The organism is Streptosporangium sp. NPDC050284, assembly GCF_044459525.1.
Lineage (GTDB): Bacteria > Actinomycetota > Actinomycetes > Streptosporangiales > Streptosporangiaceae > Streptosporangium.
Map to the genome: position 1 here is coordinate 434,411 of NZ_JBITIZ010000005.1, position 56,169 is coordinate 490,579.

The window sequence follows — 56,169 nt, forward strand, 5'->3', positions numbered from 1 at the left end:
TCGCACCCCTCTCGAACAGGGAGATCTCGTCGTCCGGGGTTGTCCCCTCTTCAGGGAAGCCTCTCGTGGCCTGTCCGGGTGGATTAATCAGATTTACAGTCGGAGAAAGGGGAGTGGCGAATGTCCGGACCAGTCTCTATGCAGCCCGGAGAGGTCTTCGTCCATCCGTTGAGTTATGTCCGCGCCGAGCGCGGCTGGACCTACCAGGACCTGGTGACCGTCATCGCCCGACGCGTCGGGAACATGGCGCGAAGGAGGGAGAAGGCGTGGCGCTGGGAGCACTGGGGGGTCGTGCCCGACCGGGATACCCAACTCGCTCTCGCCGCCGAGCTCGGTGTCTCCCCGGAGACTGTCCACGCCCGGCCCTGGCCCGGCTGGCTGCCGGTCGGCGACCCCATCCGAGTCGACTTCTCCTGGGACCAGACGGGCAGTCGGCTCGCTCTCAACCACGCATTGGAGAAGGCGATGATGGACCGGCGAGGTTTCGTGCGGCTGACCGGGATGAGCCTGACCGCGTTCGCGACCGACTGGCTCAACGTCGAACCGGCCCGGCTCACCTCTGTGCTGGGCGGGGGCCAGATCGGTGAGGAGTTCGTTGAGCAGATCGAGGCGAGCCTGCCTCGCCTGTACACCCTGCAGGGCAGCCACGGCGGGCAGTACGTTCGCAAACTGCTCGATGCCGAGCTCGGCATGGTCACCGGGGTGCTGGAGAAGTCCTCCTACAGCGAGGCCATCGCCCGGCGTCTTCACACACTGGCCGCAGAACTCGGGCAGATAGCAGGGTTCGCCTCATTCGACACGGGCCTGCATTCCGCGGCTCAGCGATACTGGGTCGCCGCAGTCCATTCCGCGCACGCGGCCGGTGACCGCGCTTTGGGGGCGGACATCCTCAAGTCGATGGCGCTGCAATGCAAGGACGTAGGGGACTTTCCCGGTTCCTTGACCCTTGCCCGTGCCGCCTACGGAAGCGCCGGAGAGGTCACGCCGCGCACCGCCAGCGTGCTGGCCGTGCGTCTGGCCGGTGCTCACGCGAGTGTCGGTGACAAGGCCGAGGCTCATCGCTTCCTGGGCATCGCCGACACCCAGTTCGGGCGTGGCGCTCGCGCGGACGACCCCCGATGGGTCCGGTGGTTCGACGAGGGGGCCTTCCACAGCCATGTCGGCGCCTGTCACCTCGATCTGGACGACCTGCGACGCGCGGACCTCCACCTGGAAAAGGCCAGGAACGGGTACGCCCCGACCCGGCGCAGAGACTATGCCACCTACCTGATCAGGCGTGCCCGCGTCCAGAACGACCTCGGCAACGCCGACCAGGCCGGTGACCTGCTGCACCAGGCGGTTCCGCTGATCGAGCAGGCCCCCTCCAAGCGCAACGTCGGCAAGTTGCTCGCCGTTCGCGATCGCCTACCCGACGACACCCGCAGGAGCGACCTCGACCAGAGGCTGTCCACCCTGACCGGGTGACCGTGCCCGAACCTCGACGCGTCGCCGGAGCCGGTCTCCGCGGCCCTGGCGGAGTCATCGCCGTGGAACCGGCCGAACGTGCTCTCGGAGATGACTCTCTTGACGGCTCTTCGATGTTGAGAGGGAGGTGCCCTCTTGGCGTCCTCCCCCTACCTGGTTCGTTTTCGATCCCACGACCTGTGCCCGGGTGTCGGATGACGATGCCGGACGTCGAACGGCCGTGATCGGGCCACGAGGCCCTGAAAAGGCAGGGGAGAGGAAGCGCTGGAGGATTCGACGAGGGGAGAGGGGAGATCCAGGGGGTTCGAGTGAGCAGGGTGTCTGGTGGGGGGGGGCAGCAGGCTCGCATGGAACACGGCGAGAGCCTGGGTGCGGGCGAGGTGAGGGGGCACCGGCCGGGCGCGGTCGGGGTCTCGCCGTGACTGCGCGGTGACGCCGAGATAACCGGCCGATGGTCTTGCCCGTGTCAGATGCCGAGACACCTGTTAGGTCCAGGTCACGCCCCGCAGCATGGCTTGCTCCTTTCCCACCACGGCCCGCTCGCGAGCGAGCGGTTTCCAAGTCGTGAGCCGGCCGGTGGGCTGACTCACTCCGCCAAAGGTAGCGGTTGCCATCGCGCGTCGCACACTCCGCAACTATTGTGTTACACATCGTTAGTCGGAGAGGGGGACGACATGGTGGCTCCCAGTCACTCACCGGTCAAACCACGCGACGGCATGACACCTTTGGTCGATCGATGGCCCCTGCTGGGGCAGCGTCGTCCGCTGGTCGGCTACCTGTGCGGGATAGTAGCGCTGGATCTCGTCGCGATCGTGTTCTTCTCGATTTCCGGTGTTTTCCGCTGGTCCGATGTGCTGACGTTCGCGGCGTTGATGATGTGCGGAGCCGTGTGCATCGAGGCGACCCGGAGGCTCGGCATGCCCGCGGGCGTCTACCGTGATCTGCTGTCCGCCTGGTGGTTACCCGCAGCTCTGCTCCTCCCGCCGATCTACGCACTCCTGGCGCCCATCCCGCTCCAGTTCCTGCTGCAGAAGCGGGTGCGTGCGACGGTGGTCTACCGGCGGGTCGTCAGCTCGGCGGCGATCGGACTGGCCGGATGCGCGGCCTCGCTGCTCTTCCACGCCGTGGTCGGCGACCTGGGGGCGCTGACCAGGGGGGAAGGATGGCCGATCCTCGTCGCCATCGGCTGCGCGATCTTATTCACAGTGATCAACACCGCGCTGATCGCCATCGCCGCGCACACCGCCGACCCCGAAAGCCGCTGGCGGGAGGTCCTGTGGAACCGGGAGAACCTGCTCCTCGACTTCGTCGAGCTCTGTCTCGGCGTCCTCGTCTCCATCACCTGCGGGCTCAACCTGGCCCTGCTGGTCCTCGCGCTGCCCCCGGTCGTGCTGCTCCAGCGCAGCCTGCTCCACGCCCAGCTCCAGGCGGCGGCCCGCACCGATCTCAAGACCGGTCTGCTGAACGCCGCGGCCTGGCAGCGGGAGGCCGACACCGAGATCGTCAGGGCGCGGCGCACCGGGGAGACGCTCGCGTTGCTGATCGTCGACATCGACCACTTCAAGAAGGTGAACGACACCTACGGTCACCTGATCGGAGATCAGGTCCTCGTCGGGGTGGCCGACACCATCCGCAGCCAGCTGCGCGACTACGACGTGGTGGGCCGCTTCGGCGGTGAGGAGTTCGTCGTCCTGCTGCCCAGGGCCGATGTGACCGAGGCGCGCAGGGTCGCGGAGCGACTGCGCTCACGGGTGGGGCGGATGGCCGTCCCGGCCGACGACAACATGATCACTGTGACCATCTCGGTCGGTGTCGCGATCATGAGTGTGCACGGGGACGACCTGATCGAGCTGCTCGCGGCGGCCGACCTCGCTCTTTACCGGGCCAAGGAGCTCGGCCGCGACCAGATCTGCCTGTCGGCCACCATTGTGCCCCCGGCCCGCAGGCCCGGATCCGAGGCCGCTCCCGGCTGAACCGCGCCCTATCCGGGGCCGCCCATAGCTGAACTCCCCAGGCCCTAAACTAAGGGCATGCCGGAGTACATCTACACGCTGCAGCGCGTGCGCAAGGCGCACGGTGACAAGGTCGTCCTCGACGACGTGACGCTGTCGTTCCTGCCGGGCGCCAAGATCGGTGTCCTGGGCCCCAACGGCACCGGGAAGTCGACGCTGCTGAAGATGATGGCGGGCCTGGAGCAGCCGTCCAACGGCGACGCCCGGCTCATGCCCGGCTTCACCGTCGGCATGCTTCAGCAGGAGCCCCCCCTCAACGAATCCAAGACCGTCCTCGGCAACGTCGAAGAGGGTGTCGCCGAGACCAAGGCGATGCTCGACCGCTTCAACGAGATCGCCGAGCTGATGGCCACCGACTACAGCGACGAGCTGCTCAACGAGATGGGCAAGCTTCAGGACGCCCTCGATCACCGCAACGGCTGGGATCTCGACAGCCAGCTGGAGCAGGCGATGGACGCCCTTCGCTGTCCTCCGCCGGACGCCGAGGTCACCCAGCTCTCCGGTGGAGAGCGCCGCAGGGTCGCCCTGTGCAAGCTGCTTCTGGAGCAGCCCGACCTGCTGCTGCTCGACGAGCCCACCAACCACCTCGACGCCGAGAGTGTCCAGTGGCTCGAATCCCACCTGGAGAAATACCCGGGCACCGTCCTGGCCGTCACCCACGACCGCTACTTCCTGGACAACGTGGCCACCTGGATCCTGGAGCTCGACCGGGGCCGCTGCCACCCCTACGAGGGCAACTACTCCACCTACCTGGAGGCGAAGGCGGCGCGGCTCAAGCTTGAGGGCCAAAAAGACGCCAAGCGCAAGAAGCGCCTGGAGGAGGAGCTGGAGTGGGTCCGCTCCAACGCCAGGGCCCGCCAGACCAAGAGCCGGGCGCGTCTGCAGCGCTACGAGGAGATGGCCGCCGAGGCCGACAAGCACCGCAAGCTCGACTTCGAAGAGATCCAGATCCCGCCGGGCCCGCGCCTGGGGACCACGGTGATCCGGGCCGAGAAGCTCACCAAGGGCTTCGAGGAGCGGGTCCTGATGGAGAGCCTCTCCTTCGACCTCCCGCGTAACGGCATCGTCGGCATCATCGGCCCGAACGGTGTGGGAAAGACCACCCTGTTCCGGATGATCACCGGCAGCGAGACGCCCGACAGCGGCGAGATCGTCATCGGCGACACGGTCAAGATCTCCTACGCCGACCAGAGCAGAGGAGGGATCGACCCTTCCAAGAACGTCTGGGAGGTCGTCTCCGACGGGCTCGACTACATCAAGGTCGGTCAGGTCGAGATGCCGTCCCGCGCCTACATCGCGGCGTTCGGGTTCAAGGGTCCTGACCAGCAGAAGAAGTCGGGCATCCTGTCCGGCGGAGAGCGCAACCGGCTCAACCTGGCGCTCACCCTCAAGCAGGGCGGCAACGTGCTGCTGCTCGACGAGCCCACCAACGACCTCGACACCGAGACGCTCTCCAGCCTGGAGAACGCGTTGCTGGAATTCCCCGGCTGCGCGGTCATCACCTCGCACGACCGGTGGTTCCTGGACCGCATCGCGACCCACATCCTCGCCTGGGAAGAGGGCTCGAACTGGTTCTGGTTCGAGGGCAACTACGCCGACTACGAGAAGAACAAGGTCGAGCGCCTGGGTGCCGACGCGGCCAGGCCGCACCGGGTCACCTACCGCAAGCTCACCCGCGACTGATCCCCTGATCCCCCTTTCCGGAGACCGGCCCGGAGATCGGCCGGGTCTTCGGGCAGGGGTGTCGCATCTGGCGCGGGACTGTCCGCGACGGGTGCGGTGTCGTCGCGCCGACGGGCTTCCGACGTACCGCCGTACGGCGGCGCGTCGGGGCCCGCTACGGTTTTGGGTGTGTTTGGACAGAGCATCGTGGACGGCGTCGGCCGTGGCCACCGGCATGTGTTCCCCAGGGCCGTGAGGTTCGCCGACATCGACTCACTGGGACACGTCAACAACGTGCGGTTTCTCGACTACCTGGAGGACGCGCGGCTCGCGCTGTTCCATGTCGATCCTCGGCGTGAGGGCAACGAGCCCTTCCAGGGGCTCGTGATCGCCAGACACGAGATCGACTATGTGCGGCCCCTCACCTTCCGACCCGATCCGGTCCGGGTGGAGTCATGGGTGACGGAGATCCGGCCGGTGCGGTTCACCCTCGTGTACGAGATCCGCGACGACGAGGAGATCTTCGTCAGGGCTCGCTCGGTGATCGTGGCCTACGACGTGGAGAAGGCCTCCCCTCGACGGCTGAACCAGGACGAGCTCGCCTACCTGGACAGGTTCGTCACGGGCTGAGGGCGCCTGCCACCAGATATACGCCGGTGGCAGGCGGTCTGTCAGGCCTCAGGAATGTGCAGCCACGCCGCGGTGTCCGGCAGGAGAAGGTGACCTTCCACCGGGGCGCTGCCGATCAGGACACGGTCGTGCGGCGGCAGTCGCACCGGCTCGGAACCGCAGTTGATGACGCAGGTGAGCGGACCCCGGCTGAAGATGAGGGCGTCCTCGGGGGCGTCCAGCCAGATGATCTCGTCCGGCAGCGTGCCGCGGAGCTCGCGGCGGGCGCGCAGAGCCTCCTGGTAGAAGCCGAGCGTCGAGCCCGGGTCGTTCGACTGGCGCTCGGCGGAGAGCGCGGCCCACTCGACCGGCTGTGGCAGCCAGGGCCGTGTTCCCTCGGGCGAGAAGCCGTAGGGCTCGGCCGCACCGGACCAGGGGATGGGGACCCGGCAGCCGTCGCGGCCGGCCAGCTCTCCCTTGGAGCGGGCGAAGATCGGGTCCTGGCGGGCCTCCGGGGGAAGATCCTTCACCTCGGGGAGGCCGAGTTCCTCCCCCTGGTAGAGGTATGCCGACCCCGGCAGGGCGAGCATCGCGAGCAGGGCCGCGCGGGCACGGGCGAGACCCGTCGTGGAGTTGGTGAGGCCGTCGCCGTACCGGGTCACGTGGCGGATCACGTCGTGGTTTGAAAGGACCCAGGTGGGGGCGGTTACGGCGGCGAGCGTGTCATCGATGATCTTCTTGAACGCGGGCCCTGACCAGGGCGCTTCCAACCAGGCGAAGTTGAAGCTCTGGTGCAGCTCGTCGGGGCGGACGTACAGGGCGAGATCCTCGGCGGAGTCGGTCCAGACCTCGCCGATCGCCATCCGCTCGCCCTCGTAGGAGTCGAGCACCTTGCGCCAGTCGCGGTAGACCTCGTGCACCTCGGGCCGCCCCCAGATCGGCGACTCGGCCTTGAACGCCTGGTCCTCCGGCGGGGTGTCCGGCAGCCCTTCGGCCTTGTAGAGGCCCATCGCGACGTCGATCCTGAACCCGTCCACCCCGCGGTCGAGCCAGAACCGCAGCACGTCGAGAAACTCGGAGTGGACCTCGGGATTGCGCCAGTTGAAGTCGGGCTGTTCGGGGGCGAAGAGGTGGAGATACCACTGCCCGTCGGGAGTCTTGCTCCAGGCGGGGCCGCTGAAGGTCGACTGCCAGTTGTTGGGAGGGGACTCCCCGCCGTCCTGGAAGATGTAGCGGTCGCGCCCCTCGCCTCGCAGGGCGGCCTGGAACCACTCGTGGGCGGAGGAGCTGTGGTTCGGGACGATGTCGACGATCACCCGCAGCCCGAGCCGGTGCGCCTCGGCGACGAGTTCGTCGAAGTCGGAGAGCGTGCCGAAGAGCGGGTCGACGTCGCGGTAGTCGGCCACGTCGTAACCGCCGTCGGCCATGGGGGAGCGGTAGAAGGGGGTCAACCAGATCGCGTCCACGCCGAGCTCGGCAAGATACGGCAGGCGCTGCCGGATGCCGGGCAGATCGCCGACGCCGTCTCCGGAGGCGTCGGCGAAGCTGCGAACGTAGATCTCGTAGACGACGGCATCACGCCACCAGGGGGTTTCCATGAGCATGGGTTGCCCCAGGCCGGTGGGGTTTATGCGTGGCAGACCCCGGCCTTACCGTGGTTTATGCGTCGGGGGTGTTTACCATGCTGTGCGCCGCGTACACGAGATAGTCCCAGAGGCGTTTCTCCAGCTCGTCGGGGAGCTGCAGGGAGGTCACCGCGTCGTGCATGTGGCGGAGCCAGGCGTCGCGCTCGGCCGAGCGGATGACGAACGGGTTGTGCCGCATCCGCAGCCGGGGGTGGCCCCGCTGCATGCCGTAGGTGTTGGGACCGCCCCAATATTGGATGAGGAAGAGCCTGAGCCGCTCCTCGGCGCCTTCGAGGTCTTCCTCGGGATACAGCGGCAGGAGGATCGGGTCGGTGACCACTCCCTGGTAGAAGCGGTGCACCAGACGCCTGAAGGCCTCCTCGCCGCCAACGGCGTCGTAGAAGGACTGGGATTCCTCGGGGGTAGCGGACACGTCATCCAGCCTAATTGACGTCAGGAGGCGATCGTGATGCCGGCGCGGTCGAGGGCGAACTTGATCCGCAGGCGGAGCTCGCGGGCGACCTCGCCCTGCCGGGAGGGGAGGGTCTTGGCGCTGACCCGGAAGATGACCGCGGTGTCGGAGATCTGCTCGATGCCCCAGACCTGGGGCTCCTCGACGATGACGCTGTCGCGGAAGGCGGGCTCGTTCCACATCTCGTCGGCGACCTCCTTGAGGAGGTCGCGGACCACGGGGATCTCCGAGGCGTACGCCACGGGCACGTCGACCGTGGCGCGTGCCCAGCCCTGGGACTCGTTGCCGACGCGGGTGATCGTGCCGTTGCGGATGTACCAGACGCGGCCGTCGCTGTCGCGCAGGCGGGTGATGCGCAGGGTGACCGCCTCCACGGTGCCGATCGCGGTGCCCGTGTCGATCACGTCACCCACGCCGTACTGGTCCTCCAGGAGCATGAACATGCCGGCGATGAAGTCCTTGACGAGCTCCTGGGCGCCGAAGCCGATCGCGACGCCCAGAATGCCGACGCTGGTCAGCAGGGGGGCGATGGGGATGGAGAGGCGTTCGAGGATGGTGAGCGCGGCGGTGCCCAGGATGATGATCGAGGCGACGTGCCTGAGCACCGAGCCGATGGTCTCGGCCCGCTGCCTGCGCCGTTCGGCCACGATCGCGTCGAGGCCCTCGGGGGCGACCGTCTCCCTGCCGCGCAGCCGTCCCGCCAGGGAGGTGCGCTCGGCGGACGCCCGGCGCACGATCCGGCCGATCAACCGGTGCGACAGGTTGCGCAGGATGAGCGCGATGGCCACGACCAGTGTGATGGCGATCAGCCACGCGATCACGGGGGCCACCCAGTCGACGGACGTGGGGATGAGCATCTTCACGAAGTCGCAGATTACTCCCCCACCGTCTCCGCACCCTTTTGTCAGGCCCGCACTCGCGTCGAGGAGGTCCTCGACGACGGCTTCCGCCCCGGATGTCGGGGTGACGCTGGGAGTGGGGGTGACACTGGGGATGGGAGTAGGGATGGGTGTGGGGGAGAGCAGGAACACGGAGTGGATCCCTTTCGGATCGGATCGACAGGCTGACTGGGTGAGTCATGGGACCCACCCATCTTGCCGATCAAACCGGCCTCCGTCACATCACGCCGGGGAAGACGGGGACATCCTGGTCTGGAGCCGCGGAGGCGGACCCGGATGCCCCTGGTGACGGGGTGACCCGGCACGGGGCACGCACCCGGAAGCGTGTCCCGTGCCGTTCCCGAAAGGGATCCCTCCTACTCACCGCCCGGACGAGAGACCGGACGGCAGCCTGTGCTTTGCAGCGGTTCGTGGGCTTCGGCTCGCGGGGAGCCTCAGCGCTTTTCGTGGAACGGCGGCCCGCGGGTGCGGGCCTGACGATTCGGAGCCGGCGGGGTGCCCAGCGTCCGAAGACGCTCCGCACCGGATCACCCCGCCGGCTCCGTCGGGCCGCGGTAGGCGCGGCACACCGGGCGAATGAGCGCCCGTTGTGCCGCTCACCTCACTCTCCTACCGCGGCTAGCACGCGTGCGACCTTGGTCGCGGCACCGGCGGGGTCCTCCACCGTGTGCATTCGTTCGCCCCAGGACCACCAGTAGTACCAGTCCCGATGGCTGGGGGTGGCCTGCGCCCTGCAGGTGACGTTCTCCGCCAGGCTGGTCGCCTTCGGATTGATCACACGCACGAACGCACGGCCCGAGTGGGTCCGCACCACGCGGGCGTGCAGCCCGCGACAGTCAAGCTCCGTTACCAGCCGCTCAAGGTGCTGGAAATCGTCTTCACCCACCTCGTCCCTCCTCGTGCTCTCGGATTGCCGGCACCGAATCGTGTTCGTCCGATCACGCTTCCGATGCTGCCCGCCAAAGATGACTCACAGCGGCCCTACGGGTCAATTCAGGGAAAACCCAGTTCAGGGTGGGCGATGTGCCAAGTGGGTTGAAAGAAACAGTCCTTCGGAGGACGATTCTTAGCCAGCGGCTTTATTGGCGTGTTCCGGATGAGTCAAACGTGGTCCATCATTCTCGGTAGGCGCAGTGCGACCGAAAGATCACACTGCGTCAAGGGAGATGGGGATCCGGTCGGGAGCCAGTGTGCCAGCCAGCCCAGCTGGTCACGAGAGAGGGGCCGGTATGTCCGGCAGGCAGCACAGGGAGACAGAGTTAGCGAGGCAGGTTCGGGCCCGTGGCCTGGCAGCCGGGAAGTCCTCGGCGCAGATAGCCGAGGAAATATATGAAAAGTGTAGTTCGCAATTCGGGACCACTCGGATAAAAGGTCACCGCCTCGCGCATGGTGTCGCTCTCGCGGACGTCATCGAACAGATACGGGCGCTGTTCGAACGCGACGGCAAGGCGCCCCCCGGCATCGGGGAGACGCTCCTTTCCGCGTACGAGAGCGGGCTGAAGCGGCCCGGCCCCGAATACCTGCACTACCTGTGCTCCGCCTACCGGGTCGAGCCCGCCTCCCTCGGGTACGACGGCCCGTGCATCTGTGGCCACGGCCACAAGATGCCCGGTGCCGTTCGAGGTGATCTCCAGGATGGAAGACCCGACATTTCCCCTGGTCCGCGTGAGCTGCTGATCCAGCCGATCGGCGCCGACCCTCCCGCGGACGGGGGTGAGGAGGACGAGAACGTGCTACGGAGGACGCTCTTACAGCTCCTGGCCGGCGGCGGCATCGCGCTGGACGGGCAGGTGCTCGGATCGGTGGAAAGCATGCGCAGGCGGATGGACGACACGCTGGTTTCGGCCACCGTCTCACCCGCGATGCTCGATCAGTGGGAGGAATCCACCATCGGCTTCGGCCGCCAGTACATGAACACCCCCCCGCTCAGGCTGCTGTGCGACGTGATGCTCGAATTCGCCGCGGTGCGCAAGGCCATGGAGCGGCACCAACCGGTCGACCTGCAAGAACGGCTGTGCCGCATGGCGGCGAAACTCGCCGGTCTGAGCGGCATGATCATGATCAATCTCGGCGACCACAGGCTCGCGCGGTCCTTCTTCAGGACCGGCAGGACCGCGGCGGACGAGACCGGCGACCGGGCGCTGAGGGCGTGGGTCACGGCGAGGGAGGCTCTGGTCCCCCTCTACTACGGCGACCCGCGTGAGGCTCTCAACCTCGCCAGGAAGAGCAGGGACCTGGCCGGGCAGACGCCCTGTGCGGCCCAGGTCATGGCCCCGGTGGTCGAGGCCCGCGCGCTGGCGATGATGTCGGGCTCGGGCAAGAAGGACGTGGTCGACCAGGCGAAGCGGGCGCTGTCGAGGGCGAGGGCCGCCTTCTCCCAGATGTCCGCCACGGACCAGGACGACTCGACCTTCGGCTACACCGAGCGCCAGCTCTACTTCCACCAGGGAGACGCGCTCGTCAAGCTCGGGCAGGCGATGGAGGCCGATCTCATCCTGGAGCAGGCGCTCACCAAGTACGGCCCGACCGACTGGCTCGACCCGACCTTCATCAAGTTCGACCGGGCCCAGTGCAAGATCCTTGAGGGTGATGTGGACGAGGCGCTGGAGATCGCCCACCGTACGGTCCTGGGCCTTGACGAGAGTTGCCGGCCCGACATCCTCATGCAGCGCGCCCACGAGGTGGGCAAGCAGGTCGAGGTGAAGGTCCCCGGCCATCCCAAGCTCAAGACCTACATGGAGTCGCTGCGCAGCCGCGGCACGTCGACGGAGGATCCGGTGACCGACAGGAGTGGCACTTGAAGCCGAGGCTTCGGCGTTATCGCTGGTCCGACCTGGAGTCCGTATGGGCGCTTCACCAGATCTGCCTCGCGCAGGTCGGTCTCGCGCCGGGGGACGGCGTCTACTACGAGGACGACTTCCCGAGGATCCACGAGATCTATCTCGCCGACCGGGGTGAGTTCCTCGTGGGCGAGACGCCCGAGGGGCGCGTCATCACGATGGGCGGTCTGCGCCGTGTCGACGACCAGACCGCCGAGATGTGCCGCATGCGGGTCCATCCGGAGTTCCAGCGTCGCGGATTCGGTGCCCAGATGGTGCTCGCGCTGGAGATGCGGGCCACCGAACTCGGTTATGTACGTCTTCGCGGTGACACCACCATGAATCAGCTCGCGGCGATGGAGCTCTATCGTAAGTTCGGCTGGCACGAGGTCCGCCGGGAAGAACGAGGGGGGTGTGTGGTGATTTACGGAGAAAAAGACCTAATAGCCGCTATGTCCTCTTTAACTAAGTGATCTATATTTATGGATATCTTTCGGTTTGGTATTGCCTATTTCGGAAATATCCGAATAATTATTTTCATACCTACCGCCATTCCCTGGTGAGTGCGATGAAAAAGATCATTGTCAACAAAGTCGGCGTGTCGAGACTGGGTGGCGCTGCCGGCACCATCCACAAGGGATGAGATTCTTCCCCGTCGAGAGAATCCTCCTCCAACGGTCGCGGCCCTCGATCCGAGAGATCGAGGGCCGCGCAAGCTTTTCTTGTCCGCCTGTTCGTGCACTTTTCTGGCCGATGGCCGGTTCATCCCAGCACTCTGAGGCGGGAGACGACCTCCGGCAGGTCAGGAGGCTCCAGGGAGCCGGGGAGATCGACCATCTCCGCCGGTGAGAACCAGTCGCATCCGAGGTAGGTGATGTGCTCCTCGGCGGTGAACGCTCCGGTGCTCACCTCGGGGGTGCCCTCGAACCTCGCCAGATAGAACCGCTCCGTCTTGGCGTAGTCGACCCCGATCCAGCGGAACTCCCTGCGTACCGGCACCCACAGGTTCAGCACCGCCTCGCCCGGCAGTCCCGTCTCCTCGGTGAGTTCGCGCCGCGCGGCCTGCAGGGGGGTCTCGCCCGGGTCGATCCCGCCGCCCGGCGGTTCCCAGAGGGTCTGGCCGCCGACGGGGTCGCGCCAGTGCATGAGAAGCACCCGGCCTGCCCCGTCCACACAGATCACCCGGGCCGCGGGCCTGTCGCTCGGCTGAGGGTTGTCCGCGGTGTCTGGGGTCTCCACAGGGCGGGGGTCCATAGGGTGGGAGTCCATAGAGCAAGGGACGATAGCACCGCTGTCCGCCCATCGGATCAGCGCCTCGGACGGTTCCGGGGACTTCCTTGACTCCCGATACCGGCCGGTCCCGGGTGCTCCGACGGTCAGGGCGAGACCGAGTGGTTGTGGTGGTTCCGGGTGTCTGTGGTGGCCTTGAGGTCTCGTGGCCCGCCACGTGCCGGACGGCCGGATGCGGCGGCGGGATTCGCTGTACCCTGCCCAGGTCAGGTGCGAGCACCGTACGATCCGACCTCTCAAGCTCAAGGGTGAAGGCATGAGTTCCAGGGCCGAGTTTGTGTTGACGCTGTCCTGCCCGGACCGTCCAGGAGTAGTGGCCGCGGTCTCCGGTCTCCTCGCCGGGCGGGGATGCAACATCATCGAGAGCCAGCAGTTCGGTGACGCCGTGGCCGAACGGTTCTTCATGCGGGTGCAGTTCGCCTCTCCGCTGTCCGACGGGGAGCTGCGCGAGGCCTTCGCCGCGCTCGCCCCCGAGTTCGGCATGGATTTCAAGCTGCGCGACGTCTCGGTCAAGCCGCGCGTGCTGGTGATGGTGAGCAAGTTCGGCCACTGCCTGAACGATCTTCTGTACCGGATGCGTTCGGGCCTGCTCGACATCGAGATCGTCGCGGTCGTCTCCAACCACCCGGACCTGCGGCCGCTGACCCAGTCGTACGGCATCGACTACCACCACCTGCCGGTCACCCCCGAGACCAAGCCCAGACAGGAGGCGGAGGTCCTCACCCTGGTCGACCACTACCGGGCCGACCTGGTGGTGCTCGCCCGCTACATGCAGGTGCTGTCGGAAGACCTCTGCGTCAAGCTCGCGGGCAATGTGATCAACATTCACCACTCGTTCCTGCCGTCGTTCAAGGGCGCCAAGCCCTACCACCAGGCGCACTCCCGCGGTGTGAAGCTGATCGGCGCGACCGCGCACTACGTGACCGCCGACCTTGACGAGGGCCCGATCATCGAGCAGGAGGTCGCCCGGGTCAACCACACCCACTCCGCGGACGACCTCGCCGCCATCGGCCGTGACGTCGAGTGCCAGGCTCTGGCGCGGGCCGTCCGCTGGCACACCCAGCAGCGCATCCTGCTCGACGGCCACAAGACGATCGTTTTCCCACGCTGACCGCGTTTTCCGTACGTACCGCCGCATCGCGGGTCAACGGCCATATCCGATCCGGTGCGGCGGGTGATCATCCAGGGCCGATCGGGGGGACGTGTGGAACGCGGGGTCGGCGAGGCGACCGATCACCGCGTCCGGTGGCCGGGTTTCCGAGGGCTGACGCCGGTGACGTCCTCGGGGTGGGAGACGCCGTAGGGGCGTCCCCTCTCGTCGACGCCGGTCTTCTCGCGACCCTTCTCCTTCCTCCGGGAGGCGATCTTCTCGGCACCGCGGTTCTCGCTGGTGCCGACGCCGAGGGGTGACCGGGCCTTGGTGTCGGTGGAGGGAACGCCCTTGCGCTCCACCTTGGACACCACGCGGGGCGGCCCCTTGTCATCCGGAGGGGTGCCGAAGGCCAGGTTGCCCGACCTCACGACCTCCTCGCTCGCATGGCCCACGTCGCGGGAGTGGCCGCCCTTCTCGCCCTTACCATTCCGGCCCTTTTCTCCGTATTTGCGTTTGTCGTTCATGTCCGGCACCTCTGGATTTGTTCGGTGGTCAGCAGATTCTCGGTAGCGGGTCGCCGACCAGCAGGTCGACGATGCGGGTGCCGCCGAAGGAGGTTCTGAGCAGGACCAGTCCCGGCGGGTCGTCGGCGATCCGCCCGATGATCGCCGCGTCGGAGCCGAGCGGGTGGGAACGGAGTGCGGCCAGGGCCACCTCGGCGGAATCCCCGGCCACCACCGCGACCATCCGGCCCTCGCAGGCGACGTAGAGCGGGTCGATCCCCAGCAGCTCGCACGCCCCCCGTACGGCGGGACGGACCGGCACCGCGTCCTCGTCGAGGACGACGGCGACCCGCGAGGCCTCCGCTATCTCGTTGACGATCGTCGCCACCCCGCCCCGGGTCGCGTCACGCAGGCAGCGCACCGTGCCGCCGCCGCCGTCCTCAGCGCCGCAGGCGTCCAGCAGCAGGTCGACGAGGGCGTTGAGCGGAGCGGTGTCGGAGCACAGGTCGGCCTCGATGTCGAGTTCTCCCCGGGCGAGCATGATGGTGATCCCGTGCTCGCCGATCGGCCCGGACACGATGACCGCGTCCCCCGGCCGCGCGGAGGCGGCACTCAGCCGGACGGGCCGGTCGAGCATCCCGACGCCGGAGGTGGTGACGTAGCAGCCGTCCGCCTTGCCCCTCTCCACGACCTTGGTGTCACCGGTGACGATCCACACGCCCGCCACCCGCGCCGCCTCGGCCATCGAGGCGGTGACGCGCCGCAGGTCGGCCACCGGAAACCCCTCTTCCAGGATGAACCCCGCCGACAGGTAGCGGGGGCGGGCCCCGCACATGGCCAGGTCGTTGACGGTGCCGTTGACCGCGAGGTCGCCGATGTCGCCGCCGGGGAAGAACAGCGGAGTGACCACGAACGCGTCGGTGGTGAGGGCGAGCCCGTCGATGACCGCGCCGTCCTCCAGGGGCTCCAGCATCGGGTTGCGGAACGACTCCAGGAACACCGCCTCGATCAGGGTCCTGGTGGCCTTGCCTCCCGCGCCGTGCGCCAGGGTGACGAGGTCCTCCCGCACGCGCGCCCCGCGTCGCCGTACCCGCTCGATCCGGTCCAGCACCCGCTGCTCCCGGACGCGCGTCTCCTCCCTCGGGTCCTTCAGGTCCGGTAGGTGTCCGCGGCCGGGTGTCTCCTCCCTCAGGCCCGGCACCTGCCACCCGTCGGGTGGTCCCGGGGGGGCCATCTCCCGTACGGCGTACTCCTCGGTCCGCCCGTCGCCGCCTTCTGCGCCGTTCACGTCCGGGTCGCCTCCCTGACGCGCTCGCGCGAGAACCGGCCGAAGTTGTAGTACGCCGCGCAGGCGCCCTCGGACGACACCATGCACGTGCCGATCGGCGTCTCCGGGGTGCACGCGGTACCGAAGACCTTGCACTCCCAGGGCTTGAGCACTCCCTTGAGCACCTCGCCGCACTGGCAGGCCTTCGGATCGGCCACCCTCCCGCCCGGAATCCGGAAGATTCGCTCGGCGTCGAAGGCGGCGTACCGCTCGGTGACCCTGAGCGCCGACTGCGAGATGAAGCCGAGCCCGCGCCATTCGAAGTACGGCCGCAACTCCATCACCTGGCCGATGACGCGCAGGGCCTTGAGGTTGCCCTCCCGCGGGACCACCCGGGAGTACTGGTTCTCCACCTCGGAACGGCCTTCCGACAGCTGCAGAAGGATGCGGTAGACCGTGTGCAGCACGTCCAACGGCTCGAAACCGGCGACCACCATGGGCTTGCCGTAGGTGCGCGCGACGAACTCGTACGGCCGGCAGCCGATCACGGTCGAGACGTGGCCCGGCCCGATGAACCCGTCAAGGCGCAGGTCGGGAGAGTCCAGGATCGCCTTGATGGCGGGGATGATCGTCACGTGGTTGCAGAAGATCGAGAAGTTCTCGATCCCCTCGGCCTCGGCGCGCAGGACCGTCATCGCCGTCGAGGGCGCGGTGGTCTCGAACCCGATGGCCATGAAGACCACGCGCCTTTCCGGGTTCTGTCGGGCGATCTTCAGGGCGTCCAGCGGGGAGTACACCATCCGGATGTCGGCCCCCCGCGCCTTGGCGTCGAGGAACGAGCCGTTCCCGCCCGGCACCCGCATCATGTCGCCGAACGACGTCATGATCACGTCCGGCTGTCCGGCGATGTGGACGGCGTCGTCCACCCTTCCCATCGGGATGACACAGACCGGGCAGCCGGGACCGTGCACCAGGGTGACGGCCTCGGGCAGGTAGTCCTCCAGGCCGTGCTTGTAGATCGTGTGGGTGTGCCCACCGCACACCTCCATGAACTTGTAGTCCCGGCCCGGCTCGCACAGCGCGGCGATCCGCGCGGCGAGCATCCGGGCCTTCTCGGCGTCGCGGTACTCGTCGACGAAACGCATCGGCCCTCACCCCTCTTCGATCGTGGATTCTCGGAGGGCCGCGATCTCGTCCTCGTACGCCTGGCCGATGCTTTCGAGGAAGTCGAGCGCGGCCCTCGCCTCCACCTCGTCGATCTTCGACAGCGCGAACCCGACGTGGATGAGGATCCAGTCGCCGGGCGCGACGCGCTCGTCCTCAAGCAGGCCGATGTTGATCGCGCGCTTGACGCCGCAGACGTCGACCATGGCCAGATCAGGACGGTCCGACAGGATTTCCACGATCTCGCCGGGAATTCCCAGGCACATGAGAGGCCTCCGCCATCTGGATGGATTCGAGAACGAGGTCGTCGCCGCCCTCGGTGTCGATATCGGTGTCGCCGCACCCCGCGCAGAGGGCGAAGGGCTCGACGGAGGTGGACGTGCTCCCGCAGGAACGGCAGGTCATCCTCACCGGGACGATGACCAGTTCCACGTGGGCGCCCTCGGCCACGGAACCCTCGGAGATCGAGGAGAACGCCAGGTTGACCGCCGGTTCCGTGAGGCGGAGCAGGGCGCCGGCGCGGACTCGTGCGCCTCGCACCCGCCTGCCGTCCGCCCGTTTCTCCACCGCGGTGAGGATCGCCTCGGCGATCCCGAACTCGTGCATGATCGTTTCCTCTCATTCTGACGCGAGCGTGCCCTGACCCTCCTGGTTTTGCCGTCAGGTCGGGACACGCTCCGGTAGTGTGTTCGAGTCGCCGCTGGACGGGCGGAGACGTTAAACGCCTGCGGAGCTGAGGTAAGACCTGGACTCGTCCAGGCTCCTGGCTGTGAAACAGGAACCCACCAAGATGTCGCGTGAGCGACATGGCAGGAATCTTCGGCGTTCACGCCGAGGAGGACGTCACATGTTCCGCATCCTCAGGTAGCGCTTGATGTCGGGGAGCGACTGGTAGACCAGTACGGCCACTCCCACCAGCACCGCTCCGGCCAGAAGGCGCTTCAGCACGTCCGTTCCTCCTCGTGGCCCGCGGTGGCGAGCGCCATCGCGATCTGTTGCCCCGCGAGCTCGACGACCAGATCCGCCGCCCTGGCGACGGCGTCCGCGACCGGGGGACTGAGGTCCATGCCCGGCGAGGTGTCGGCGGGCTGGCAGCCGACGAGCAGGACGCGACCGGCCCTGCCGCCGAGCACGCCCACCAGCGAGAGCACGGTCCCCGGCGTCATCGAATGCGCGTCGGCGAAGGATCGCGGTACGTCGCCCGCCGACGGTTCGAGGACGTACAGGGTGCCGGGCGGCCCGTCGCGGGAGACCGCGTCGACCAGGATCGTGACGTCGTACCCGCCGCCGGTCAGCTCGTACGCCAGGTGGACGCCCCGGATGCCGAAGTCTTTGACCTCGACCTCGCCGGGCAGGTCGGCGCGGGCCAGGCGTCCGGCCACCGCGACCCCGAAGCCGTCGTCGCCGAGGAAGACGTTTCCCACACCGGCCACCAGGATCCTCACGCGCCCACCTCCCCGCCGCCGGGCGGGAGATCGCACCGTGGACCTCCGGCCGAGTCCTCCGCCGCCGACCTCCCGGTCGCCGATCGCGTCGCGGATCCCGTCGCCGGGCCCGTAGGTGAGTCGTCCGTGAGCGGCTCGACCTCGTCGGGGGCGAAGTAGAGGAAGCGGCCGTGCGATCGGTGCAGGTCGGCGCCCGGGTCCTCCTCCAGGGTGACGGCCAGGTGGTGGGCACCGTCGAGATCGAGGAGCACGGCCTCGACGTGGGCGGTCCTACCGGCGAGGAACATGTCGTGCGCGTCGGCGCGTCGTCGGCCGGGAACCAGCCTGACCCTGCTGCCCCTGGAGACGGCCACCCCGGAAACGATCACGCTTTCTGTCTCCGGGGAGACCGTGGCCTCGGCCGCCGGACGGACCGCGCCGTGGAGTCGTTCCAGCAGCTCCGGTGGCGTGCTGCCGACCATGTCGATGAGCTCGGCCACCCGGGGGTCGGTCTCCCGGGCCTCCCGCGCCTCCGAGTCGGTGAGGGTGAGGGTGCGCAGGTGGAGCATCTCGTCGATCTCCGTGGAGTCGAACAGGGGTCCGGGGCTCTCCGGCGCGATGTCCGGGTGGTCGTAGAGGATGATCGGAGAGGACAGCACCACGTCCCGATGGCCCGGTTCGCCCACGAGCACCGGCCAGGTGTGCTCGTTGCGGCAGGTCTCCACGGCGGGCCGGGCCCAGTTCGGCGGGTCGAGCAGGGAGACGAAGGCCCCGGCGGTCACCGCGATGAGCAGGTGCGCCGAGATCAGCGAGTGCCGCAGCGCCTGCTCGCGCGGCGCGCCCAGCGGTTTCCATGGGTCGGTGTTCTCCACCCGGACGCGCAGCTTGACGAGGTCGTAGGGGCCCGGCACCAACTCGGCGGAGACCCTGAGCGCCGCGTTCAGCGGCAGGTGCTCGGAGACGAGGCGCCCTATCACCTCTTCGGACGGCGCCACGATCGGCTCGACCACGCGGTCCCCGGGAATCCGTACCTCGATCACCCGCTCGGGGGCGTCGAGCAGGCCGGCGATGGGAAGTGTCACCTCCGACTCCCGCTCGGTCGCCTCGTCGAAGGCGAGGTAGGTCCGGTGGCCGTTCCGCAACTGCTGGACCGGCCAGTAGCCGTCGTCCTCGGCGCGCTCGACGCCGCGCGTCCTTACGTGCAGGAAGCGCAGGTTCAGGTGCGCGACGGCGTACGCGGCCCCTTCGAGGAGGCATTCGGTCACGCTGTACGGATACTCGGCGGTCGCGGTGAACCCCGGGGGGACGAGCACCCCGAACTGCCAGCGCACCTGGTTCTTGGTCGCCGAGGCGCGGTAAGGGTAGAGAAGGTAGCCCTCGTAAAGCACCGCGTCCGCCACCCGCCGCGCGATGTCCATCGGAACGCTCATCGCCGCGTCTCCTTGAGCAGTAGTTCCAGGGTCTCGTCCCAGGTCGCCAGGGCGCGCCCGGACTTGAACCTGCTGAGTTCCCGCAGCGTGCCGCGGCGCAGCCGCAGCCACCCCGAGTCCGGGAAGTAGCGGTCCATCAGCTCCCGCCACACCGCCACCGGCAACCGGCAGCGGGCCTCGCGATGCCACGGCACCTGGCTCACCGAGAAGCCGTCTCGTGCCCTGGCGAACACCGTGCCGTGGAAAAGCATGAGCATCGGGATCTCGCCGTCCTCCAGGGCGGCGAAATACCGGCCCGCCGACACCTCCAGGTCGTAGCCGCACGGCACCGGTACGTCGATCTCGGTGCTTCCGGTGAACGCCGGGACCATGACGGAGACGTCGGCGAACCGCAGGGGCTTCAGCGTGTCGCCCCAGCGCGCCGGGTCACCGAACAGGTCGCCGAGCAACTCCGCCTCGCCGGCGCCGTGGCGCCGCAGGTGGGGCTCCACCCGGATCTGGCAGCCCAGCGCGACGGTGTGCACCCCCGAAGGGGAGGGGGCGGTGACGCGCAACCGGAAGACGAGCGTCGGGAAGGCCGCGTACGCCTCCGCCCGCACACCCACGCAGTCGAACGTGATCTCATCCACCGCCCTCACCACCTCGGACCGGTGGTACGGTGCGGCTGCGTCCGCGCAGGTCGGCGAAGAAACCGTCGATCGCCTCCCGCGCCTCCTCACCGCCGTCGAAGCCTTTCCAGTGCAGCCGCACCAGGCCGACCAGCTCGTAGCAGGCGTCGATCGGCACCAGATGGCAGGCGAAACCGCCGTCGGGACGGCGGTCCACCAGGAGCGCCTCCACGTCGGGCCGGACGTCGGCCATCTCCGGGTTGTTCGCCAGGACGCGCCGCCACGTCTCCAGCGGCAGCAGCGACTCGGTGGCCCCGGCCGGGCTCGGGTAGAACGCCACGGTCCGGTCCATCGCGGAGTTGTGGAAGAAGAAGGCCGTGCGGACCGGGATCTGCATCTCGTCCCAGTCGGCCGCGCCCAGCAGGAAACGCGGGGCGTGAAGGTAGCGTCGCGGGACGGCACAGTAGCGTGCCCGGCCGCCCGTGTCACGGGTGAACAGCAGGTAGCAGGCCCGGCAGGCGCACAGCAGCCCCCGGCTCTCGACATTCACGACGTGGCCGTGCTCCTCGCCCGCGGGGGCCGCGCACAACTCGCACAGCGTCGTCTGTGTCGCTGGTGTCTTTGGCGTCGTCGGCGACCCGGCGGACCGGTCCGTCCGGGGCGGCTCGCGGAACCTGCGCAGCCCGGTGGCCGTCACGACACCGGCTCCGGCTTCGCCGTCTGCGGTGACCCCGATCCTGGCTCCCGCCCCGGATCAGGGGCCGGTCCCGGCCCTGACCTCGGCGCCGCTCCCGGTCCTCGCGCCGCTCCCGGGGCCGACCCGGAGCCCGGAGCCCGCTCCGGAACCGGGCACGGGCCGGGCGCGCGGCGCTGGATCTGCAGCAGCCCCTGCCGCCCGTCGCTCACCCCCTCGACCTCCACCCCCGACACCTCGGGCGCCGCCTGGGTGACGGCTCGTTCGATGGCGTCGGTCACTGTGACCAGCGAGGACGGGCAGCCGTGGCAGGCGCCCTCCAGACGGAGCCGCACGATCCCGTCCTCGCCCACGCCGAGCAGTTCCACACCGCCCTCGTGCGACCCCAGGTGGGGCCGTACGCTCTCCAGCGCGTCGCGGACGCGTTCGGCCGTGCTCAGCGGGTGCAGGTCGTGCAGCACCAGCAGCCCGGACACGAGCGGGTCGCCGACCATGCGGCCCAGCACCTCGGCGGCTTCGGCATCGGTGACGATCTCGACGACGCGTTCCAGGCCGGCGCCGTACAGCTCGACGAGGGCACGTACGAGGTCCTCGGCCTTGGCGCGTGTCACGGCGTCGCTCAGCGCGCCGAGGTCGGCGATGAGCGCCTCGACACGATTGCCCGTCGCCTGGACGTCATGTGTTCGCGGCATCTGCCAGGGCCCCCTTTCCTGCGCCGGGAAGCGGTCGGTTCACTGGGTGTCGAAGGCGTGGGGGGTGTGCACCCTGCGAAGCTCCTCGCCGCCGCCGAGGTACATGTGCACCCCGCACGGCAGGCACGGATCGAAGCTCCGCACGGTGCGCATGATGTCGATGCCCTTGAAGTCCTCGGGCGGGTTCTCCTCGAAGATCGGCGTGTTCTGCACCGCGTCCTCGTACGGCCCCGGCGTGCCGTGCACGTCGCGGACGCTGGCGTTCCAGGGCGTCGGCGGGTACGGGTGGTAGTTGGCGATCTTCCCGTTCCTGATCACCATGTGGTGGGAGAGCACGCCCCGCACGGCCTCGGTGAAACCGCAACTGATCGTCTCGTCGGGAACCGTGAACGGCTCCCAGGTCTGGGTACGGCCCGCCCGTACCTCGGCCAGGCCCTGCTCGACGAAGTAGAGCGCGCACGCCGCCGCGTAGGCCTGGAAGTAGGTGCGGGCACGGTTGCGCTCCAGGGCGTTGGACAGCGGCTGCCCATTGAACTCGGGGATCTTCCACTCGAACGTCTTCTCCGGCCTCAGCGCCGTCCGAGGCAGATTGATTTGCACGCTGTGGCCGGTCGCCCTGACGTAGCCGATGTCGACCTTGCCGGACAGCGCCGTCGACCAGAGCCTGGCGATGGGCCCGCCGCCGGTGTCGAGCGCGAGCGCGTCCTCCCCGTCGAACCAGCGGGGCGACATGACCCAGCTGTACCTGTCGCTGAAGTCGCGTTTCTGCGGGTGTGGGATGGTGTGCTGGTTCCACGGGTGCCGGATGTCGACCGGGTTGCCCAGCGGGTCGTGGGTGACGAACGGCTCCTGGTCCTGCCAGTCGTCGTAGTAGGAGCTGCCCAGCAGGATCCGGATGCCGAGGTTGATGTCGACCAGGTCGTTGGTGACCAGCCTGCCGTCGACGATCACCCCCGGCGTGACGTACATCTCGCGACCCCAGCCGCTCATGTTCCGGTAGGTGAAGTCGCAGTGCTCGGGGTTCTGGAAGCTTCCCCAGCAGCCGAGCAGCACCCGCCTGCGGCCGACCTCCTCGTAGCCGGGCAGCGCCTGGTAGAAGAAGTCGAACAGGTCGTCGTGCATGGGCACGACCCGTTTCATGAACTCGACGTAGCGCATCAGCCGGGTCAGGTAGTCGGTGAACAGCTGCACCGTCGCGACCGTGCCCACCCCGCCCGGATAGAGCGTCGAAGGGTGTACGTGCCTGCCCTCCATGAGGCAGAACATCTCGCGGGTGAGGCGGCTCACCGCGAGCGCCTCGCGGTAGAACTCGCCCTCCAACGGGTTCAGCGAACGCATGATGTCGGCGATGGTCCGGTAACCGTGGTCGCCCGCGTGCGGGGCCTCGGTGCGCTCGGCCATCGCCAGCACCCCGGGATTGGTCTCGCGGACCATCTTCTCGCAGTAGTCGACCCCTACCAGGTTCTCCTGGTAGAGGTTGTGGTCGAACATGTACTCGGCGGCCTCGCCGAGGTTGACGATCCACTCGGCCAGGGCCGGAGGCCGCACCCCGTACGCCATGTTCTGCGCGTAGACCGAGCAGGTGGCGTGGTTGTCGCCGCAGATCCCGCAGATGCGGCTGGTGATGAAGTGGGCGTCGCGCGGATCCTTGCCCTTCATGAAGATGCTGTAGCCGCGGAAGATCGACGAGGTGCTGTGACACTCGGCGATCCGCCGGTTCTTGAAATCGATCTTGCAGTAGATGCCGAGACTCCCGACGATCCTGGTGATGGGATCCCAGGCCATCTCCACGAGGTCGGGGTTCTGCTCCGAGGTTGTCATGTCAGCTCCAGGGCGCCTTGTAGCCGGTCAGTAGCTCGCGCCCCTTGTGGCGCCATCTGGGTTCCTTGTCGACGGTCCGCAGGGTGACGCCGCGCAGCGCGCGGACGACGGTCCCGTACGCGCCGCTCACCGTCGAGGAGATGTGGGCGCCGGGCGGCTCGTCCATGAAGGGCATGAACTTGTCGGGGAAGCCCGGCATCGTGCAGGCGATGCAGATGCCCCCGACGTTCGGGCAGCCGCCGATCCCGTTCATCCAGCCGCGCTTGGGGACGTTGCACCGGACGACCGGTCCCCAGCAGCCGATCTTGACCAGACACTTCGGGGAGCCGTACTCAGTGGTGAACTGGCCCTGCTCGTAGTAGCCGGCCCGGTCGCATCCCTCGTGGACGGTCTGGGTGAACAGCCAGGTGGGGCGCAGCGCCTCGTCGAGCGGGATCATCGGTGCCTGCCCGGCGACCTGGTAGAGCAGGTAGAGGAGCGTCTCGGAGAGGTTGTCCGGCTGCACCGGGCAGCCCGGCACGTTGACGATCGGCAGTCCCGCCTTGGACTTCCAGTCCCAGCCCAGATAGTCGGCGACGCCCATGGCCCCGGTCGGGTTCCCCGCCATGGCGTGGATGCCGCCGTAGGCCGAGCAGGTGCCCGCGCACACGATCGCGGTCGCCTTGGGCGCGAGCAGGTCCAGCCACTCGCTGGTCGTCATGGGCTGGCCGGTCTCGGGGTTGTTGCCGAACCCGGACCAGTAACCCTCCTGCTTGATCGTCTCGTTCGGGATCGAGCCCTCGACAACCAGAACGAACGGGTCCAGCTCGCCACGTTTGGCCTTGAAGAACCACTCGATGAAGACATCGGCGCCCTGCATCGGCCCGGACTCGAAGTCGATGAGCGGCCAGTGCACGGCCACCTTGGGAAGCCCGGGAAGCGCGCCGAGCACGATCTCCTCGATGCTCGGCTGGGTCGCCGCGGTGAGCGAGACGGAGTCACCGTCGCAGCTCAGCCCGGCGTTGATCCACAGTATGTGGACGACGGGCTCCTCCCGCCCCTGAGCTCTGCCGTTCGCTGTGTCCGTCGGCGCTGCCATGACGCCTCCCACTCCTCGTGATGTCTGCGGAACGTGAAGGGGGAGGGGGTTCTCCTCACCCGGGCTGTGCGCCCGGGCTGCCGGGCTCACCCCGGGCTGTGCGCTCGCGGTATCGGCGCCGATCCGAGCGCGTGCCAGGTCAGTTCCCGAAGGACGTGGTAGAGGGTGGTCTGCGCCTCCTGGATCCGGTGCACCGAGGAGGAGGGGACGACGAACAGGTGGGCCAGGACGCCCCGCTCGGACAGTTCGGCCAGCCTGCCGCCCCCGCCGCCGGCCAGCCCGACGGTGAGCATGCCCCGGTGGGCCGCCTCCTCGAACGCCCGGACGACGTTGGCCGAACCGCCGCTCGTGGACAGCCCGACGGCGATGTCCCCCGGACGGCCCAGCGCCGCGAGCTGCCTGGCGAAGACCACCTCGAAGCCGACGTCGTTGGAGAGCGCGGTAACCACGGCGACGTCACCGGTCAGGCAGAGGGCGGGCAGGGCCGGGCCGCCGCAGGGGTGCAGGAAGGCGGTGGCGACCTCCTGGGCGTCGGTGCTGCTCCCGCCGTTGCCGAAGCTGAACAGCCGCCCGCCCGCGACGAACCGTGCGGCCATCTCCCCGGCGCACGCCGCCAGCTCCGCCGCCGACTCCTCGCCCATCCGCTCGCGCAGCCGTACGATCTCGCCGGTCTTCTCCACGGCCGACCGCGTCGCCTCCGCCTCCACCTCGGCCGTTCCGAAATCGGCCTGGCCGAGGTGCTCGTCGTGCTCGGGGTGGGCGTAAAGGAAGGGGTACAGATCGCGCACGCCCTCCGCGGGCGTTTCGTCAAGCGCGCTCATCGCCGTCCTCCTCCTTGGCGTCGTCGTCGCTTTCCTCGTCGCTCTTCTTGTCGCTTCCGCGCGCGACGACGGCGATGGCCTCCCTGGCGTGGACGAGGACGGTATCGCCCACCGCGGGGTCGACCAGTGCCACGCTCACCTCTTCGAGGACCCCGCCCGCGTCGACGATCGCCAGGTCCCCCTCAAGGAGCCTGACCACGCTCATCGGCAGTGCCTGGTCGGAACAGGTGACGCAGACACCGTCGGTGCAGTCTTCTGGCCCGTTCATCGGCCCGCCTCTCGCGCGGGCGGACCGAGCCGGTCGAGGAACACATGAACCAGCTCCCACAGCAGGTGGTAGGTGGTGACGTGGATTTCCTTGACCACGGCCGGCTCGTCGGACGCGGCGACCAGGACATGGTCGGCCGGAAGGCGACCGGCCAAGGCGCCGGTCAGGGCGATGGTCAGCAGGCCGAGCTCCCCGGCGGTCTCCAGACCTCGCAGGACGCTCGGACACCGGCCGTCGCGGAAGATCCCCAGGGCTGTGTCGGCGGGGTCCGCCCAGTGGCGCACCTGGTGGGCGAAGACCTCGTCGCCGCCCCCGCCTTTCCGGCTGTCCCCGCTCTGCCGGTGGTTTCCGTTCTTTCCGCCTCCGGTCCCGCCTTTTCTGCGGTCCCCGTCGCTCTCGCGGCACTCATCGTTCATCCGGTCGGCCGTCGCGGCGTCGCTGCTCAGCGCCACCGCGGGGAGCGCCCTCTTGCCCACGACGACCGGGTGCATGAACTCGACCGCGATGTGCGCGGCGTCCGCGCTCGCGTCGCCGAACACGATCAGCTTGCCGCCGAGACGAAACCTCGCGGCCATGGCGCGGGCGGCACACGCGACACGCTCGACCTCACCCGTCAGAGCGCGCCCGGCGTGATCCCGTCGCGCGAAGGCGGCGATCACCGTCGACTCGGTGACCGGTATGACCACCGGTGGTGAGAGAGGCATCGTTCGCGTACTCGGTGTGCCAGGCATGTTGACGCTCCGTATTTCTCACGGTAGTCGCCACATTACGATTGGCCGTTTCAGCCCCGACACCCCCGGCTCGACAACCAACGGCAAAGCTCTGATCATCCACGTAACCTTCCCGTCCAGATCATGCGAGCCCCGGAGGCATTCCCGTGGGGACGGGAAGGATGGCGGGATGGGCGCGGGGCGGGGAGCACGGATCAGGGTCAGGATCAGGGTCGAGGGAATCGTGCAGGGGGTGGGATTTCGCCCCCACGTCCACGTCCTCGCCCGGCGCCTGAGTCTGTCCGGGTGGGTGGGCAACGACGACCGGGGCGTGTTCATCGAGGCTGAGGGGGAGCCCGGTGACCTCGCGCGCTTCCGGAAGGGCCTGCGGGACCAGGCCCCGCCGCTGGCGGCGATCCACCGCCTGACGGCCACCGAGATACCGGTACGCGGGGACCGGGGGTTTCGCGTCGTGGCCAGCCGAGAGGGGAACCACCGGTTCACCCTTGTCTCATCTGATGTCGCGACATGTGATGACTGTCTGTCCGAACTGTTCGACCCCGCCGACCGGCGTCACCGCCACCCCTTCGTCAACTGCACCAACTGCGGGCCGAGGTTCACCATCATCCGGGACGTCCCCTACGACAGGACCGCCACCACGATGGCCGGGTTCGCCATGTGCGGGGAGTGCGAGAGGGAGTACCTCGACCCGTCGGACCGCCGTTTCCACGCCCAGCCGATCTGCTGCCCGGCCTGCGGCCCGGTCCTCCGCCTCCTGGAGGGCGGCTCGCATGTTCAAGGACCTCTCACCGGGCATCCCGGTGAGAGGCTGGACGGTGGCGCCGATCCGATCGTGGCGGCGACACGGGTGCTGCGAGCGGGAGGCGTCCTGGCCGTCAAAGGGCTAGGCGGGTATCACCTGGCGGTCGACGCCACCGACGAGGAGGCCATCCGGATCCTGCGCTCCCGTAAGCGCCGCGAGGAGAGGCCGTTCGCGGTCATGGTCCCCGACCTGCGTACCGCGCGGGCGCTGTGCGAGCTGGACGCCGAGGGCGAGCGGCTGCTCACCGGCTCCCGGCGCCCGATCGTGCTGCTGCCCCGCCGCCCAGGAGCCGCGGTGGCCGAAGCGGTCGCGCCGGGCGACCGCCGCCTCGGTCTCATGCTGCCGTACACGCCGGTACACCACCTGCTCGCCGCGGAACTCGCCCGACCGTACGTTCTCACCAGCGGAAACCTCTCCGACGAGCCCATCGCCTACCGCGACGGCGACGCGCTCGCCCGGCTCGCCGGGGTCGCGGACGCCTTCCTCACCCACGACCGGCCGATCCACGCCCGCGCCGACGACTCGGTGCTCCTCGCCGTAGGAGGGGGCGCGATGCCGCTGCGCAGGTCCCGGGGGTACGCCCCGGAGCCCTTGTGGCTCTCACCGCCCGCCCGCCGGGCCGTACTCGCCTGTGGCGCCGAGCTGAAAAGCACGTTCTGCCTCGCGCGGCAGGAGCACGCCTTCGTCTCCCACCACCTCGGCGACCTGGAGAACTACGAGACGCTGTGCTCCTTCACCGAGGGGATCGAGCACCTCCGGCGCCTGCTCGGCATCACCCCGGCGCTCGTCGCCCACGACCTGCACCCCGAGTACCTGTCCACGAAGTACGCCCTCGATCTGGAGGTGCCCGGGTCGGTGGACCTGACCGGTGTCCAGCACCACCACGCGCACATCGCCTCCTGCCTGGCCGACAACCGGGAGTGCGGCCCGGTCATCGGGGTGGCCTTCGACGGTCTCGGCTACGGCACCGACGGCACCATCTGGGGCGGTGAGTTCCTGGTGGCAGACCTGGCGGGCTTCACCCGTGCAGGGCGCCTGGCGCCGGTGCCGATGCCCGGTGGCACCGCGGCGATCAGGCAGCCCTGGCGGATGGCGGCCGCGCACCTGCACGCGGCCTATGGTGACGCGCTCCCCGAGGACCTGCCGGTCAGGGTTCGCCACGGCCCGCGCTGGGACGAGGTGGTCGCGGTGGCCGAGTCCGGGACGAACTCCCCCCTCACCTCCAGCGCCGGACGCCTGTTCGACGCGGTGGCGGCGATCCTCGGGCTCCGCGACACCGCCGGATACGAGGGGCAGGCCGCGATCGCCCTGGAGCAGTGCGCCGACCCCGTGGAGAAGGGCGCCTATCGAGCCCGGATCGTCGACGATGGGCAGCTCCTGACGATCCGGGCCGCGGACCTCGTCCGCGCGGTCGTCGAGGACACACGTGCCGGTGCGGTTCCGGCGCTGGTCGCGGCCCGTTTCCACAACGGCCTCGCCGCCGCTGCCGCACGGGTGTGCGCGCGGCTGTGCGAGGACACCGGCCTCGGCACGGTCGCCCTGTCGGGCGGGGTCTTCCAGAACCGGCTGCTACTCGACGGTCTCGTGACCGCCCTCCGGCTACACGGGCTGCGGGTTCTGACCCACCGCGCCGTCCCTCCGAACGACGGCGGCATCAGCTTCGGCCAGGCCGCCGTGGCCGCGGCCCGCGACACCCTCGGCCTTCCCTGAGCGGGCACGCTGCTACCGGGCCTGGACCACCGGGCATGCGGTCGCCGCGCCGGGACCGCCGTATCAGGGCCGGTACGTGCCGAAGTACCAGATGTTGCCCTCCAGATCCTTGCAGGCGTAATCGCGGGAGCCGTACTCCTTGTCGGCCAACTCCATGGTGACCTCCGCCCCGGCCGCGACGGCCCTGGCGTGGTGGGCGTCGGGGTCGTCCACGGCGACGTAGACTCCCGGCCCTCCAGGTTCGCCCGGACCGGTCATGATCATTCCGGTGCCGACGATCAGCTCCCCGTGACCGATGCTCCCGTCGGGAGTCGTGGTGAGCTCGTGGACCTCGAAACCGAACGCCTGGACCAGCCAGTCGACGGCCTTGCCCGCGTCGCGGTAATGGACCAGTGGATACACCGTTCGCATGTTCTCTCCTCCCTTGTAGTGATCACCACGATGTCACCGGTGGGAGCGTCAGGGCTTGGAAAAATCTGACCTGTGGACTTCCTCCCCACGGAGGTCCGCGCCCAAGATTTTCGATCACCCGATGGCACGAGGGAGAGACGCCAGAGCACGGGGAGTGACGCCCGCCATGGCCCTGAACTCGCGGTTCATGTGGGCCTGGTCGTAGTAGCCGCAGACGGCGGCGGTGTCGGCCGGCGACATGCCGGACCTCAGGCGGCCGGTGGCGTGCTCGAAGCGCAGCACCCTGGCCACGGCCTTCGGCGCCAGCCCGATCTGGTCGTGGAAGCGGGAGACGAGATGCCGGTGGCTCCATCCCAGCTCAGCGGCGATCGAGGCCACGGACACGGTGCCGCGGGTGGCGACCAGCCGCTGCCACGCCCAGCCGACGCGGCGGTCGGGCGCCGGTGCGTCGCCGATGCGCGCGCTGAGCGCCTCGTCCAGCAGGGCGATTCTGGCGGCCCCACCGGGGGCCTCCACCAGCCGCTCGACCGTTTCCGCGGCCCACCCCCCGAGCACCTCCTCCAGCGGGACCACCCGGTTGGCCAGCTCCCGCAGGGGCATCCCGAGCAGCCGCCTGGCCCCGAGCGGTGTGAGGTTGACCTGCACCCCCTCGGCGATCCCGGTCGTGGTGGTGTCGACGTAGGTGTCATGCAGGCCACCGGCGAACGAGGCCAGCCGCTGGGCGCCCTCGGGGCCGTTCAGCGTCAGCGGCGCGCCGAACCCGAAGATCATGACGACCCCGGCGAACGGCGGCTGCCGCCGGGGCATGGGATCGGCGTAACGCTCGGTGTAGGCCGACAGGTGCGTGACGTAGGGCCGCAGGAAGGCTCCCGGCTCACTCTCGGTGAAGGTCAGGCCCTCGGACGTCGCCGCGTCGTTCACGCCCCGACCATAGCCGCCGCCCCAGACAGTCCGGCAGCCCCGACCGTGCCGCGACCATGGCCACAGCCCTCGACGGTCCGGCCGTCGCGGACGTGGAGAGGGCGCCCCCGGACTCCCGGACGCGCCCTTTTCGACCGGTGGCTCTCAGGCCCGCACCCTCAGGGGGTCAGGCCGGTGTGGTAGGCGAGGAAGCTGAGCTGGTCGGCGGCGAGCTCGACGGTCTTGCTCACCGCGCGGGCCCCGTGACCGGCCTCCGCCTCGTTGCGGAGCAGGATCGGCCGCTCCGAGGTTTGCGCGTGCTGCAGGGCGGCGCACATCTTCCAGGCGTGCAGCGGATGGACCCGGGTGTCGGACTGGAAGACGGTGAACAGCGTCGCCGGGTAGGCCACGCCCTCCCGAACGCGGTGATAGGGGGAGTAGGAGTGCAGCCAGGCGAACTCGTCGGGCTTCTCGGCGGAGCCGTACTCGACGTTCCACGTCGCGCCCAGGCCGAACAGCTCGTAGCGGATCATGTCGAGCAGCGGCGCCGAGCAGACCACCGCGGCGTAAAGCTCTGGGCGCTGGGTCAGGGCCGCGCCGACCAGCAGGCCGCCGTTCGAACCACCGGAGATGGCCAGCTGCGAGGACGTGGTCACACCGGTGTCGATGAGGTGCTCGGCTGCCGCGTGCAGGTCGTCGAACACGTTCTGCTTGTTGGCGAGCATCCCGGCCCTGTGCCACTCCTCGCCCTGCTCTCCGCCGCCGCGCAACTGGGCGATGGCGTACGTGCCCCCCGCCTCGACCCAGCTCAGGACGGACGCAGAGTAGCCGGGGGTCATCGAGATGCCGAAGCCGCCGTAGCCGTACAGGAGGGTGGGGCGCGGGCCCTCGACGCCGGGAGGGGAGATCACCAGCATGTGGACCTCGCTGCCGTCCGCCGAGAGGTAGGTCACCTGCTCGGTGGTGATGGCGGGCACCTCGATGGCGCCGGGGGAGGACGCCCAGAGCGTCGTCTCGCCGGTGCGGGCGTCGTAGCGCTGGATGCTCGGCGGCGTGGTGTTGTCGGTGTAGCCGAACCAGGCCTCGTGGCCGCCTTCGGGGCGCTCGCTGATGCCGCCGATGGTGCCGAGCCCCGGGGTCGGCACCTCGCCGACGCGCTCGCCGCTGACCAGGTCGTGGACCGAGATCTCGCTGATCGCGTGACGGGTCCAGCCCACCAGCATCACCGGCCGGTCGAGGTCGTCGAGGATCGCGAAGTCGCTGAGCACGGCTTCGGGATCCTGCGGGATCAGGTCGCGCCAGTTCTCGAACCGGGGATCGGACGGATCGGTCACGCAGACGCGGGCGCGCGGGGCCTCCCGGTCGGTGAAGACGTACAGGCGGCCGTCACGGCCGAAGTGCAGGGCGCTCTGGGCGTCGACCCCCTCCTGGACGACGACCAGCTCGGGTGAGGAGGGCGAGGACGCCTGGAGGTCGGCCACCCACAGGTCGTTGCGTGGCGCCGTGCCCCTGGAGGCGGAGATCTGCAGCCAGCGGCCGTCGCGGGAGACCGCCACCCCGTAGTAGTTGGTCTTCTCCAGACCCTCACCGAAGATCAGGACGTCCTTCTCGGTGGAGGTGCCGACCCTGTGCAGGTAGACCCGGCGGTGGAACTGCTCCTCGCCCTCGGGCACCTCGGTGGAGGGCAGCCTGCGCACGTAGTAGAAGGCCTCACCGCCCGGCAGCCACGCCACGGGGGAGTAGCGGCAACGGTCGATCGGCCCCTCGATCCGGTCGCCGTACGCGATGTCCATCAGGTAGAGGCTCGATTCCTCGTCACCGCCCACCGAGACCTGGTAGGCGAGCAGGCGGCCCTCCTTGTCGGGCTGCCAGGAGTCGAGGGTCGTCAGCCCGGTCGGGTCGAGCGCCATCGGGTCGAGCAGCGCCCGCTCGGCACCACCGGGGTCCACGGTGTAGAGGACGGCGTGCTCCTGCCCGGGGGTGCGCCGCATGAAGAACCGCCGCTCCCCGCGCCACGTCGGTGCGCCGATCGACCCGGAGCCGAGCAACTCGGCGATCCGGGCCTTGAAGCCCTCACGTCCGGGAAGGGCGTCCAGCTCGGTCTCCAGCAGTCTCTCCTGCCCCACCAGCCAGTCCTTCGTCGCCGGATCGTCCGGGTCCTCAAGCCACCGGTAGGGGTCGGGAACAGGAACACCGTGGAGCTCGTCGACGAGCTCAAGACGGCTGGCTGGAGGATACGGCTGTCTCGTCATGGCTGGAACCCTACGACCTAAAGGCCACGAGACGCGGCCATTGCGCGGGCGGCGTATCTGATCTGCGGCAGGAGGAGTTAAGAACTGGTAATGGGGGCATAAAACGTATCAGGTGTCTCTCCAGTCATTTATGGGTGGCGAGAACCAGGTAGCAGCAGCCAAACTTGGTGAAGGACGGTGCCGTGGTGAGCATCCGCTGGGCCGTCCGGCGGAGGTCCTCGTGACGGAAGCGCCCGGGCCCCAGGAGGGGCCGCCAGCCGGGGCACGCAGTGGCGTGCCCCCTCATGTGACACGTCGTGCGGCGGGAGAGGCCCGCTGATGCGCCAGGTCCTGCTCTTGAACGCCACCTACGAACCCCTGACCACCCTCTCCCTGCACCGGGCCGTCGTGCTCGTGCTCAGGGAGAAGGCCGATGTCGTGCACCGTGACGGGCGGGGCGCCGTGTTCCGCTCGGCGAGCCGTACGCTCGACGTCCCCTCGGTGATCAGGCTTCGGAGATATGTCCGGATCCCATATCGGTCGCGGATCCCGCTGACCCGGACCGCGCTGATGCGCCGGGACGACTACCGGTGCGCCTACTGCGGTCAGCGGGCCGAGACCATCGACCATGTCATCCCGCGCTCGCGAGGCGGCCCCCACACGTGGGAGAACTGTGTCGCCTCGTGCACGACGTGCAACCACCGCAAGGCCGACCGCATGTTGGAGGAGCTGGGGTGGACGCTCAACGTCGCCCCGGTGGTGCCACGCGGCGTCCACTGGCGGTTGATCGGCGCGCACATCGTCGGCGATCCCCAGTGGGCGCCCTATCTCGCGGAGAGCGCGGCCTGAGGGCCGGCACCCGATGACGAGGCCGCCGCGCCACCTGGTGGAGCGCGGCGGTCCTTGTCATGCCCGTGAGCCGGACTTTATCCGCTGGCATGGAAGATCCCCGATGGGCACAATCACCTCATGACGTGGATCTTCACCTCCGATGTCGAGGCGTACACGGGCGTGGCGGAGCCGTGGCTGCTGCGGGATCCGGTTCGCAACACCGTCCTTCTCACGGTCCTGCGTGCCATACGCAACGGCCTGTGGGGTGACGACCCGCTGCTGGGGCGGCTGGAGCGTGACGGCCGGGTCGTGGCCACGGCGATCCAGACGCCGCCCCACGCCCTTCTGCTCCCCGCGATCCCCGCCGACACCGTGCCCGAGCTCGCCGCCCGCCTGATCGAGACCGAGAGGGCGATCTCCGGTGTGAGCGGTCCTCTCTCGCCGGCCGAGACGTTCGCCGCCTCCTGGTGGCGGCCCGAGGAGAGTCGCCGCGCCGAGCGCCTCTACCGGCTCGACGCGCTCGTCCCCCCGAAATCCCACGCGGCAGGGGCCTCACGGGTCGCCGTCGCGGCCGATCTCGGCCTCCTGGTCCGGTGGAGCGAGGAGTTTCAGGCCGAGGCGAAAGGCATCGACCATGTCGACCTGACCGCGCTGGTGGCGAGCAGGATCGCGAGACGGGAGCTGGTCGTGTGGGAGGCGGGCGGGCGGCCCGTCGCGTTCGCCGGGGTCTCCGCGCCTATCGGCGGGATGAGCCGGGTCGGCCCGGTCTACACGCCCTCCGAGTTTCGCGGGAAGGGCTACGGCACCGCGGTCTCCCATGCGGCTAGTGCGAAGGTGAGGGCCGAGGGCGCCACGGAGGTGTTGCTCTTCACCGACCTGTCCAACCTCACGTCCAACTCGATCTATCAGACGATCGGCTATCGGCCGGTGAGCGACCATGTCTCCATCACCTTCGCGTGAGCGAGCCCGGCGAGCTGGGTAACCTTGGTGCCATGCCCAGATACGACTTCCGCTGCCGCGCCTGCGGGTCCACCTTCGAGATCTCCCGCCCGATGGCCCGCTCCGACGATCCGGCGCGCTGCCCCGAGGGACATGACGACACCGTCAAGCTGCTCTCCACTGTCGCCGTGACCGGAGGCTCCGCGGGTTCCGCCGCCGCGCCCCGCCCTTCCGGAGGCGGCGGTGGGTGTTGCGGAGGCGGCTGCTGCGGTTAGGAGCCGAGGTCCGCGCGGTGTGGAGCCGGAGCCGCCACGGCAAAGCTCCCGCCGAGGGCTGTCACCCGGATCGGCTCGCGCCTCCGGGTGACAGCTCGAGTCGAAACGGCCGCTCCGCGCCCGGCAGCGTGCGACCGGACCGTGGGTTATGCGGCGCGCTTGCCCTGGAAGGGCAGGAACGCCTCGGCCCGGTGCGGGCGGGCCGGCACGAAGGTGGGCTCGGTGGCGATGATCCGGTCGAACCTGAACGCCCGGATCGCGCCGCGCAGGCGGCACATCCCGACGAGATACCAGTGTTCGCGGTGAACCATGCAGGTCACCGGGTCGACGTCGCGGACGGTGACCCGTCCGGAGACGTCCTGGTAGTGGAGACGGATGACGAGGTTTGAGGTGATGGCGTTGGCGATCGTCCGGGCACGGTCGGCGATCTCGGCGGGCATCGGCTCGGTGAGGGTCGCCAGGGTGGTGGCGACGATGTCGTCGTCGAGCTCCATCTGCTCGAAGGCGTGACGCAGGCCGCTGCGGGCGGCATTGGCCTGCGGACCCGACCCCAGATGCGCCATCGACAGGGCGAGTGCGGCGATCTCGGCAGTCGTGAGCGGGGCGGTGAGCTTCATGACGTTAGTCATACCCAGATAATACGTCCGAGCACTGACATTTTTTCGAACTTCCTGTCGGGTAAGGCATCTCTACCCGACAGGAAGCCCAGGTCAGCGGGACAGCTGCGACAGGTCGCGCGAGGCGCCGGTGGAGGCCGAGGTGGTGAGCGCGGCGTACGCCTGCAGGGCGGCGCTCACCTGGCGCCGGCGGTCGCGCGGCCGGTAGCCGCCCAGGTCGGCCAGGAGCCTCTCGCGGCGGGCGGCCAGCTCCTCCTCGGGGACCTTCAGGTCGATCGAACGTGCGGGGATGTCGATCGCGACGAGATCGCCGTCCTCGACGAGGGCGATGGTGCCGCCCTCGGCGGCCTCGGGGGAGGCGTGACCGATGGACAGCCCGCTCGTGCCGCCGGAGAAGCGACCGTCGGTGACCAGCGCGCAGTCCTTGCCCAGCCCCTTGCCCTTGAGGAACGAGGTGGGGTAGAGCATCTCCTGCATGCCGGGTCCGCCCTTGGGGCCCTCGTAGCGGATCACCACGACGTCGCCGGCCTTGACCTTGTTGTTGAGGATGCCCTCGACCGCGTCGTCCTGCGACTCGAAGACGACGGCCGGACCCTCGAACCTCCAGATCGACTCGTCGACCCCGGCGGTCTTGACGATGCAGCCCTCGGTGGCGATGTTGCCGTACAGGACGGCGAGGCCACCGTCGCGGGTGTAGGCGTGCTCGGCGTCGCGGACGCAGCCCTCGGAGCGGTCGAGGTCCAGCTCCTCCCAGCGGGCGCCCTGGGAGAAGGGCTTGACGGTGCGGGCGTTGCCGGGGGCCGCGTGCCACAGCTCCAGTGCCTCGGGCAGCACCTGTGGTGACTGAGGGTCCCAGCCGTCGAGGTAGTCGCCCAGGGTGCCGCCGTTGACGGTGTAGGCATCGCGGTGGAGCAGGCCGGCCCGGTCGAGCTCGCCCAGGATCGCCGGGATGCCACCCGCGCGGTGGACGTCCTCGACGTGGTACTTCGCCGTGGCGGGGGCGACCTTGCACAGGCAGGGAACCCGCAGCGAGATCTCGTTGATCTCCTTCAGGCCGAAGTCGACCTGGGCCTCGCGGGCCGCTGCGAGGATGTGCAGGATCGTGTTGGTCGAGCCGCCCATCGCGACGTCCAGCGCCATGGCGTTCTCGAACGCGTTCTTGGTCGCGATGGCGCGCGGCAGGACCGTCTCGTCGTCCTGCTCGTAGTAGCGGCGGGTGATCTCCACCAGCTGGCGCCCGGCATCCTCGAACAGCTTCCTGCGCGCCTTGTGGGTGGCGAGGATCGTGCCGTTGCCGGGGAGCGCGAGTCCGATGGCCTCGGCGAGGCAGTTCATCGAGTTGGCGGTGAACATCCCGCTGCACGAACCGCAGGTGGGGCAGGCGTTCTCCTCCATCTCCAGCAGTTCGGCGTCGGAGACGGCGTCGTCGGCGGCGGCGATCATCGGGTCGATCAGGTCGAGCTTGCCGTTGGGGGTCTTGCCCGCCTCCATCGGCCCGCCCGAGACGAAGACGGTGGGGATGTTGAGCCTGAAGGCGGCGAGCAGCATGCCCGGAGTGATCTTGTCGCAGTTGGAGACGCAGATCAGCGCGTCGGCGCAGTGCGCGTTGACCATGTACTCGACCGCGTCCGCGATCAGCTCCCGGCTGGGCAGCGAGTAGAGCATGCCGCCGTGGCCCATCGCGATGCCGTCGTCGACCGCGATCGTGTTGAACTCGCGCGGGATCGCGCCCGCCTCGCGGATCGCGCCGGCGACGACGTCGCCGACCTCGCGGAGGTGGACGTGCCCGGGGACGAACTGGGTGAAGCTGTTGGCCACGGCGATGATCGGTTTCCCGAAATCCTCGCCGGCTACGCCCGTCGCCCGGAGAAGGGCCCGGGCCCCGGCCATGTTCCTGCCGTGAGTGACCGTACGAGACCTGAGGGCGGGCATGAGGCTTCTCCCATCATCGAAACCGTGTCTACAAATGGTACGGCTACCGCCCGGTGCGTGAGACGCCTGTCCATGCCGCGAGACATCCCGCTTCTCGCCACATTTTCTGTGAACACCGTACGAGCGTGATCGACGTACGGGGCCGGGGTGGCGAGGCGGGCGCGCTGGTCGCCGGGAGGGTTCCGGGACGACGACGGGGCACGGGATGGGCACCGAGGCGACGGCCGGCGGGCCCGATACGGGCCCAGGGTGTTCTCCGACACTACCGAAGGTCTCCGCGCCCGGCGAACCCGGGGCGAACGCCATCCGCGGAGAGGCCCTCGATCACCTGCCACGACGTCCACGCGAGAGGGAACGCGCGCTGGAGCGCGACCCGGCCCGCACTCGCGGGAACCGGGAGGGGAGGAGGACGGGAGCCGCCCGGCCGGGGCGTCGTGGCGGGGCGGACTCCCGTCGGGTCCCCGAAGGGAGAGGTGCGGTCGTGCGAGAGACGGCGGAGGTACGGGCGTGCCGGAAAGGGCTCGCGGGACAACCGGAAATCAGTTCTCCGGGTAGCGTGCGGGCAGAACCCGCTCGGCGGCCTCGAAGATCCTGTCGATCTCGGCGTCGGTGAGTGAGCGTTCCCGCTTGGTGATCCATTTACGGACACGACTGCCGTCGAATACGTCCACCTCGCGGACGTTGAGGACCTTCCAGGGGATGGCAGGGCCGTAGATCGCGAGGGATGGCACGATCGTGACCTCGTGGCCCAGCTCGGCGCCGATCAGCTCGCCGGCCTGGGACGCCTCCCAGCGGGCCTCGTCGAGGCGGGGTTTCTGGTTGAACGGGCCGTGGAACAGCTTGCGGTGCGACTGGACGCGGACCGGCAGGCGCTTGTCCCACTTCTCGGAGTCGACCGCGTAGACGCCGGTGGGGCCCACGACCAGGTGGTCGATCTGGGCCTCGCTGCCGGGGATCGCGCGAGCGTGCAGGGTGCGGTAACCCCCGCGCTCCAGCCGTTTGAGCTGCATCTCCGTGCGCCGTTCCGCGACCGAGGCACGCCGCCAGGCGGGCACGGAGGAGTTGGAGCGGGCGCGGAGCACCGTGTCGACGATCGCGGCCACCACGGCGGCGGTGAAGCCCAGCGGCCAGCTGGCCAGCAGGACGCCCGCGAGCACGCCGACGCCGACCGCGATGATGGCGCGGCGGCGCAGGTGGCGGTATTTGGGGTCGTCGAGCAGGTTGCGTAGTGAGGCGCGCTCAACAGGTGCGTACGTAGACGCTGGCGCGGCGGGTCGAGACGTCGGCCGATCTTCGGCCTGTCGGTCACTGACCCAAATCGGTGACGTAGTGTTACCGTCTTCTGGTACCTGACCGGAATCCACGTAACTCACGGTAGCTGACGTCCTCGGGGGTGCCTAGTATTGCGTATCTCATACTTTTGTGACCGCCGTCACCCGCTTGGCACTGCTATGAACCGGGTACCTTAGGGACTTTTCACTCTGGATCACCGGGTGCCGCGCGGGGTGTGGCTCACACTCGCGATCTTAACGTCCCGGGCGGTCGGCAGTCGCGGATCGAGGCCGCCGCAGGGGGTTTCCCAGGCCGGCGCGCCCCGCCACCTGGTGCCTCTCGACGGGTGATTCCGCGCCGGGTTACTTTTGAGGTGTGGACAGTGCGATCGAGGTCTTCGGCTTTCTCATCGCAGCCTCCGGCGGTCTGTTCCTGCTCATCGCCCTGCTCGTGACGATGCCGGGCAGGATGCGCGACAGGGCCGCGAGGAGCACCTCGGCGGGCGCGGTCTGGCTGGGAGGCCCGTTCGGCAGCGAGCGGGGGATCACCGACTCGGTCCTCGTGCTCACCGAGCGGCGTCCGGCGAGGGGCCCGGCGCCGGAGATCGACTGGGTCTCGCTCGCGGTGACCTCCGAGCCGGGACGGCACACCGGCGGGGCGTCGGCGGCCTGGTGAACCCGGTGGTCCGGCGGGCCGTCGGACCACCGCCAAACCGACAAAGGCGAGGTGACGAAGGATGCTCACCCTGACCTCGACACAGGGCGACGATGTCCGCGGGGCACTGCGCACCGCGGAACAGCGCACCGGGCTGCGTTTCGCCGCCTACCTCGGTCCGGCGATCGGACCGCGCCGCCACTTCTCCGAGCGGCTGCACGCCGCGCTGGGAGCCGACGCCGACAGGGCCGTGCTCGTCTTCGTGGACCAGCGGGGCAGGGCCCTGGAGATCGTCACGGGCTCCCTGGCCAGGGAGCGGCTGCCCGACGCGGAATGCCGCGTGGTCGCGACGTCGATGGCCGCGGTGCTCGGCCTGGGCGACCTGGTGGGCGGACTGGTCACCGGGGTCCTGCTGCTCGCGGACCAGGCGTCGCGGCGCAGGTGATCTCGTGGGCTGGTCACGCCGGGGTGGAAGTGATCTTCCCGAAGGTCCGTCCGGGCGGAACGAGGTCGGTTTTCCCGGATAATCGGCTCGTGCTGAGGATCACGAGGGACGCGCCGCCGGGTCACTTCGTGCTGAGGATCACGAGAGACGCGCCGCCGGGTCACTCTCGCAGGCGCCCCACGGCGGAACGGGAGCCAGACGGGATCCTCGACTACGTCCAGGCGACGCTCGCGGACGCCCGCAGGAAGGTCCGGGGGGAGGACGAGACGGCGGCCGCCCTGCTGTTCACGACGGGCGTCGCCGCCGGTGCCGTCGTCGTCGGACTGCTGAACGGCCACTGGAGGCCCGGCGAGCTGTCCGGCAAGGTCGAATGGCTCTGGTGGACGAGTGTGTTCTTCTGGCTGATGGGGATCCTCACGCTCACCGGAGCCCTCTGCGGCCGTACCTCCGGGCTCGCGGGCAGAGTCCTGGAGCGGCGCCGTTTCTACCCCGGCACCTTCGCCCTGGACGCGCCGCCGGAGCCGGACCCCCGGCTGGGGTACGGGGTGGGACGGAGTGGCCGTGGTACCGAGGTCAGGGTCGACCTGCTCGTCCTGGAGATCAGGAGACTCAACGCCGTCGGGGACGCCAAGCGGCGCTTCATCCGCCGCGGCGTCCTGCTCATGATGGTCTCCATCGCCTGCTGCGCGCTGGCGGTGTTCGTCGACGGCGGGCTCTGAGCTCCTCGGGCCGCACGATCAGTGCCGCAGAAGCCTCACCAGGTACGTGCTGGTGTCCTCCAGCAGCGTCGAGGGCTTCACCGCCACGCCCGCGACGGCGGAGAACAGGGAGGGCAACCCCGGCAGCGGGAAGCCGTCGTCACTGGAGGCCTCCCCGCCCACGCCGTTCTTGGCCAGGGTGGTCCGGCTGCGCTCCCAGGCCTCGATGACCTCCTCGGGGGAGGGCACGCCGAATCCGTGGCCCACCGGGGCGGCGTGGCGCAACCGCACCAGCGGGGTCTCGGCGAAGGCGAGGGCCACCTGGGAACGCAGCGCGAGGTCCTCGCGGAGGTCCGGATCGACCCAGTCCATCGCGGTGCAGGGGTTGCGGCAGTCGGCCACGCAGGTGGCCAGAGCCCCGGCCACCTGGCTGTGCTGGCGGTCGAAGTAGGCGCGCCATCCCTCGGGCGGCTCCCCGGCCACGCGCAGGGTCCGGTTCGCGGCCGACTGCTCGGCCCTGGTGTGGCCGCAGTCGCGGTCGCCGATCACCCCGAACCTGCTGTCCGACGCGCTGAGCCCCTCCGGCCAGCGCGCCGGGTCTCCGGCGTTGCCGAGCACCGGTTCGAAGGCGAGCAGCGGGAGATACTCGCTGGCGATGTGGAGGGCGGCGACCATGGGGCTCAGCTCGCGACGGTGCCACCTGACCGCGATGACCTCCAGCAGCAGCCCGTACGCGGGCCGCAGCGACTCCAGCGCGCCGCGCGGCTGCTCGCGGGGCGTCTGCGGCATCGTGCAGGCCCGCGCTCGCCGCCGAAGGTCGCTCGGCACGGACCGCGCCTCGACGGCGAAGTCCTCCGCGTCGAGGGAGAGCAGCCGCTGGCCGAACTCGCAGGCCGCCTCGATGTCGTCCGCGTCGCGCACGACACCTGAGGCGAGGGCTCCGATGTCACCGAAGGCGTATCTCCGGGCCAGGGAGATGAGCAGGTCACGTGCTGATTCCACGTGATTTACCCTCTCATGACCCGGAGGCGACGGGACAGGCGTCCACACGCGGCGAGACGCGGGGCACCTCTCGCGCTTACCGACATTCCTACCAGTGTTCGCCAGGAACCACTCAAAACTTCGCCATCGGTCGACCCGGGCGGTGCGGGACGGCCCCGCCCGGGTCTCTCTCGCAGCCGGGTCAGGCCGCCGAGGCGTCCTTGGCCTGGGCGCGCAGGGCGCGGCCGATGCTGTCGGCGCCCTCGAGCAGCAGGCGCTTGAGGGCGTGCGGCGGCTGGGTGGACGAGATGAGGTCCTGGGTCCTGGCGACCGTCTCGGGAGAGATGCTCAGCGCCGGGTAGCAGCCGTTCGCGAAGTTCTGGGCGCTGTCGGAACTCCAGGACGCCCAGATCCCGCCGATCTCCTCGAAGTACTTCGCCCCGTACGGCTCCAGCAGCTCCGGGTGACGCGGGTCCATGAAACCGGCGATCGTCGAACGGAGCAGCGCGCCGCTCAGCTTGCCCTCGGTGATCGCGGTCCAGGCGTTCGACTTGCCCTCGGCGGTCGGGATCGCGGCGCCGCAGAGCGCGGCGGAACGCTCGCCCGTCGCGGTGGCGTCGCGCAGCAGCTCCTGGGCGATGTCCTCCTCGCCGAGCAGGCCGCCGGAGACCAGGGCGCCGGTCAGCGTCCAGCGCAGGTCGGCGTCGACGGTGAGGCCGTCGAGCACCGTCTCCCCGTCCAGCAGCCCCTTCAGGAACGCCAGGTCCTCGGTGGAGGTGGCCACGGCCGACAGCGCGTTCAGGTAGGCGAGCTGGTGGTCGGAGCCGGGCGCGGCCTCGCCGACCAGGCGGCGCAGCGCGGAGGCGAGCCTGGCCAGGCCCTCGGAGCGCCGGGCGGGGTCGCCGTACTGCTGGACGGCGAGGCGGACCTGGCGGAGCAGGGTCTGGGCGACGGTGATGTCGGTGACCGACTCGATGTTGGAGATGACCAGGGTGAGGTAGTCGCGGGTGGACATCTCCGCGTCGCGGGTCATGTCCCAGGCGGCCGACCAGCACAGTGCGCGGGGCAGCGACTCGGTGAACCTGCCGATGCCGCCCTCCGTCAGGGTCCGCAGCGACCGCTCGTCGAGCCTGACCTTGGCGTACGTCAGGTCGTCGTCGTTGATCAGGATCAGGTCCGGCTGGACCTCGCCGACCAGCTCGGCCACGGCCGTGCGCGCGCCGACGACGTCCAGCTCGACCCGCCTGACGCGGACCAGCTTGCCGTCTCGCAGGGAGTACAGGCCGATGGCGACGCGGTGCGAGCGCAGCGTCGGGTAGTCGGCCGGGGCCTCCTGGAGAACGTCGAATTCCAGGAAACGGCCCTCGGGGTCGACGGTGAACGAGGGGCGCAGCGTGTTGACCCAGGAGGTCTCCAGCCACTCCTTCGACCAGGAGGACAGGTCGCGCCCCGAGGTGCGCTCCAGCGCGCCGAGCAGGTCCGCGAGGGTGGTGTTTTCCCAGGCGTGCTCGTTGAAGTAGTCGCGGACCCCGGCGAGGAAGTTGTCCAGGCCCACGTAGGCGACGAGCTGCTTGAGGACCGAGGCGCCCTTGGCGTACGTGATCCCGTCGAAGTTGACCTCGACCGCGTGCATGTCGACGATGTCGGCGGCGATCGGGTGGGTCGAGGGCAGCTGGTCCTGACGGTAGGCCCAGGCCTTCTCGACGTTGGCGAAGGTCGTCCAGGCCCCCTGGCCCCAGCGGGTGGCCTCGGCCTGGCAGAGCACCGAGGCGTAGGTGGCGAACGACTCGTTCAGCCACAGGTCGTCCCACCAGCGCATGGTGACCAGGTCACCGAACCACATGTGCGCCATCTCGTGCAGGATCGTCTCCGCGCGGCGCTCGATCACCGCGTCCGTGACGCGCGAGCGGAAGACGTAGTCCTCCAGGAAGGTCACGCAGCCCGCGTTCTCCATCGCCCCGGCGTTGAACTCGGGGACGAAGAGCTGGTCGTACTTCCCGAACGGGTAGCGGACACCGAAGATCCGGTGGAAGAAGTCGAAGCCCTGCCTGGTGACCTCGAAGATGTTCTCCGCGTCGAGGTGTTCGGCGAGCGAGGCCCGGCAGTACAGGCCCAGCGGGATGCCGTCGTGCTCGGAGGTCACCTTGTGGTACGGCCCGGCGCACAGCGCGGTGATGTAGGTCGACATCACGGGGGAGGGCGGGAAGTGCCAGCGCTTGGCGGCCTGGAGCGCGCCGTGCCTGCCGTGGTGCTCCGGCAGCTCATCGGCCGCGTCGGGCGCCGTGTTGGAGATGACCTCCCAGTGGGAGGGGGCGAGCACGGTCAGCTCGAAGGAGGCCTTGAGGTCGGGCTGGTCGAAGCACGCGTACATGCGGTGCGCGTCTGCCGTCTCGAACTGGCTGTACAGATAGACGCTCTTGTCCACCGGGTCGACGAAGCGGTGCAGGCCCTCGCCGGTGCGGCTGTAGGAACAGTCGGCGTCCACCCGCAGCTCGTTGGTCTCGGCCAGGCCAGGCAGCGGCAGCCGTCCGGTCTCCAGGTCGTAGCCGCTCACGTCCAGCTCGACGCCGTTCAACACCGCCGCGCGCACCTTGGCGCCGGCCAGGTCGACGAACGTCTCCGCACCCGGCCGGGTGCTGGTGAAGCGGACCGTGGTGACGCTCTCGAAGCGCTCCTCACCCTCGGTCAGGTCGAGCTCCACCGCATAGGACTGCACGCTGAGCAGCCGTGCGCGCTCGCGCGCCTCGTCACGGGTCAGATTGCCTGCCACTACCGCTCCCTCTTCACAACTTCCCCCGCTCCATTGCTAAGGGGTGACTGAATCCTGCCACGTAAGGCCGCGGGCCGCCGCTTCACCTCGGACTGCGGACTGGTACCCCAGATCCGAGAATAAAGAGGCATGTCAAGGTATTAATCCACCCGTGGAATAGGGAACTCCGCTCTCCGGGTTGTCGCTACCGAAGAAGCCTCACGACCAGGAAGCCGGAAAAGATGACTGAGCGAACCCCTGTCGATCTCTGGTTCGATCCCTTCTGCCCGTTCGCGTGGATGACCTCCCGCTGGTTGCTGGAGGTCGAGAAGGTACGGCCGATCGAGCCCCGCTGGCACATCATGAGCCTCAACGTGCTGAACGAGGACAAGGACGTCCCGGACAGCTACCGTGAGTTGATCGCCAAGGCCATCGGCCCGGTCCGGGTGGTCACCGCCGTGCAGGAGAAGTACGACTCCGAGACGGTCGGCCGCCTCTACACCGAGCTCGGCACCCGTCTCCACAACCAGGGCAGGGCCAGGCAGCTCGACACGCTCCGCGAGACGGTCGAGGAGGCACTGGAGGCCGCGGGGCTCGACCGCGACTTCGCCGACGCGATGGACTCGACGGAGTTCGACGAGGCACTGCGCGCCTCGCACAACGACGGCATCGACCGGGTCGGCCAGGAGGTCGGCACTCCGGTGATCTCCGTCGATGGCGTGGCCTTCTTCGGCCCGGTCATCTCGCCCGCCCCCAAGGGCGAGGAGGCGGGCAGGCTCTGGGACGGCGTGCGCCTGGTGGCGGGCACCGACGGTTTCTTCGAGCTCAAGCGCTCCAGGACCCGGGAACCGATCTTCGACTGATCCGCCTCTCCGGCGTTTCCGCCCGCCGTGCGCGACCGCGGCGGGCGGGCCCGCCCGTGTGGGACGCCCTGCTCCCATACCAAGGTCGTCTTTGCGCGAGGGCGCGTTTCGTGCGCCCTCGCGCAACAACGGCACGCACGCCAGGATGAGGGCATGCGTCACCTTTATCTGAATGGAGCCTGGCAGGCGTCCGCGTCGGGCGAGAGCATCGACGTGATCAACCCCGCCACCGAGGAGCGGATCGACAAGGTTCCCGCGGGGGCGCCCGCCGACGTCGAGGCCGCGGTGGCCGCCGCCCGCGCCGCCTTCCCCTCCTGGTCCGCGACGCCTCCCGCCGAGCGAGGCAGGATCCTCGCCTCGGCCGCGGACCTGATACGAGAACGCTCCGACCAGATAGCCAGGATCATCGCCACGGACATGGGCGCCCCGTACGGCGTGGCGATGAGGGTGCACACGCTGATGCCGGCCGGTGTGCTGGCCTCGTACGCCCAGCTGGCCGAGACCTACGACTTCGAGGGCGGGCAGGTCGGCAACTCCCGCGTCTTCAGGGAGCCGGTCGGGGTGGTCGCCGCGATCACCCCCTGGAACTACCCGCTCCACCAGGTCGTCTGCAAGGTGGGCGCCGCGCTCGCCGCGGGCTGCACGGTCGTGCTGAAGCCCAGCGAGGTGGCGCCGCTGGCGGCCTTCGCGCTCGCCGGGATCCTCGACGAGGTCGGACTGCCCGCCGGGGTCTTCAACATGGTCAGCGGTCACGGCCCGGTGGTGGGTGAGGCGCTGGCCGCCCATCCCGAGGTGGACATGGTGTCGTTCACCGGCTCCACCCGGGCCGGACGCCGGGTCGCCGTGCTCGCGGCCGAGACGATCAAGCGGGTGGCCCTGGAACTCGGCGGCAAGTCCGCCAGCCTGATCCTGCCGGACGCCGACCTGGCGGCGGCGGCGAAGGCGACGGTGGCCAACGCCTTCGTCAACTCCGGCCAGACCTGTTCGGCATGGACCCGCATGATCGTCCATCGCGACCGGTACGACGAGGCCGTCCGTCTCGCCGTCGAGGCCGCGGGGAGATACACCGTCGGCGACCCCTTCGACGAGGCGACCAGACTCGGTCCCCTGGTGTCGGCGGCCCAGCGCGACCGGGTCGTCCGCTACATCAACCGGGGCGAGGAGGAAGGCGCCCGGCTGGTCACGGGGGGCACCGACCGGCCCCTGGAGCGCGGCTTCTACGTCGAGCCGACGGTGTTCGCCGGGGTGGAGCCGGGGATGGTGATCGAGCAGGAGGAGATCTTCGGGCCGGTCCTCACGATCATCCCCTACACCCGGGGGGAGGACGAGGCGGTCGCGATCGCGAACGGCACGCCGTACGGCCTGGCGGGCGCGGTGTGGGCGGGCAGCGAGCAGCGCGCGGTCGAGGTCGCCAGGCGGCTGCGCACCGGCCAGGTGGCGGTCAACGGCGGCCGGTTCAACCCGCGGGCGCCCTTCGGCGGCTACAAGCAGTCGGGTATCGGCCGCGAGCTGGGCGAGTTCGGGCTCGAGGAATATCTGGAGATCAAGGCCGTCCAGCTCTGACGGCCGCCCGGCGACCACCGGGGATCGGTCCGAGGTCGCCCCCACGTGACGGCCGCCCGGCGACCACGGAGGTCAGGGAGCCTGGAGCAGGACCTTCCTGGCGGCGTCCCTGGCGAGCCTGTCCACGTAGAGCCTGCCGTCGAGGTGGTCGGTCTCGTGCTGGAAGCAGCGCGCCAGCGTGCCGCGGGCCCTGATCCGGATCGGCCGCCCCAGCCGGTCCAGGCCGCTCACGGTGACTCCCGCGGCCCGGGGCGTCCTGGCGTAGATCGGGGTGCCGGTCTCGCGGCCGGGGACGGACAGGCAGCCCTCCTCGTCGAGGACCTCGGCGTCGTCGTCCACGGTCAGTTCCGGGTTGATCACATGGCCCTTGCGGTTGCTGCAGTCGTAGACGAAGATCCGCTTCGACACGCCGATCTGCGGACCGGCCAGACCGACACCCTGAGCGGCGTACATCACGGCGAACATCTCGTCGATCATGCGCCGCAGGTCGCGGTCGAAGTCGGTGATCGGTTCGGCGGGTGTGCGCAGGACAGGGTCACCGACCACTCGGATGTCACGCATGTGGGAACTCTCTCTTGTAAGGGGCAAGGAAGTATTGCGGCTATTACTCTAGTCGGGGGCCGGGTGGAGTCGCCCGCGCACACCTGCGAAACTGTGCGGGTGCGCGTCTACATCGGTGCCGACCATGCCGGCTATGAGCTCAAGAACCACGTCGTCTCCTGGCTGAAGGAGAACGGCCACGAGGTCGAGGACTGCGGTCCCTTCGTCTACGACGCCGAGGACGACTACCCGCCGTTCGTGCTGCGCGCGGCCGAGGGCGTCGTGGGCGACCCGGGCAGCCTGGGCGTCGTCATCGGTGGCTCGGGGAACGGCGAGCAGATCGCGGCCAACAAGGTGCGCGGCGTCCGGGCCGCCCTGGCCTGGAGCGAGGAGACCGCCAGGCTCGCCCGCGAACACAACAACGCCAACGTCGTCAGCGTCGGCGCGCGGATGCACGAGCCGGAGGAGGCGATCCGGTTCGTCGAGACCTTCCTCCGCACCGCCTATTCAGGGGCCGAGCGGCACAACCGGAGGATCGCGCAGCTCGACTCGTACGAGACCATCGGCCAGCTCCCGCCGCTGCCGTAGTCCTCACCGGTGGCGCTCGCGGGGCGGTGACTCCCCGCGCGGCGCCTCCCGGCGCGACCCGCCCCGCGCGGGCTCCTTACGGGGTGGCGTCTCGTCGCGCAGGGGGCGGCGGTCCGCGGCCTCCTGCTGCTCGCGCGACGGGCGTGAGACGTCTCGCGCCCGCATCGCGGTGATCGCGGTGATCTGCAAGCTCTGCAGTGCCATGCCGGTCACCATAACCCGCCCGGGCCCACCCTCAGAAGGGCCTCAGAAGACCAGGCCGGCCCAGGGAGCGGGGCCCCACGACATGGCGGTGGACAGCTCTCGCAGGGCACCCGCACGCGACTCCCGCACCACGCCCGCCGCGAGCAGCGCCGCCAGCGGGCGCCCGCCCAGGTAGGCGGCGCCCAGTACGGAGACGGGCAGGGTCAGGTCGGCGGGGTCCTCCGAGGGGGCGCAGCGGGCGCCGGAGGTGTCGGCCGTGAGTCGCCAGCGGCGCGCGTTCCACGGGCACACGGTGTCCTCGACCTCGATCACCACATCCACCGGCGCGCTGTATCGGCGGGCGGGAAGGGCACGCTCGACGTCCACGACGCGGATCCACAGGTCATCCAGCCAGAGCGCGTGAAGTGCGCGCGGCTCGGCGAGCAGGTGGATCAGCGGGTCGTCGGAGGGCCGGCTCGGGGCGAGGACGTGAGAGACCAGGTCGCGATCCAGGACGTGGCGCCAGAGCAACGCGTAGGCGGCGGGATCGAGGCCGAACAGCTCCCTGAGCCGCAACTCGCCCGCGGGAAGGTCGTAGTCGTCGAAGGAGGCCTTGATCCGGAAGAGCGCGTAGCCGCGCGGGCCGCCGTCGTCCTCGGCGACCACGGCGCGCAGCGGACCGGCGCCGCCCTGGTCGGACTCGTGGTCGCTCAGCACCGCGTCCCAACGCGCGGTCGGGCGGTCGTACAGTCCAGGGCGCTCCTCGAACGCGGACTCGTAGATCTTCTCGAAGACGGACCTGGCGTCCGCCGGTTTGACGATGCGCAACCGCAGGGTGGGATCGACCGGGGCGTTTCTGGTGAAGGCCGCTTTCGCCGTGGGGATGCGGAAGAGCAGGCTGTCGGCGGCCCTGCCGTAGCCGTAACGACCGTAGATCGCGGCCTCGGCCGCGTAGAGCGCGGCGACGGCCTCACCTCGCTCGTGAAGATCCGACAGCTGGCGGGTCATCAGCGAGGAGAGGATGCCCCGGCGTCGGTGCGAGGGCAGCACGCCGACCGCGGTGACGCCGCCGACGGGGATCGGGCCGCCGGGCACGTTCATGCTGAAGCTGAGCGTCGCGGCGGTGCCCACGAGCAGGTCGCCGTCGAACACGCCGAGCGAGCGGTCGAACTCGGCGATGCGCCTGAAGAGCTCCTGCCGGTGTTCGGGGGTGGCGATGCCGAACGCCTCTTCGTCCAGAGTGTTCCAGGAGGACCATTCGGCTTTGCCGATCGGGCGCATGCTGAGAGTCATCTGTCAAACGGTAGTAGGGGACAAACGGGTCTGGCCATCTAATATCCCTGCTTAATGATCAAGGCGTTGGTCAAGTGGGCTGCCCAAAGGGGGGATAGCCCGATACAGTCGAGCGCATCATGAGTTCCCGTCCGGTGCCGCTGCTCCCTCCGGCGCTCCGCGCGTTCCTGGTCCGCATCCCGCTTCTCGTCCCCATCGTACGATTCCTGCGGCGCGGCCCTCTGGCACGCGACCGGAACCTGCTCATCACCCTGATTCTGCTCACCCTGCTGATCGGCGGGCTGGCCGCCAGGGTCTCCATGGAGTGGTTCTCGCCGGCGCTGATGATCCCGATCACCCTCGTGGCGGGGCTCCAGCTCCGGCTGAACAGTCTCGTCAAGCTGCTGTGCGCGGTCGCGGTCTCCCTGATCTACGTGGCCGTGGTGCGGGGGGTGGGATACATCGGCCCCGGCCTGCTGGTCACCTTCGGCTTCACCGCGGTGCTGGCCGCGCTGATGGCCCGCACCCGAGGCAAGCTCGGTGTGCAGGGCCTGCGCGGCGACGCGATGCTGCTGGAGTTGCGCGACCGTCTCAAGAGCCAGAGCGACCTGCCCCCGCTGCCCAAGGAGTGGGGCTCCAAGGTCGTTCTCAAGCAGGCCGGAGGCTCCTCCTTCGGAGGCGACTTCCTGGTCTCCATGCGCGAGGGCGACATGATGGATCTAGCCCTGGTCGACGTGTCGGGCAAGGGTGTCGACGCGGGCACCCGGGCACTGCTGCTGTCGGGCACCTTCGGCGGGCTGCTCGGCTCGGCCACCGACTTCCTGCCTGCCTGCAACACCTATCTGCACCGCCAGCGCGAGGCCGAGGGCTTCGTCACCGCGGTCCACCTCCGGCTCAACCTCGTGACGGGCGAATATGTCATCACCTCGGCCGGCCACCCCCCGGTGGTCAAGTTCGAGTCGGGGACCGGGACGTGGCGGGTCTCCACGGCCAAGGGGGTCGTCCTCGGTGTCGTGCCCGACCTGCACTGCGAGGTCGACCGGGGGATGCTGCGCAAGGGCGACGCGCTCATGCTCTACACCGACGGCCTGATCGAGCAGCCGGGGCGCGACATCGACGCCGGTCTCGACCGCCTGCTCGGAGAGGCCGAGCGCCTGATGCCCTCGGGGTTCCGCGACGGTGCCCGCAACCTGGTCGCCTCCATGTCGTCGGGCCACAACGACGACGACTGCGCCCTCATCCTCATCTGGCGCCCCTGAATCCGGCGTCGTCGGGGAAAGGTCAGAGCCACCCCGAGTCGCCGGCGATGCGTACGGCGTCGAGGCGGTTGCGCGCCTGTGTCTTGCACATGATCCGCGACAGGTGGTTGCGGACCGTTCCCACGGAGAGGAACAGCTGGTCGGCGATCTCGCCGGACCTGGCCCCCTGCGCGACCAGCCGGAGCACGTCGAGCTCCCGGCGGGTCAGGGGGTTCTCCGCCGATCTGAGGGCGGCCACCGCGAGCTCGGAGTCGACCGCGCGGCGGCCGGCCGCGACCTGGCGGACGCCGTCGGCCAGCTGCTCGGGGCCGACCTCCAGGCTCATGAACCCGAGCGCGTGGACGGCGAAGGCCCGGCGGACCTGGACCGGACTGGGAGTGCGCGACAACAGGAGGACCCGGCAGCCGGGAGCCCTCTCGTGCAGCCGGAGCGCGACGGTGAAACCACAGACGTCCGGCAGTTCGAGATCGATGACCGCCGTCTCCGGGGTGTGCCGCAGGACGGCGGGGAGCACGTCCTCCCCGGTGGAGACGTCGGCCACCACTTTCATGTCGTTCTCGTTCTCCAGCGTCGCCACCAGTCCGCGCCGGACCAGGGGAAGATGCTCGGCCACCAGGATCCCGATCAAAACGCCCCTCTCTCTCCCTCACCTTCATCAAAGAGTGTTCGTGTGATCGCTGAATGTCAACGGAGTGCGTCCAATCGGCGAAGGGCGGGCAATGGCCCCGAACGGCCCGGAGCGGCCGGGAACGCCGCGCTCCGCGTCGGCGTGGAGGGCGGATACTTGGGCTAACCTCTTATGGGGCATTGTCGGTGAAACCGCGATGGGAGTACGAACCTGTGAGCTGGCTCTCCGTGGTCGGGGTCATTGTCTTTCTCGTGGGGCTGATGGTGTCGATCGGGCTGCACGAGATCGGTCACCTGGTGCCGGCCAAGCTGTTCGGTGTCAAGGTCACCCAGTACATGGTCGGGTTCGGTCCGACGATGTGGTCGCGTCACAAGGGCGAGACCGAGTACGGCATCAAGTGGCTGCCGCTCGGCGGATACATCCGCATGATCGGCATGCTGCCGCCCCGGCCCACCGACGCCCCCGGCAAGGTGCGCTCGGTCTCCACGGGACCCTGGCAGGGCCTGATCGACAACGCCCGCGACGTCGCCCTCGAGGACGTACGACCGGGCGACGAAGACCGGGTGTTCTACCGCAAGCCCTGGTGGCAGAAGGTCATCATCATGTCCGGCGGCCCGGCGATGAACTTCGTGCTGGCGTTCATCCTGTTCGGCGTCGTGCTCATGGGGTTCGGCATTCCCACGCAGAAGACCGAGATCGCCTCGATCCCGCAGTGCGTGAAGACCGCCGCCGACTACGCCAAGAACCCCGAGTGCACCGCGGCCGACATGCCCAGCCCGGCCAGCGTGGCGGGGCTGCGGCCGGGGGACGTCATCGTGTCCGTGGCGGGTATGCCCGCCACGAGCTGGGACGTCGCGACGCGGGCCATCCGCGATCACGGCGCGGGCCCGGTCGAGATCGGTATCAGGCGGGCCGGTCAGGAGCTGACCGTCACCGCCGGCCTCATCGCGCAGGACCGTGAGTCGCTGGACGAGCCCGGCAAGATCGAAAAGGGTGTCGGCTATCTCGGGGTGAGCCCAAAGATCGTCATCGAGCAGCAGAGCTTCGGCGCCGTCGCAGAGCACATGGGGGACCTCACCTCGGCCACCGCCGCCGCGCTGCTCAGGTTCCCCGAGAAGATGGTGGGCGTCTGGCACGCCGCCTTCTCCGGCGACGAACGTGACAGGAACGGCCCGATCGGTGTCATCGGCGTGAGCCGTATCGGCGGTGAGATCGCCGCGGCCGCGATCCCGCTGGAAAACAAGATCGTCGTCTTCATCAACCTGCTGGCGGGCTTCAACCTGGCGATCGGCCTGTTCAATCTGATCCCGCTGCTTCCCCTGGACGGCGGCCACATCGCGGGCGGCCTGTGGGAGGGTCTCAAGCGCGGCTTCGCCCGCGTCGCGCGCCGTCCCACGCCCGGCCACGTCGACATCGCCAAGGCGCTTCCCCTCACCTACGCGATCGCCTTCCTGATGATCATCATGGCGGGCCTGCTGATGTACGCCGACCTGGTCAATCCGGTCCGCCTGTCCGGTTGAGCGTCTCCCGCCCAGGCGTCCCGTGCGCGCCGATCTTCCCGGCCCCGGCCCGAGACGGCGTCGTGCGCGCCGTCGCCGCAGGGCCGGGACACGCGGCACCCCCGTCCGCAGCGGCTAGGGTGGCGCCGTGAACGAGGGGACGCCTGGAGCGGTGATCGACGTGGCCCTGTTCCGGCTGCGCCGGATCTGGTCGCGGCCGTTGCGCCCGCGCAACGCCGGGGAGCCGCAGCGGCCGGTGCACATGTCGAACGTGATGGTCGTGCACGCCGTGCACAAGCTGAGCCTGGATGTGCCCGAGGTGACCGTGGGCGCCGTTGCCGAGCAGCTGGGCGTCGATCCGTCGACCGCCAGCAGACTGGTCAACGACGCGGTCGGCGCGGGGTTCGTGGAGCGTGAGGAGTCGGCCGTGGACGCCAGGCGGGCCAGGCTCGTGCTGAGCGAGCGGGGCCGCCGCGTGCTGGAGGTGGTGGTCCGTCACCGGCGCACCTACCTGGACAACCTGATGGCCGACTGGGACGAGCCTGACCGCGAGGTCTTCGCCCGGCTGCTCGGCCGTTTCGCCGAGGCAGCCGTCGCCCGTCCGGCGAACCTGGTCAACCTCGACCGGCTGATCTCCGAGGCTCTCGCGGAGACTTCCGCCCCGGGCTGACCCGGTTCTCCGCCCTCCCCGGCCCGGTGTCTTCGCGGGGCCTGTGCGGCCTCCTGGCCGCGTACGCCCCTGCCGGGCGGCGTCGGAGGTGATCGGAAGGGGGCGCCCCTCGGTATATGTGTTTAGTCATCATGTTCTACAACAAGTGAGACTTGGCCCGCTACCTGCCCCTTAACAATCCCACTGAGGGCGTATAGGCGAGTCCACGAGTAAAGTAGGCAATTCACCCTGCGATCGCTTCGATCGGCCCTTCGCGACAGCCGGGGCCGGATCAGGGAGTGTCAATATTCGCCCGGGTCGATCGGTGGATCGGTGATGAAAATCCGGCACGCGGCCAAAGGTTTGTCATTGGATCATTCGGGTCGAGTGCGGCTTTTCCCCGTTCAATCCAGATTCTTTCCTTGATCGGTCATGCTTTCCCATCGTCCCGAGGCCGATGTTCTCCGGTGCCGGGTTCGCCGCCATTCGGGGATTCGCCGGTGCTCGAATTACTGTGGAGGGGTTTCGGTGTTCGTCGTGACGGCCTCCCGCTTCGGTCGCGCCGAAAAGTGATCGAGCTGGATGGATCAGGAAAGAAGGCGTTCCCAGGTGCGCGCGAATTCAGAGAGAATACTTGTCGTCGGAGCCGGGGTAAGCGGGTTGACCAGCGCGCTGTGCCTGGCCAGGGAGGGGTTCCGCGTCACCGTCGTCGCGGAGCGATTCGCCCCCGACATCGTCTCGGTCGTCGCGGGCGCGCTGTGGGAGTGGCCACCCGCGGTGTGCGGCTACCACCACGACCAGATCTCGCTCGCCCGCTCCAAGGACTGGTGCGTCACCTCGTACGAGATGTTCGAGAGGCTGGCCAGGGCGAAGGTTCCCGGGGTGGCGATGCGAAGGTCCAACTTCTATTTCAAGCACCCCGTCGAGGAGAATCCGCACGATCTCCACAAGATGCGGGAACTCGCGGGGAAGGTGCGCGGCTTCGTCCGCGACCGGACACTCGCCGAACGCAACGGTGTCAGTCCCGACTACGGCGTGGTCGACGCGTACTCGCACATGGCGCCCATGATCGACACCGATCAGTACATGGCGTGGCTGATGCGGCAGGTCAAGATCCACGGTGTGCGGGTCGAGCGGTACCGGGTCGAGGGCCTGCTGGCCGAGCGGAAGGACGAGCTCCTCGACCGCTTCGACGCCGAGGTGATCGTCTGCTGCGCGGGTCTGGGCACCGCCGCACTCCGCGGCATCGGCATGTACCCGCTGCGCGGCGCGCTGGTGCGGGTACGCAACGACGGGCTTCGCGGACGCCGGATCCGCGAGGCCCACTGCGTCTCCCACGACGAGGAGAACAAGGACGAGCAGGACATCGTCTTCATCGTGCCGCGCAATCCGAGACTCCTCGTTCTCGGCGGGCTGGCGGAAAAGGACGAGTGGGATACCGGAATCAATCTGGAGAACCACGCTCCCGTACGGGAGATGTACGAGCGGTGCCTCGCCTTCATGCCCGCGCTGCGACACGCCAGGCTGGATCCCGACGAGCCGGTACGGGTGGGCCTGCGGCCGTTCCGGGCCGAGAACGTCTGCCTTGAGTGGGACGACGAGGAAAAGGTCGTCTACAACTTCGCGCACGGCGGGGCCGGATTCAGTTTTTCCTGGGGTTGCGCCCAGGAGGCCGTCGGCCTGGTGCGCGCGGCGATAGAGGACCGCAAGTACTCGTACTCCTTCTAGTGGACCTCGCCAGAGAGTGGATAGGCGTCAAAAATGCGGAGAACCGTCAAGTGCTTCCTGGCCGCGAACTCGGCCCTCGTGCTCACCGCGTGCCTGCCATTCGGTGTCGTGAACACCGGTGTCATGTCGTCGCGGCATTCAGGACCGCCGGCTCCCCATGAAAGCCCTTCCCCCGCGCCTCGTTCCGAGCACACCCCGCCGGCCAGGTTTCCCCTGCTTCGCGTCGGCGACAGGGGGGATCAGGTCCAGCAGATCCACCGGCGCCTCGACCGGCTGGGGTTCGGGCCGGGAGACGTCGGCGACGAGTACCGTCCCGCGCTGCGCGCGGCCGTGTGGGCCTTCCAGAAGGCGAACGGACTGCCCGCCACCGACCAGATCGACCCGCGGACCTGGCGGGCGCTCTCTCGCCCGGCGCGCCTCAAGCCGCTGGTGTCGTACGGGGAGCCCACGAGGGTGGAGATCGATCTGCGTCGCCAGTTGCTCACGGCGTGGAAGGACGGCAAGCCCGCGCTGGTCTCCCACATCTCAACCGGAAACGGCGAGCACTACTGCAAGAAGGGTCACTGCGGGGTCGCCGTCACGCCCACCGGTGACTTCCGCGCCTGGTTCCGGACGCCCGGATGGACGAGCGGGCCCCTGGGCGACCAGTTCTACACCATCTATTTCAACCAGGGCATCGGCTTCCACGGCTCGGAGCGGGTCCCGCGACACCCCGCGTCCCACGGATGCATCCGGGTGCCGCTGCACAACGCCAAGGCGCTCTACGACATGACCCCGATCGGTACTCCCGTCCACGTCCGCCGTCCCGAGGCTCCCGAGCGCTCGAAGTCCTCCGAGCGCCCTGCGTCTCCGGCGTCTCCTGCCTCTCCCGGGCGGGACACGGACCGGCCGAAGACGCTTTGAGAACGCCGTCGCACAACCCGCCCCCGGCCGTTTGGGCCGGGGGCGGACTCATGTCCGGCACCCCGGGCCCCCGGTCCGAACGACCTCCGGCACCGGGTCGAACCACCGGGGCCAGCGGGTCGCGGAAAAGATTCAAACCCCTGGCCACCAGGCAGGACAACCATATTCAAGAACTGTCAAGGGTGCCGTGAAACCGACGCGAAACCGTCGTGAAACTGCACTCGGAAAAGCTGACTCCGCCAGCAAGGAACAACCCCGAAAGGAGGTGTTTCAGATGCGGAGTGAAGTCTACGCCCCCAGCGAGGTGTACGCCCCCAGCGAGGTCTACGCGCCGAGCGAGGTGTACGCGCCGAGCGAGGTCTACTAATTCGGTGAATTGAACGCCGATATCTGGCGGGAGAGGATTGCATAAGTCTTCTCCCGCCTTTTAACCATACTTGACCATGTGATCGGCTGATCCGGAAAAGAGTGGGGCATTGGCGGGCTTGCACACGTATACGCGCGCGGACGATGTCGCGTGGGGGGATCTGGAATTCCCGCCCGTGGTCGAGTTGGACACCGTCGGACTGCGGCGCAACTGGAGCGCCTGGTTCAGGCTGAC

The 56,169-nt window shown here is 69.1% G+C and carries 56 protein-coding genes (1 of these 56 running past the window's edge); 23 read left to right on the forward strand and 33 right to left on the reverse strand.

Going from position 1 to position 56,169, the window contains the following annotated elements; genetic code table 11:
• Positions 1–120 precede the first annotated feature (120 nt).
• From ACIBH4_RS15295 to ACIBH4_RS15310, 4 genes are all read left to right on the forward strand, one after another.
• Positions 121–1,464, forward strand: coding sequence for a hypothetical protein (locus tag ACIBH4_RS15295; protein ID WP_362766285.1), 1,344 nt, complete (start codon positions 121–123; stop codon positions 1,462–1,464).
• Between the two features lie 674 nt (positions 1,465–2,138).
• Positions 2,139–3,437: a GGDEF domain-containing protein gene (locus ACIBH4_RS15300; RefSeq protein WP_362766288.1), complete on the forward strand. Its 1,299-nt coding sequence runs from the start codon at positions 2,139–2,141 to the stop codon at positions 3,435–3,437.
• Positions 3,438–3,494: 57 nt separating this feature from the next.
• Entirely contained in the window at positions 3,495–5,159 is a 1,665-nt protein-coding gene (ettA, locus tag ACIBH4_RS15305; RefSeq protein WP_362514790.1) for an energy-dependent translational throttle protein EttA, read from the forward strand.
• 168 nt (positions 5,160–5,327) lie between these two features.
• Positions 5,328–5,768: a thioesterase family protein gene (locus tag ACIBH4_RS15310; RefSeq protein WP_362514793.1), complete on the forward strand. Its 441-nt coding sequence runs from the start codon at positions 5,328–5,330 to the stop codon at positions 5,766–5,768.
• Positions 5,769–5,809: 41 nt separating this feature from the next.
• On the opposite strand, the gene ACIBH4_RS15315 is transcribed toward ACIBH4_RS15310, so the two are convergent.
• The 4 genes from ACIBH4_RS15315 to ACIBH4_RS15330 all read right to left on the reverse strand — a co-directional run bounded on the left by ACIBH4_RS15315 (position 5,810) and on the right by ACIBH4_RS15330 (position 9,629).
• Positions 5,810–7,351, reverse strand: coding sequence for a glycoside hydrolase family 13 protein (locus ACIBH4_RS15315; RefSeq protein WP_399172196.1), 1,542 nt, complete (start codon positions 7,349–7,351; stop codon positions 5,810–5,812).
• Positions 7,352–7,406: 55 nt separating this feature from the next.
• Complete coding sequence (locus ACIBH4_RS15320; RefSeq protein WP_362514796.1) at positions 7,407–7,805, reverse strand: globin; 399 nt, start codon at positions 7,803–7,805, stop codon at positions 7,407–7,409.
• A gap of 20 nt (positions 7,806–7,825) precedes the next feature.
• Positions 7,826–8,701 (reverse strand): mechanosensitive ion channel domain-containing protein, encoded by an 876-nt coding sequence (locus tag ACIBH4_RS15325; RefSeq protein WP_362514993.1) that lies wholly within the window; start codon positions 8,699–8,701, stop codon positions 7,826–7,828.
• Positions 8,702–9,344: 643 nt separating this feature from the next.
• On the reverse strand, positions 9,345–9,629 hold the full coding sequence (locus ACIBH4_RS15330; RefSeq protein ID WP_362514799.1) for a hypothetical protein: 285 nt from the start codon (positions 9,627–9,629) through the stop codon (positions 9,345–9,347).
• 343 nt (positions 9,630–9,972) lie between these two features.
• Between ACIBH4_RS15330 and ACIBH4_RS15335 the strand changes: the two genes are divergently transcribed.
• On the forward strand, positions 9,973–11,544 hold the full coding sequence (locus ACIBH4_RS15335) for an XRE family transcriptional regulator (protein WP_362514802.1): 1,572 nt from the start codon (positions 9,973–9,975) through the stop codon (positions 11,542–11,544).
• Positions 11,541–12,035: a GNAT family N-acetyltransferase gene (locus tag ACIBH4_RS15340; RefSeq protein ID WP_362514805.1), complete on the forward strand. Its 495-nt coding sequence runs from the start codon at positions 11,541–11,543 to the stop codon at positions 12,033–12,035. The genes ACIBH4_RS15335 and ACIBH4_RS15340 overlap by 4 nt, the downstream gene beginning before the upstream one ends.
• Positions 12,036–12,324: 289 nt before the next feature.
• Here the strand turns inward: ACIBH4_RS15340 and ACIBH4_RS15345 are convergent, their stop codons facing one another.
• Complete coding sequence (locus tag ACIBH4_RS15345) at positions 12,325–12,801, reverse strand: NUDIX domain-containing protein (protein WP_364233072.1); 477 nt, start codon at positions 12,799–12,801, stop codon at positions 12,325–12,327.
• Positions 12,802–13,108: 307 nt separating this feature from the next.
• Here ACIBH4_RS15345 and purU point away from each other — a divergent pair, with 307 nt between their 5' ends.
• Positions 13,109–13,963 carry a formyltetrahydrofolate deformylase gene (gene purU / locus ACIBH4_RS15350; protein WP_362766293.1) on the forward strand — a complete coding sequence of 285 codons (855 nt, stop codon included), beginning with the start codon at positions 13,109–13,111 and terminating at the stop codon, positions 13,961–13,963.
• Between the two features lie 122 nt (positions 13,964–14,085).
• On the opposite strand, the gene ACIBH4_RS15355 is transcribed toward purU, so the two are convergent.
• The 16 genes from ACIBH4_RS15355 to ACIBH4_RS15430 all read right to left on the reverse strand — a co-directional run bounded on the left by ACIBH4_RS15355 (position 14,086) and on the right by ACIBH4_RS15430 (position 26,419).
• On the reverse strand, positions 14,086–14,469 hold the full coding sequence (locus tag ACIBH4_RS15355; RefSeq protein WP_362514814.1) for a hypothetical protein: 384 nt from the start codon (positions 14,467–14,469) through the stop codon (positions 14,086–14,088).
• A gap of 28 nt (positions 14,470–14,497) precedes the next feature.
• Positions 14,498–15,736 carry a hydrogenase expression/formation protein HypE gene (gene hypE, locus ACIBH4_RS15360; protein ID WP_362514817.1) on the reverse strand — a complete coding sequence of 413 codons (1,239 nt, stop codon included), beginning with the start codon at positions 15,734–15,736 and terminating at the stop codon, positions 14,498–14,500.
• Complete coding sequence (gene hypD / locus ACIBH4_RS15365) at positions 15,733–16,860, reverse strand: hydrogenase formation protein HypD (protein ID WP_362766296.1); 1,128 nt, start codon at positions 16,858–16,860, stop codon at positions 15,733–15,735. Before hypD ends, hypE begins: the two co-directional genes overlap by 4 nt.
• A 6-nt stretch (positions 16,861–16,866) precedes the next feature.
• Positions 16,867–17,118, reverse strand: coding sequence for a HypC/HybG/HupF family hydrogenase formation chaperone (locus ACIBH4_RS15370; RefSeq protein ID WP_362514825.1), 252 nt, complete (start codon positions 17,116–17,118; stop codon positions 16,867–16,869).
• Positions 17,093–17,485: a hydrogenase maturation nickel metallochaperone HypA gene (locus ACIBH4_RS15375; protein WP_362514828.1), complete on the reverse strand. Its 393-nt coding sequence runs from the start codon at positions 17,483–17,485 to the stop codon at positions 17,093–17,095. The genes ACIBH4_RS15370 and ACIBH4_RS15375 overlap by 26 nt, the downstream gene beginning before the upstream one ends.
• A gap of 237 nt (positions 17,486–17,722) precedes the next feature.
• A complete protein-coding gene (locus tag ACIBH4_RS15380; RefSeq protein ID WP_399172201.1) occupies positions 17,723–17,827 on the reverse strand; it encodes a DUF6893 family small protein in 105 nt (34 codons plus the stop codon).
• Positions 17,821–18,324, reverse strand: coding sequence for a hydrogenase maturation protease (locus ACIBH4_RS15385; RefSeq protein WP_362514831.1), 504 nt, complete (start codon positions 18,322–18,324; stop codon positions 17,821–17,823). The genes ACIBH4_RS15380 and ACIBH4_RS15385 overlap by 7 nt, the downstream gene beginning before the upstream one ends.
• The gene (locus tag ACIBH4_RS15390) at positions 18,321–19,733 is read right to left on the reverse strand and encodes a hypothetical protein (RefSeq protein ID WP_362514834.1); all 1,413 of its coding nucleotides are present in this window, start codon (positions 19,731–19,733) and stop codon (positions 18,321–18,323) included. Before ACIBH4_RS15390 ends, ACIBH4_RS15385 begins: the two co-directional genes overlap by 4 nt.
• A complete protein-coding gene (locus ACIBH4_RS15395) occupies positions 19,730–20,362 on the reverse strand; it encodes a DUF6084 family protein (protein ID WP_362514837.1) in 633 nt (210 codons plus the stop codon). Before ACIBH4_RS15395 ends, ACIBH4_RS15390 begins: the two co-directional genes overlap by 4 nt.
• Positions 20,355–21,038, reverse strand: a complete 684-nt coding sequence (locus ACIBH4_RS15400) for a DUF5947 family protein (RefSeq protein ID WP_362514840.1) — start codon at positions 21,036–21,038, stop codon at positions 20,355–20,357. Before ACIBH4_RS15400 ends, ACIBH4_RS15395 begins: the two co-directional genes overlap by 8 nt.
• On the reverse strand, positions 21,035–21,727 hold the full coding sequence (locus ACIBH4_RS15405) for a NifU family protein (RefSeq protein ID WP_362514844.1): 693 nt from the start codon (positions 21,725–21,727) through the stop codon (positions 21,035–21,037). Before ACIBH4_RS15405 ends, ACIBH4_RS15400 begins: the two co-directional genes overlap by 4 nt.
• A gap of 39 nt (positions 21,728–21,766) precedes the next feature.
• Positions 21,767–23,548: a nickel-dependent hydrogenase large subunit gene (locus tag ACIBH4_RS15410; protein WP_362514849.1), complete on the reverse strand. Its 1,782-nt coding sequence runs from the start codon at positions 23,546–23,548 to the stop codon at positions 21,767–21,769.
• 1 nt (position 23,549) lies between these two features.
• Positions 23,550–24,626, reverse strand: a complete 1,077-nt coding sequence (locus ACIBH4_RS15415) for a hydrogenase expression protein HypE (RefSeq protein WP_362514854.1) — start codon at positions 24,624–24,626, stop codon at positions 23,550–23,552.
• A gap of 86 nt (positions 24,627–24,712) precedes the next feature.
• Positions 24,713–25,447, reverse strand: coding sequence for an SIS domain-containing protein (locus tag ACIBH4_RS15420; RefSeq protein WP_362514858.1), 735 nt, complete (start codon positions 25,445–25,447; stop codon positions 24,713–24,715).
• Positions 25,434–25,715 carry a HypC/HybG/HupF family hydrogenase formation chaperone gene (locus ACIBH4_RS15425; protein WP_362514862.1) on the reverse strand — a complete coding sequence of 94 codons (282 nt, stop codon included), beginning with the start codon at positions 25,713–25,715 and terminating at the stop codon, positions 25,434–25,436. Before ACIBH4_RS15425 ends, ACIBH4_RS15420 begins: the two co-directional genes overlap by 14 nt.
• Positions 25,712–26,419 (reverse strand): phosphoheptose isomerase, encoded by a 708-nt coding sequence (locus ACIBH4_RS15430; RefSeq protein ID WP_362514867.1) that lies wholly within the window; start codon positions 26,417–26,419, stop codon positions 25,712–25,714. The genes ACIBH4_RS15425 and ACIBH4_RS15430 overlap by 4 nt, the downstream gene beginning before the upstream one ends.
• A 196-nt stretch (positions 26,420–26,615) precedes the next feature.
• On the opposite strand from ACIBH4_RS15430, the gene hypF reads away from it, so the two are divergent.
• Positions 26,616–28,958 (forward strand): carbamoyltransferase HypF, encoded by a 2,343-nt coding sequence (gene hypF, locus ACIBH4_RS15435; RefSeq protein ID WP_362514870.1) that lies wholly within the window; start codon positions 26,616–26,618, stop codon positions 28,956–28,958.
• Between the two features lie 63 nt (positions 28,959–29,021).
• Here the strand turns inward: hypF and ACIBH4_RS15440 are convergent, their stop codons facing one another.
• The 3 genes from ACIBH4_RS15440 to ACIBH4_RS15450 all read right to left on the reverse strand — a co-directional run bounded on the left by ACIBH4_RS15440 (position 29,022) and on the right by ACIBH4_RS15450 (position 32,521).
• Positions 29,022–29,369: a VOC family protein gene (locus ACIBH4_RS15440; RefSeq protein WP_362514874.1), complete on the reverse strand. Its 348-nt coding sequence runs from the start codon at positions 29,367–29,369 to the stop codon at positions 29,022–29,024.
• 114 nt (positions 29,370–29,483) lie between these two features.
• Positions 29,484–30,290 (reverse strand): helix-turn-helix domain-containing protein, encoded by an 807-nt coding sequence (locus tag ACIBH4_RS15445; RefSeq protein WP_362514880.1) that lies wholly within the window; start codon positions 30,288–30,290, stop codon positions 29,484–29,486.
• A gap of 158 nt (positions 30,291–30,448) precedes the next feature.
• Positions 30,449–32,521 carry a prolyl oligopeptidase family serine peptidase gene (locus ACIBH4_RS15450; protein WP_362766299.1) on the reverse strand — a complete coding sequence of 691 codons (2,073 nt, stop codon included), beginning with the start codon at positions 32,519–32,521 and terminating at the stop codon, positions 30,449–30,451.
• Positions 32,522–32,839: 318 nt separating this feature from the next.
• On the opposite strand from ACIBH4_RS15450, the gene ACIBH4_RS15455 reads away from it, so the two are divergent.
• The 3 genes from ACIBH4_RS15455 (at position 32,840) to ACIBH4_RS15465 (ending at position 34,545) form a co-directional block, all read left to right on the forward strand.
• On the forward strand, positions 32,840–33,349 hold the full coding sequence (locus tag ACIBH4_RS15455) for an HNH endonuclease (protein ID WP_329084484.1): 510 nt from the start codon (positions 32,840–32,842) through the stop codon (positions 33,347–33,349).
• A gap of 120 nt (positions 33,350–33,469) precedes the next feature.
• A complete protein-coding gene (locus ACIBH4_RS15460) occupies positions 33,470–34,291 on the forward strand; it encodes a GNAT family N-acetyltransferase (protein ID WP_362514887.1) in 822 nt (273 codons plus the stop codon).
• Between the two features lie 32 nt (positions 34,292–34,323).
• A complete protein-coding gene (locus ACIBH4_RS15465; protein ID WP_362514889.1) occupies positions 34,324–34,545 on the forward strand; it encodes a zinc ribbon domain-containing protein in 222 nt (73 codons plus the stop codon).
• A 146-nt stretch (positions 34,546–34,691) separates the two neighbouring features.
• Here ACIBH4_RS15465 and ACIBH4_RS15470 read toward each other — a convergent pair whose 3' ends face one another.
• The 3 genes from ACIBH4_RS15470 to ACIBH4_RS15480 form a co-directional block, all read right to left on the reverse strand.
• Positions 34,692–35,174 carry a WYL domain-containing protein gene (locus tag ACIBH4_RS15470; RefSeq protein ID WP_362514891.1) on the reverse strand — a complete coding sequence of 161 codons (483 nt, stop codon included), beginning with the start codon at positions 35,172–35,174 and terminating at the stop codon, positions 34,692–34,694.
• Positions 35,175–35,255: 81 nt separating this feature from the next.
• On the reverse strand, positions 35,256–37,094 hold the full coding sequence (ilvD, locus tag ACIBH4_RS15475; RefSeq protein WP_362514893.1) for a dihydroxy-acid dehydratase: 1,839 nt from the start codon (positions 37,092–37,094) through the stop codon (positions 35,256–35,258).
• A 539-nt stretch (positions 37,095–37,633) separates the two neighbouring features.
• A complete protein-coding gene (locus ACIBH4_RS15480; RefSeq protein ID WP_362766302.1) occupies positions 37,634–38,458 on the reverse strand; it encodes a nuclease-related domain-containing protein in 825 nt (274 codons plus the stop codon).
• A 283-nt stretch (positions 38,459–38,741) separates the two neighbouring features.
• Between ACIBH4_RS15480 and ACIBH4_RS15485 the strand changes: the two genes are divergently transcribed.
• The 3 genes from ACIBH4_RS15485 (at position 38,742) to ACIBH4_RS15495 (ending at position 40,184) form a co-directional block, all read left to right on the forward strand.
• Positions 38,742–39,041 carry a hypothetical protein gene (locus tag ACIBH4_RS15485; protein ID WP_362514897.1) on the forward strand — a complete coding sequence of 100 codons (300 nt, stop codon included), beginning with the start codon at positions 38,742–38,744 and terminating at the stop codon, positions 39,039–39,041.
• Between the two features lie 61 nt (positions 39,042–39,102).
• Positions 39,103–39,465 (forward strand): DUF5130 family protein, encoded by a 363-nt coding sequence (locus ACIBH4_RS15490; RefSeq protein ID WP_362514899.1) that lies wholly within the window; start codon positions 39,103–39,105, stop codon positions 39,463–39,465.
• A gap of 89 nt (positions 39,466–39,554) precedes the next feature.
• On the forward strand, positions 39,555–40,184 hold the full coding sequence (locus tag ACIBH4_RS15495) for a hypothetical protein (protein WP_362766305.1): 630 nt from the start codon (positions 39,555–39,557) through the stop codon (positions 40,182–40,184).
• A gap of 18 nt (positions 40,185–40,202) precedes the next feature.
• On the opposite strand, the gene ACIBH4_RS15500 is transcribed toward ACIBH4_RS15495, so the two are convergent.
• Entirely contained in the window at positions 40,203–41,165 is a 963-nt protein-coding gene (locus ACIBH4_RS15500) for a hypothetical protein (protein WP_362766308.1), read from the reverse strand.
• Between the two features lie 181 nt (positions 41,166–41,346).
• A complete protein-coding gene (pepN, locus tag ACIBH4_RS15505) occupies positions 41,347–43,914 on the reverse strand; it encodes an aminopeptidase N (RefSeq protein ID WP_362514906.1) in 2,568 nt (855 codons plus the stop codon).
• Between the two features lie 221 nt (positions 43,915–44,135).
• On the opposite strand from pepN, the gene ACIBH4_RS15510 reads away from it, so the two are divergent.
• On the forward strand, positions 44,136–44,756 hold the full coding sequence (locus tag ACIBH4_RS15510) for a disulfide bond formation protein DsbA (RefSeq protein WP_362514908.1): 621 nt from the start codon (positions 44,136–44,138) through the stop codon (positions 44,754–44,756).
• Positions 44,757–44,909: 153 nt separating this feature from the next.
• Positions 44,910–46,319 (forward strand): aldehyde dehydrogenase family protein, encoded by a 1,410-nt coding sequence (locus ACIBH4_RS15515; protein ID WP_362514910.1) that lies wholly within the window; start codon positions 44,910–44,912, stop codon positions 46,317–46,319.
• A gap of 72 nt (positions 46,320–46,391) precedes the next feature.
• Here ACIBH4_RS15515 and def read toward each other — a convergent pair whose 3' ends face one another.
• Entirely contained in the window at positions 46,392–46,880 is a 489-nt protein-coding gene (def, locus tag ACIBH4_RS15520; protein WP_362514912.1) for a peptide deformylase, read from the reverse strand.
• A gap of 99 nt (positions 46,881–46,979) precedes the next feature.
• Between def and ACIBH4_RS15525 the strand changes: the two genes are divergently transcribed.
• Positions 46,980–47,447, forward strand: a complete 468-nt coding sequence (locus ACIBH4_RS15525) for a ribose-5-phosphate isomerase (protein ID WP_362514914.1) — start codon at positions 46,980–46,982, stop codon at positions 47,445–47,447.
• A gap of 3 nt (positions 47,448–47,450) precedes the next feature.
• Here ACIBH4_RS15525 and ACIBH4_RS15530 read toward each other — a convergent pair whose 3' ends face one another.
• The gene (locus ACIBH4_RS15530; RefSeq protein ID WP_362514916.1) at positions 47,451–47,651 is read right to left on the reverse strand and encodes a hypothetical protein; all 201 of its coding nucleotides are present in this window, start codon (positions 47,649–47,651) and stop codon (positions 47,451–47,453) included.
• Positions 47,652–47,693: 42 nt separating this feature from the next.
• Complete coding sequence (locus ACIBH4_RS15535; protein WP_362514918.1) at positions 47,694–48,923, reverse strand: GNAT family N-acetyltransferase; 1,230 nt, start codon at positions 48,921–48,923, stop codon at positions 47,694–47,696.
• 119 nt (positions 48,924–49,042) lie between these two features.
• Between ACIBH4_RS15535 and ACIBH4_RS15540 the strand changes: the two genes are divergently transcribed.
• The gene (locus tag ACIBH4_RS15540; RefSeq protein ID WP_362514922.1) at positions 49,043–50,161 is read left to right on the forward strand and encodes a PP2C family protein-serine/threonine phosphatase; all 1,119 of its coding nucleotides are present in this window, start codon (positions 49,043–49,045) and stop codon (positions 50,159–50,161) included.
• Positions 50,162–50,183: 22 nt separating this feature from the next.
• Here ACIBH4_RS15540 and ACIBH4_RS15545 read toward each other — a convergent pair whose 3' ends face one another.
• Positions 50,184–50,789 (reverse strand): response regulator transcription factor, encoded by a 606-nt coding sequence (locus ACIBH4_RS15545; protein WP_362514925.1) that lies wholly within the window; start codon positions 50,787–50,789, stop codon positions 50,184–50,186.
• Between the two features lie 212 nt (positions 50,790–51,001).
• On the opposite strand from ACIBH4_RS15545, the gene ACIBH4_RS15550 reads away from it, so the two are divergent.
• The 5 genes from ACIBH4_RS15550 to ACIBH4_RS15570 form a co-directional block, all read left to right on the forward strand.
• Complete coding sequence (locus tag ACIBH4_RS15550; RefSeq protein ID WP_362514928.1) at positions 51,002–52,309, forward strand: site-2 protease family protein; 1,308 nt, start codon at positions 51,002–51,004, stop codon at positions 52,307–52,309.
• Between the two features lie 127 nt (positions 52,310–52,436).
• The gene (locus tag ACIBH4_RS15555) at positions 52,437–52,958 is read left to right on the forward strand and encodes a MarR family winged helix-turn-helix transcriptional regulator (protein ID WP_362514930.1); all 522 of its coding nucleotides are present in this window, start codon (positions 52,437–52,439) and stop codon (positions 52,956–52,958) included.
• A gap of 561 nt (positions 52,959–53,519) precedes the next feature.
• The gene (locus ACIBH4_RS15560; protein WP_362514933.1) at positions 53,520–54,665 is read left to right on the forward strand and encodes an FAD-dependent oxidoreductase; all 1,146 of its coding nucleotides are present in this window, start codon (positions 53,520–53,522) and stop codon (positions 54,663–54,665) included.
• A 33-nt stretch (positions 54,666–54,698) separates the two neighbouring features.
• Positions 54,699–55,568, forward strand: a complete 870-nt coding sequence (locus tag ACIBH4_RS15565) for a L,D-transpeptidase family protein (RefSeq protein WP_362514936.1) — start codon at positions 54,699–54,701, stop codon at positions 55,566–55,568.
• Positions 55,569–56,110: 542 nt separating this feature from the next.
• A protein-coding gene (locus ACIBH4_RS15570) for a hypothetical protein (RefSeq protein WP_362514940.1) crosses the window boundary here: on the forward strand, positions 56,111–56,169 show its start. The gene runs 1,111 nt beyond the window's last position; 59 of the gene's 1,170 nt are visible here — the first part of the coding sequence; its start codon is at positions 56,111–56,113; its stop codon lies off the right edge, out of view.

Bases quoted from the DNA above. Each gene is read 5' to 3' on its own strand.
- ACIBH4_RS15295 (WP_362766285.1), top strand. From the start codon at position 121: ATGTCCGGACCAGTCTCTATGCAGCCCGGAGAGGTCTTCGTCCATCCG.
- ACIBH4_RS15300 (WP_362766288.1), top strand. From the start codon at position 2,139: ATGGTGGCTCCCAGTCACTCACCGGTCAAACCACGCGACGGCATGACA.
- ettA (WP_362514790.1), top strand. From the start codon at position 3,495: ATGCCGGAGTACATCTACACGCTGCAGCGCGTGCGCAAGGCGCACGGT.
- ACIBH4_RS15315 (WP_399172196.1), bottom strand. From the start codon at position 7,351: ATGCTCATGGAAACCCCCTGGTGGCGTGATGCCGTCGTCTACGAGATC.
- ACIBH4_RS15325 (WP_362514993.1), bottom strand. From the start codon at position 8,701: ATGCTCATCCCCACGTCCGTCGACTGGGTGGCCCCCGTGATCGCGTGG.
- ACIBH4_RS15335 (WP_362514802.1), top strand. From the start codon at position 9,973: ATGTCCGGCAGGCAGCACAGGGAGACAGAGTTAGCGAGGCAGGTTCGG.
- purU (WP_362766293.1), top strand. From the start codon at position 13,109: ATGAGTTCCAGGGCCGAGTTTGTGTTGACGCTGTCCTGCCCGGACCGT.
- ACIBH4_RS15355 (WP_362514814.1), bottom strand. From the start codon at position 14,469: ATGAACGACAAACGCAAATACGGAGAAAAGGGCCGGAATGGTAAGGGC.
- hypD (WP_362766296.1), bottom strand. From the start codon at position 16,860: ATGCGTTTCGTCGACGAGTACCGCGACGCCGAGAAGGCCCGGATGCTC.
- ACIBH4_RS15375 (WP_362514828.1), bottom strand. From the start codon at position 17,485: ATGCACGAGTTCGGGATCGCCGAGGCGATCCTCACCGCGGTGGAGAAA.
- ACIBH4_RS15390 (WP_362514834.1), bottom strand. From the start codon at position 19,733: ATGAGCGTTCCGATGGACATCGCGCGGCGGGTGGCGGACGCGGTGCTT.
- ACIBH4_RS15405 (WP_362514844.1), bottom strand. From the start codon at position 21,727: ATGCCGCGAACACATGACGTCCAGGCGACGGGCAATCGTGTCGAGGCG.
- ACIBH4_RS15410 (WP_362514849.1), bottom strand. From the start codon at position 23,548: ATGACAACCTCGGAGCAGAACCCCGACCTCGTGGAGATGGCCTGGGAT.
- ACIBH4_RS15415 (WP_362514854.1), bottom strand. From the start codon at position 24,626: ATGGCAGCGCCGACGGACACAGCGAACGGCAGAGCTCAGGGGCGGGAG.
- ACIBH4_RS15420 (WP_362514858.1), bottom strand. From the start codon at position 25,447: ATGAGCGCGCTTGACGAAACGCCCGCGGAGGGCGTGCGCGATCTGTAC.
- ACIBH4_RS15425 (WP_362514862.1), bottom strand. From the start codon at position 25,715: ATGAACGGGCCAGAAGACTGCACCGACGGTGTCTGCGTCACCTGTTCC.
- ACIBH4_RS15430 (WP_362514867.1), bottom strand. From the start codon at position 26,419: ATGCCTCTCTCACCACCGGTGGTCATACCGGTCACCGAGTCGACGGTG.
- hypF (WP_362514870.1), top strand. From the start codon at position 26,616: ATGGGCGCGGGGCGGGGAGCACGGATCAGGGTCAGGATCAGGGTCGAG.
- ACIBH4_RS15440 (WP_362514874.1), bottom strand. From the start codon at position 29,369: ATGCGAACGGTGTATCCACTGGTCCATTACCGCGACGCGGGCAAGGCC.
- ACIBH4_RS15450 (WP_362766299.1), bottom strand. From the start codon at position 32,521: ATGACGAGACAGCCGTATCCTCCAGCCAGCCGTCTTGAGCTCGTCGAC.
- ACIBH4_RS15455 (WP_329084484.1), top strand. From the start codon at position 32,840: ATGCGCCAGGTCCTGCTCTTGAACGCCACCTACGAACCCCTGACCACC.
- ACIBH4_RS15460 (WP_362514887.1), top strand. From the start codon at position 33,470: ATGACGTGGATCTTCACCTCCGATGTCGAGGCGTACACGGGCGTGGCG.
- ACIBH4_RS15465 (WP_362514889.1), top strand. From the start codon at position 34,324: ATGCCCAGATACGACTTCCGCTGCCGCGCCTGCGGGTCCACCTTCGAG.
- ACIBH4_RS15470 (WP_362514891.1), bottom strand. From the start codon at position 35,174: ATGACTAACGTCATGAAGCTCACCGCCCCGCTCACGACTGCCGAGATC.
- ilvD (WP_362514893.1), bottom strand. From the start codon at position 37,094: ATGCCCGCCCTCAGGTCTCGTACGGTCACTCACGGCAGGAACATGGCC.
- ACIBH4_RS15490 (WP_362514899.1), top strand. From the start codon at position 39,103: ATGCTCACCCTGACCTCGACACAGGGCGACGATGTCCGCGGGGCACTG.
- ACIBH4_RS15510 (WP_362514908.1), top strand. From the start codon at position 44,136: ATGACTGAGCGAACCCCTGTCGATCTCTGGTTCGATCCCTTCTGCCCG.
- ACIBH4_RS15515 (WP_362514910.1), top strand. From the start codon at position 44,910: ATGCGTCACCTTTATCTGAATGGAGCCTGGCAGGCGTCCGCGTCGGGC.
- def (WP_362514912.1), bottom strand. From the start codon at position 46,880: ATGCGTGACATCCGAGTGGTCGGTGACCCTGTCCTGCGCACACCCGCC.
- ACIBH4_RS15530 (WP_362514916.1), bottom strand. From the start codon at position 47,651: ATGGCACTGCAGAGCTTGCAGATCACCGCGATCACCGCGATGCGGGCG.
- ACIBH4_RS15535 (WP_362514918.1), bottom strand. From the start codon at position 48,923: ATGACTCTCAGCATGCGCCCGATCGGCAAAGCCGAATGGTCCTCCTGG.
- ACIBH4_RS15540 (WP_362514922.1), top strand. From the start codon at position 49,043: ATGAGTTCCCGTCCGGTGCCGCTGCTCCCTCCGGCGCTCCGCGCGTTC.
- ACIBH4_RS15560 (WP_362514933.1), top strand. From the start codon at position 53,520: ATGGATCAGGAAAGAAGGCGTTCCCAGGTGCGCGCGAATTCAGAGAGA.
- ACIBH4_RS15565 (WP_362514936.1), top strand. From the start codon at position 54,699: ATGCGGAGAACCGTCAAGTGCTTCCTGGCCGCGAACTCGGCCCTCGTG.